The following is a 56,356-nucleotide window of genomic DNA, read 5'->3' on the forward strand; positions in this document are numbered from 1 at the left end:
GCGGCGATCCTGTTCCGCCGCCGCTCCGACATCGACACGCCGGACCGGCTCGGGTCACCGCCGGTCACCCTGCCCTGACGACGCGTTCGCCCATCGGCGGGACGTGTTTGCCCACGGCCACCCCTCCGCCTACCGTCGGCATCAGCACGCGTTGATCCACCCCGGGCGGAAAGTGACGGTACGCCATGCGCGAGGTCGATGTCGCCGTGATCGGGGCCGGCCCGGCCGGGCTCTTCGCCGCCTACTACGCCGGCTTCCGCGGGCTCTCCGTGGCCGTGATCGACGCGCTGCCCGAGCCGGGTGGTCAGGTCACCGCGATGTACCCGGAGAAGCTGATCCTCGACGTCGCCGGCTTCCCCGCCGTCAAGGGCCGGGAACTGGTCGCGAACCTGGTCGCCCAGGCCGCGCCGTTCCACCCCGAATACCTGCTCGGCGTACGCGCGGAGAAGCTGTCGTACGTCGACGGGCGACCGGTGCTCGGGCTGGCCGGCGGTGAGCAACTGAGCTGCGGCGCGGTGGTGGTGACCGGCGGCCTGGGCAGCTTCACGCCCCGGCCGCTGCCGGCCGCGGAGAGCTTCACCGGCGCCGGGATCGTCTACTTCGTGCCGCAGCCGACCGAGCTGACCGACCGGCACGTGCTCATCGTCGGCGGCGGCGACTCGGCCTTCGACTGGGCGGCCACGCTCGCCCCGCTGGCCCGGTCGGTGACCCTGGTCCACCGGCGGGAACGTTTCCGCGCGCACGCCGCCACCGTCGAGCGGGTCCGCGCGCTGCCGGTGCGGGTCGTGGTCAACGCCGAGGTGAGCCGGCTGTACGGGGAGGAGCGCGTCACCGGCGCCGAGCTGACCGTACGCGGCGGCGACGTGGAGTCGCTGCCGGTGGACACGGTGGTGGCCGCGCTCGGCTTCACCGCCGACCTGGGCCCGCTCGCCGAGTGGGGGCTCACCCTGGACCGGCGGCACATCGTGGTGGACAGTGCCATGGCCACCAACCTGCCGCGGGTGTTCGCGGCCGGCGACATCACCGAATATCCGGGCAAGGTCCGCCTGATCGCCACCGGCTTCGGCGAGGCGGCGACCGCGGTCAACAACGCCGCGGTGGTCATCGATCCCTCCGCGCACCTCTTCCCCGGCCACTCCTCCGACGGCACGTAAGGAGGGGCCCCTTCTTAACGCCTCCGGTAGAGGCGGGGCCCCTTTTTAACACGTGCGGTGGGGTGCCGACCGCGTCAGGGCAGGCCGATGAGGTCGGCCATCAGGCCGACCTGGTGGTCGAAGTAGTCGTCCCGGTGCGGTAGCGCCCGGTTGATCCGGCCGAACAGCTCGAAGCTGATCAGCCCGAAGAGCTGGGTCCAGCCGGCCATGCCACGGGCCATCAGCGCGGGCGGCAGCGCCATGCCCGTCTGGTCGACAAGCTCGGCCACGTCGCCGCGCAGCGGCTCGGGCAGCTCCTCGTCCGGTGGGACGAGCCGACCGGTGGACACCCCGTCGCGCAGGATGCCGAGCAAGGTGATCGGGGGACGCTGGGCCGGCGCGATCGTGTCGTCCGGTGCCGCGTACCCGGGGATCGGGCTGCCGTAGAGCAGCGCGTACTCGGCGGGGTGGGCCGACGCCCAGGCGCGCGCGGCGCGGCAGGCGGCGAACCAGCGCCCGCGCGGGTCGTCGGGGTCGGCGGCGGCGTCCGCCGCCTCCACCGCGTCGCCGAGCGCGTCGTACGCCTCCAGGATCAGCGTGGTGAGCAGGTCGTCCCGGCTGGGGAAGTAGCGGTAGATGGCCGAGGAGACCATGCCGAGGTCCCGGGCGACGGCGCGCAGGGAGAGATCCGCGCCGTCGGTGGCCAGGTGGCGGCGGGCGACCGCCTTGATCTCTTCGATCATGCCGGCGCGGACCCGGGCACGCAGCGAGGGAGCGACCATGACCTCACTGTGCCACGGATGAGAGCGGCAATCAAAAGAGAGAGCACTGCTCTTGACATTCGGCCTCGTCCCGAGTCATGCTCTTCTTCGAGAGCGGTGCTCTCGCTTCGGACTACTGCTTCAGAGAAGGTGGACCCGCCATGGCCCTGCACGTGATCGTCGGCGCCGGCCCCGTCGGCACCGCCACCGCCCGCCTCCTCACCGAGCGTGGCGAGCGGGTGCGGATGGTGACCCGGCGTGGCACCGGCCCGGAAGACCCGGCGGTCGAGCGGATTGCCGCCGACGCCGCCGACCCGGCGCGGCTCACCGCGCTGACCGAGGGCGCGGTCGCGCTCCACAACTGCGCCAACCCGGCGTACCACAGGTGGGCGACGGACTGGCCGCCGCTGGCCGCCGCGCTGCTCACCGCCGCCGAACGCAGCGGCGCGGTGCTCGCCACCGTCGGCAACCTCTACGGGTACGGCCCGGTGGACGCCCCCATGACCGAGGCGAACCCGCTCGCCGCCACCGGCACCAAGGGCCGGGTCCGCAACCGGATGTGGGCCGACGCCCTGGCCGCGCACCGCGCCGGTCGGGCCCGGGTCACCGAGGTACGCGGCTCCGACTACATCGGCGTCGGCGGCGTCTCGCTGGCCATGATGGTGCTGCCCCGGGTGCTCGCCGGGAAGCGGGTGTTCCTGCCCGTCGACTGGGACGCGCCGCACACCTGGACGTACGTGCCGGACGTCGCCCGTACCCTCGTCGCCGCCGCCACCGACCCGCGGGCCTGGGGCCGGGCCTGGCACGTGCCGAGCGCGCCGGCCACCTCGATGCGGGACGTGGCCGAGCGGACGGCCGCCCGGGCCGGCGCGCCCGCGCCGCGGCTGACCCGGATGCCCTACCCGGTGCTCTGGGCGGCCGGGGTGGTCAACCCGTACGCCCGGGAACTGCGGGAGACCGCGCACCAGTTCGCCGGGCCGTTCGTGCTCGACTCCACCGCGGCGACCGAAACGCTCGGCATCGAGCCGACCCCGCTGGACCGGATCATCGAGGAGATCGTCGCCGGCCTGCGCACCCCGTCCGCGCGTTAGGCGGGGGCCCCGCTTAACGCCTCGTGTTAAGCAGGGCCCCCGCCTCTACCGAAAGCGTTAAGCGGGGCCCCCGCCTTACCTCCGGACGGCGGCGATGAGGACGGCGACCAAGGTAAGGGCGGCGCCTAGCAGGGTGTTCACGCCGGGGTGGCTGGCGGCGGTCGGCAGCACCACGTCCAGCAGCACCGCGCCGACGATCTGCCCGGCGATGGTGGCCAGGCCGAGCAGCAGCACCCCGGTGAACCGGACGAGCGCGGCGGCAAGCGCGATGAACACGATGCCGAGCGGGCCGCCGAGATAGAGCCACGGCTCGCTCGGCAGCCGGCCGGTCGGCCAACCGCGCACCGCCACCTCCACCACGAAGGTGGCGAGCAGCGCGACCGTACCGACGGCGAAGTTGACGAGCGTGGCGGTCACCGCGCTGTCCGCCGCGGCCCGGACCCGGCCGTTCACCGCCTGCTGCCAGGCGATGCCGACCCCGCCGGCCAGCGGCAGCAGGGCCAGCGCGAGCGCCCCCGGGTCGCCGAGCCGGTCGCCCACCGCCAGCAGCACGGCCAGCACGGTGAGCACCGCGCCGATCAACCGGTTCGGGGTGACCGGCTGCCGGCCGGTCGGGCCGATGCCGGCGCGGTCGACGAGCAGGCTGCTGCCGGACTGCCCGGCCACCACCGCGACGGTGAAGACGGCCACGCCGAGCGCGCCGATGGTGAGCCCCTGGGCCGCCACCAGGAAGGCGCCGCACACCCCGCCCAGGCACTGCCACGGCCGCAGGACGCCGGCGCGCAGGGCTCCCCGCAGGGCGGTCAGTCCCCGCCGGCCCCCGGGGGTGGCGGGGACCAGCACCAGCAGAACCAGCAGGCCCAGGCCGAACGAGACCACCGCGGCGGCGATCCCGTCGGCCAGCCGTACGCCCAACTCGCCGTTGATCCGGGACTGGAGGGCCACCAGGACGCCGCCGGCGGTGGCCAGCCCGACGCCGGCGACCCGCCGCCCGGTCGACAGCGTCGGTGGTGCCGCCGTCCCGGCCGTCACTCCTGCTCGGCCAGCGGGCGTCCGTCGAAGTCGACCGCCGAGTAGAGGGCGAGCTTCTCCAGGCGGTGGTACGAGTCGATGACCCGGATCGTGCCGCTCTTGGAGCGCATCACGATCGACTGGGTGTACGCCCCGCTGTTCCGGTAGCGCACGCCGCGCAGCAGGTCACCGGAGGTGACGCCGGTGGCCACGAAGAAGCAGTTGTCGCCGGTGACCAGGTCGTCGGTGAACAGCACCCGGTCCAGGTCGTGCCCGGCGGCGATCGCCTTCTCCCGCTCGGCCGCGTCCTTCGGCCAGAGCTTCGCCTGCATCACGCCGCCCATGCACTTCAGCGCGCAGGCCGCGGTGATGCCCTCGGGGGTGCCGCCGATGCCCATCAGCACGTCCACGTCCGACTCGCCCCGGGCCGCCGCGATGGCCCCGGCGATGTCGCCGTCGGAGATGAACCGGATGCCCGCGCCGGTGCGCCGGATCTGCTTCACCAGGTCGTCGTGGCGCGACCGGTCCAGCACGCAGACCGTCACCCCGGCGGTGTCGGTGCCCTTGACCTTCGCGATCCGGCGGATGTTCTCGGCCACCCCGGCGTTGATGTCGACCACGTCGGCGTACATCGGGCCGACGGCCAGCTTCTCCATGTAGAAGACCGCGCTCGGGTCGAACATCGCGCCGCGTTCGGCGACCGCGAGCACGGCGAGCGCGTTCGGCATGCCCTTGCTCATCAGCGTGGTGCCGTCGATCGGGTCGACCGCCACGTCCACCTCGGGACCGGTGCCGTCGCCGACCTCCTCGCCGTTGAAGAGCATCGGGGCGTTGTCCTTCTCGCCCTCGCCGATCACCACGACGCCCCGCATCGGGATCGAGTTGATCAGCTTGCGCATGGCGTCGACGGCGGCGCCGTCGCCGCCTTCCTTGTCGCCCCGGCCGACCCAACGGCCCGCGGCCATGGCCGCGGCCTCGGTCACCCGGACCAGATCGAGGGCGAGGTTGCGGTCGAGATCCTGGGGCGTCCGCGTCCTGGTGGTTGTCATGGCGGCCTCCTCCTCGCGACGTTGCGGGGTGGACCGGCGGGAGCACGGCCGTCGCCGCCGCCGGTTTGTCGCTGATCCTCACACGATCTCAGGTTCACCGCCCCGGCGGGGCGGAGGAGGCCAGGATCACCTCACCCGAACGGCTGCGACAATGGCCGGGTGGAACCCGCACAGCCTGCCGACCGCGTACCGCCCGACGCCACCCCGCCCGACGGGCAGCCGCCGGCGCGGCCCACCGCCGACGCGACGCCGCCGGACGGGTCGCCCGCGCTCGTCGAGTCGCCCGCGCCGGCTGCCGACGCGGGGGACCGGTCCGCGCCGCCCGCGGACGCCGGGGACCGGCCCGCGCCACCCGCCGGCCGGGACAAGGCCCGCTCCGAGCGGTCGCCGAAGGACATGGTCCTGTCGCTGCTCATCCTGCTGGTCCCGATCGCCCTGCTGATCGCCTTCTACCGCGGGTTCCTCGGCGGCGACTCGCCGGCCACCGTCGACCCGGAGCCCGCCCTGGAGCAGGCCCGGTCGGCGAACGCCTTCCCGGTCGCCGCGCCGTCCGGGCTGGACTCCGACTGGCGTACGGTCACCGCCCGCTTCCGCACCGAGGCGGACGGCGCCACGCTCCGGATCGGGTACGTCACCCCGGAGGGCCGGGGCGCGCAGCTCGTGGAGAGCGACGTCCCCGCCGAGAAGCTGCTGCCGGCCGAGCTGAGCGACGGCCAGCCACAGGGTCCGGTCGACCTGCCCGACGGGCTGAGCTGGCAGCGGTACACCGCCCGCGGCAACGAGCAGGCGCTCGTCCTGCTGGAACCGGACCGCTCGATCATCGTGGTCGGTGACGCGGGGGAGACCGAGCTGCGTCGCCTCGCCACGTCGCTGCGCTGACACCCGGTCGGGATTGCGGAACGCCACTTCCGGGAACAGAAGGGACACGAGCCTGGATGACCCACCTGGAGAGGTTGACGTGAAGATACGACGCTTCAGCGCCACCGCGTTCGCCGCGGCGCTGCTCATCCCCGGCCTGGCCGCCTGCAACGGCGCCGGGACCGGGACCTCCGACGCCTCCGCGACCCCCGGCGCGTCCGCCAGCGTCGCCCCCAGCGCCACCACGTCCGGCAGCGCGGCCAAGCAGGCGCTGCTCGACTCCACGAACGCGATCCGCGAGGGCAACTTCCGGTTCACCATGACCGGTGCCGGCTCCACCGCCGAGGGGCAGGTGCACGAGCCCAGCCAGAGCGCCGAGATGCGGATGACGATCGGTGACCCGTCGTCGGACCTGTCGATGAAGCTCGACCTCATCCACGCCAAGCCGGACAGTTGGGTCAAGCTGGAACTGGGCGGCACGGCCGCGGCCCAGATCCCCGGCGCGAAGAACATCAACACCGGCAAGTACCAGCACCTCGACCAGAACCGGATCAAGGGCAACCGGGCGCTGGGCTTCGACTTCGAGAAGGTCGACCCGGCCGGCAGCGCCGTGCTCACCAAGGGCGTCACCGAGGTACGGCAGACCGGCGACGGCGCGTACGCGGGCACCGTCGACGTGTCGAAGGCCGCCGAGGCGGGCTCGCTCGACCCGGCGATGATCACCGCGCTGGGGGCGCAGGCCCAGTCGGTGCCGTTCACCGCCAAGGTCGACCCGCAGGGCCGGCTCAGCGAACTGGTGCTCCAGATCCCGGCCGCCGGCCAGAGCGCCGCGCAGGACCTGAAGATCACCTACACCGACTACGGCAACGCCGCCGCGGCCCAGAAGCCGCCCGCCGACCAGGTCGTCGAGGCGCCGCAGGAGCTCTACAAGCTGTTCAACTGAGCGCGACAGTTCGTCGACGCACCCCGCAGGCGCGCGCCTGCGGGGTGCGTCACTCCTCGGGGCGCTGCCGGGCGGCGTCGATGCGGGCCCGGGCGCCGTCCAGCCAGCGCTGGCACACGCCGGCCAGTTCCTCGCCGCGCTCCCACAGCGCCAACGACTCCTCCAGCGAGGTGCCGCCGGCCTCCAGCCGTTCCACCACCGAGGCCAGCTCGGCGCGGGCCTGCTCGTAGCTGAGCTGCTCGTTCCTGGTCGCTTCAGTCATCGGTCCCCTCTCATCAGCCGTCGACGGTGGCGGTCAGCTCGCCCTCGGCGAGGCGTACCCGAAGTGGATCGCCCTTGGCCACCGCGGACGCCGCGCGGACCACGTGGCCGTCGGCCCGCTGGACGATGGCGTAGCCGCGGTCGAGCGTGGCCGCCGGGGAGAGGGCACGCAGCCGGGCCAGGGTGTGCCGCAGGTCGTCGGCGGCGGCGCCCAGCCGGTGCTCCAGGGACCGGCCGGCGCGGTCGTGCAGCGCGGTGACCTCGGTGGCCCGCTGGTCGACCATCACCTGCGGCCGGGCCAGCACCGGGCGGGAGCGCAGCAGGTCGACCCGGTGCTGCTCGCGGTCGACCAGGTGGCGCACGGCCCGCTCCAGCCGCGACCGGGCCTGACCGATGAGGCGGACCTCCTCGGTCAGGTCGGGCACGATCCGCTTCGCCGCGTCGGTGGGCGTGGAGGCGCGCACGTCGGCCACGTAGTCGAGCAGCGGCGCGTCGGTCTCGTGGCCGATCGCGCTGACCACGGGCGTGCGGCAGGCGAAGACCGCCCGGCACAGCGCCTCGTCGGAGAAGGGCAGCAGATCCTCCAGGCTGCCACCGCCGCGGGCGATGACGATCACGTCGACCGCCGGGTCGGCGTCGAGCACCTTGAGCGCGCCGACGATGTCGGGCACCGCGCCCGGCCCCTGCACCGCCACGTTGACGGTGCGGAAGTCGACCGCCGGCCACCGGCGTCGCGCGTTCGTCAACACGTCCCGCTCGGCCGCCGAGGCGCGCCCGGTGATCAGGCCCACCCGGCCGGGCAGGAACGGTGGACGCCGCTTGCGCGACCGGTCGAACAACCCCTCGGCGGCGAGCAGCTTCTTGAGCTTCTCCAGCCGGGCCAGCAGCTCGCCCAGGCCGACCTGGCGGATCTCGTCGGCGCGCAGGCTGAGCGTCCCTCGCGCGGCGTAGAACTCCGGTTTGGCGTGCAGCACCACCCGGGCGCCCTCACGCAGCTCCGGCGCGCCCGCGTCGAGCACGTCGCGGTTGGTGGTGACGGTCAGGCTCAGATCGGCCGAGGGGTCACGCAGGGTGAGGAACACGGTGGCGGCGCCGGGCCGGCGGCTGATCTGCGCCACCTGGCCGTCGACCCACACCCAGCCGAGCCGGGCGATCCAGGCGCCGACCTTCTGGCTGACCACCCGGACCGGCCACGGCTCCTCCGACGTGCTCCGGTCCGACGGCGTGCTCCGGTCCTGGGGCGTGCTCCGGCCGGAAGGCGTGCTCCGACCCACCTCACCCGCGCTCACGCCGCCCACCCTACGGCGCGGGCCCGACAGCCCGGGGCAGGGTGCTCGCGGCGCACGTACGATGGTCGGGTGACTGATGCGCAGACGACTCCCCGGACCGGCAAGCGCGTGCTCCTGGCCAACCCCCGCGGCTACTGCGCGGGCGTGGACCGGGCGGTGCAGACCGTCGAGGAGGCGTTGAAGCTCTACGGCGCGCCGATCTACGTACGCAAGCAGATCGTGCACAACCGGCACGTGGTGCGGACACTGGAGGCCAAGGGCGCGATCTTCGTGGAGGAGAACGAGGAGGTGCCCGAGGGCGCCACCGTCATCTTCTCCGCCCACGGCGTGGCGCCCGAGGTCTACGCGCAGGCGAAGGAGCGCTCGCTCAAGGCGATCGACGCCACCTGCCCGCTTGTCACCAAGGTGCACCACGAGGCCCGGCGGTTCGCCCAGCAGGACTACGACATCCTGCTGATCGGGCACGAGGGGCACGAGGAGGTCATCGGCACCGCCGGTGAGGCCCCCGCCCACATCCAGCTCGTCGACGGCCCGGACAGCGTCGACCAGATCACCGTGCGTGATCCGGAGAAGGTGGTCTGGCTCTCCCAGACCACGCTGTCGGTGGACGAGACGCTGGAGACCGTGGCCCGGCTCAAGACCCGGCTGCCGCTGCTCCAGTCGCCGCCGAGCGACGACATCTGCTACGCCACCTCCAACCGCCAGCACGTGGTCAAGGAGATCGCCCCCGAGTGCGACGTGGTGCTCGTAGTCGGCTCGCGCAACTCCTCGAACTCGGTCCGACTGGTCGAGGTGGCGGTGGACGCCGGCGCCCGCGCCGGTCACCTCGTCGACTTCGCCCACGAGATCGACGACGCCTGGCTGGAGGGCGCCCGCACGGTGGGGCTGACCTCCGGCGCCAGCGTGCCGGACGACCTGGTGCAGGACGTGCTCGCCCACCTGGCCGAGCGCGGCTTCGCCGACGTCGAGGAGATCACCACCGCGGACGAGCGGCTGACGTTCTCCCTGCCCCAGGAGCTCAAGCGCGACATGAAGGCCGCCGCGGCCCGCGGCTGACCGGGAACGGATCCGCCGCCGACCGCGTCCAACCGACATGAAGACTCCTCGGACGGTGCTCGTCGCCCTGCTCGCCGCTGCCGCGCTGACCGCCTGCGCCGAGCCGGGCGACGAGCCCGCCGGCCCCAGCCCGACGGGAGCCGCCACGGTGACCAGCCAGTCCGAACCCGCTCCCAGCACCAGCAGCCCGGACCCCACCTGGAAGGGCGGCCCGTCGACGCCGCCCGGCGTCGGCGGCACCACCCTCAACGGCACCATCCGTGCCGGGGTCGAGCCGAACTGCCTCCTGCTCGACGACCACCTGCTGGTCGGCGGCCCGCGCGACCTGCTCAAGCCCGGCGCCAAGGTGCAGGTCACCGGCCGCCCCGAGCCGGGCATGGTGACCACCTGCCAGCAGGGCACGCCGTTCGTGGTCGAGTCCGCCCGCCGGGCCTGACCGGCCGCAGCGCCGCCGCCAAACCCGCCTGACGACCGCCTCGGCCGACGGCCGCCTCGCCTGACGGCCCTCCCGTCTGACGGCCCTCCCGTCTGACGGCCCTCCCGTCTGACGGCAGGAGCCCCGCCCCCCGGATGCGGGGGACGGGGCTCCGTCGTACCGGCGGGACGTCAGTCGACCGCGTTGATCTCCACCGAACCGCGGCCGACGACCGCGCCCTCGACGGTGGTGACGGCCATGTCGCCGTACAGCTCACGGCCCGTCGACGAGGTGGACAGGGCGGTCACCGAACCGGTCAGGGTGGCGGTGGCGCCGTTCGCGAGCGACAGCGGCGTGTTCGGCGCGGCGAGCGAGCCCAGCGCCGGGGACGCGAACGAGTCCCGGTAGTCGTACGCCGTGCCGCCGGCGGCCACCGCGTAGCCGTCGATGACCACCCGGTAGGTGCCGGCGACCGGGTTGGTCAGGGTGACGGCCTCCTCCGAGTCGCCGTCGGCCGACCGGCCCACCTCGGTGGCCCCCCGGAAGACGAACAGGTCCAGGTCGGCGCCGAGGTCGGAGGTGTTGCCGATCCGGGCGGAGAACGACGTGGTCCCGGCCGGGATGTCCACCGTGTATTCCTGGGTGGTGCCCTCGGTGATGGTCGGCCGCTCGGCGCGGACGCTTGCGAGTGGCCCGCCCACGCCGGTCACCTGCACCGGGCCGAACGTGTTGGTCAGCTTCCAGCTCACCGGGGTCGGCGTGCCGGCGGTGACCGACGGGAGCTGGACCACGGCCGGCTCCACCTGCACGCCCTGCACCCGCGCCTGGAGCTGGAACGGGTTGTCGAGCGCCGGCGAGGTGCGCCGCGCCTCCACCTCGATCTCCCAGACGCCCGGGATCGGGTTCTGGTAGTCCCGCTCCTGCGGCTTGCAGGCGGCGGCGTCGGAGAAGTTGGTGTAGCAGGCGGTGCTCGCGGTGCTCTCGACCGGCACGCCGTACGGGTTGATGGCGATGAACCGGGTCTGTGAGCCGGTGGCGATGCCGGACAGGTTGACCTGGAGCGCGCCCGCGCCCTGCGGAACCGTCACGAAGTAGGACGTGAACCCGTTCCGCTCGACCGAGCCGTTCGCCGAGTACGAGTACGCCGGGGCGGCCACCGCGTTCGAGGCGACCACGACGGTGGCGACCTCGAAGTCGACCACCGAGGTGGCCGGGTCGTCGACGGTCATGATCGCGCCGTGCGCGCCGGCCGTCATCGGCTTGGCCTTCACCTTGACCGTGACGGTCTTGTTCAACGGCAGCCACACCTCCTTGGGGGAGGTCCAGGTGCCGTCGTTGCCGCGGAAGTCGACCAGGTGCCGGATGCCCTTGTTCGGCCCGCTGGTCCGGGTCAGCTCGACCTCGTAGTAGCGGCCTTCCTTGACCGCCTGGCCACCCCGGTCGGCGGCGCAGCGGTTGTAGATGCCGGTGCCGACGTTCGGGTTCGGCATGAACGTGCCGGAGGCCCGGTCGTAGCGGGTCAGGTTCGGTGACAGCTCGGTGCAGACGTCGGCCGCGGAGGTGTAGGTGCGGGTCTGCACGCCCGCGGCGAGCAGGTCCCACGCGCCCGGCACGTTGAACATGCCGTAGCCCTGCGCGTACGTCGGGACGCCCTCGACCGGTTCGGCCGAGGTGTAGACGGCCCGGCGCAGCGCCGCCGGGGTGACCCCGGCGCCGGTCGCCTTCGCCGCCGACAGCAGCAGCGCGGCGGCGCCGGTGGCCTGCGGGGAGGCCATCGAGGTGCCGTTGAGCATCTGGTAACCCGGGGGCAGCGGGTAGCCGGCCTCCGGCACCGGGTTGCCCGGCTGCCAGGTCGGCGCGGTGGAGATCGCCGAGCCGGGCGCGGTGATGTTCGGCTTGAAGCCGCCGTCCTCACGCGGGCCGCGGGAGGAGAAGTTGAACAGCGCGTTGTCCTTGCGGACCACCGAGCCGTAGTTGGCCAGCCAGGTGTCCCGGCTGACGTTCGCCGCGACGCTGACCACGTCGGTGGCGACCGAGGGGTCGCCGACGGTGTTCACGCCCGGGCCGGAGTTGCCGGCCGAGAGGAACAGCTGCACACCGTAGATGTTGATCAGGTCGTTGTAGAGGACCGCGCGGGCGTTCGAGCCGTCGTTGAGCGCCGGCAGGCCGCCGATCGACATGTTCACCACGTCGACCTTGCGGTTGACCACCAGGTCGACCATGCCGGTGGTGAGCGCGGCGGCGGTGCAGCCGCCGCCCCAGGAACAGGCCCGGGCGGAGACCAGCTTGGCGCCCGGGGCGGCGCCGTCGAAGGCGCTGTTGCCGAGCATGTCGTTGGCGGCGGTGATGCCGGCGACGTGGGTGCCGTGGGTGCTCTCGATGATGCCGATGCTGACGTAGTCGACCAGGCCGGGGCCGCCCACCGGGGTGGTGTCGACGTTGCGCCGGTATTCGACCACGAACGGGATCTGCTCCCGCACGGCGGTGTCCGGGTTGTCCGTGCCGAAGTGGCCGACCTGGAACTTCTCCTTGTACGGCCGCATCACCTCGTCGTCGGTGAAGTCGCGGTTCTGGTTCGCGTCGACGCGGATGTCGCCGTTCGCGGGGTTGTAGAGGATGCCGAACGTGTCGGTCTTGTCACCGTCGCGGTTGACGTCACCGGCCGGGTCGCTGGCCGCGGTGATCGCCTCGCTGAACTGGTTGAACCGGTAGGTGCCGGCGGGTGCCGTCCAGGTCACGGCCGAGGCGCCGGTGCCGGTGGTGAACGTGGGACCGGCGACCTGGGTGATCATCGGTCGCCAGGAGGCGTCCTCAAGCGGGTCGGTCGCGGTGACCCAGTCGACGATCTTGCGCTCGCCGGTGGTGGTCTTCTGCAGCGCCGGCTGGTCCAGGTCGACCCCGGAGTCCATGATGCCGATGGTGACGCCCCGGCCGTCCCACTCCGGGTGCGCGGCCTTGAAGGCCTCCGCGCCGGTCTCGTTTGTCGGCATGTACGGGTTGACCGCGCCGGTGCCCGCACCGGGCCCGGCCAGCGTCTCACCCTGCTCGGCCGCCTTCGCGCCGTTCGGGGCGGCCTCCGGTGCCGGGTCGGGGAGCGTGATGGTCTCGTCGAGGTCGACGGCGGCGACGCCGGGCAGCGTGGCGGCCTTGAGCGCCTTGGCCGTCGGCACCTTGGCCAGCACGTAACCGACCTGGTCGTAGCGCTGGCTGACGGTGGCGCCGAGACCGGCGAGCCCGTCGACGACCTTCTTGGCCGAGCCCTTCCGCGCCGCGATGATCATCGTGACGGTGGGCGCGTGCTTCGCCTCCGCCGCGTCGAGCAGCTTGGCGTCGTGGGCGCCCAGGGCCTTCGCGGCGGTCGGCGGCGAGGGTTGCGGGGCGGCGGGGGCCGCGCTCGCGGTGCCGGCGCCACCCCCGACGGTGATGGCCCCGGCCGCGAGGACCGAGGCGAAGAGCGCGGCGGAGGGGCGCCGACTCCGGTTGAGGGGTTGACTCACGTTCTCTTCCTCCAGAGAACAGGGCCCTTCAGGGGCGGGGCACGTGTGACGCAGATCCTGCGTGGCACGACCGGCCGTGTCACCAGTGGATTAAGGTTTGTGACCACTCCGTGACGAGATCGACCGTCATCGTCGCACCTGACTGTGTTAGACGTCGATATCTGCCGGCCGTTCGGCCGATGTGGACGGCTGGGCCAACAACTCGGGCGCCTGCGGCTGCCGGGGCGCGAGCTCGACCTGCGCCGGAGCGGCCAGCTCGTCGCCGGAGACGCCCAGCTCGGCCAACTTGCGCGCGCTCACCAACACCCGGGACTCCAACGAACCGACCGCCCGGTTGTAGGCCGTCACCGCCCCGCTCAACGAGCTGCCCAGCTTGCCCACGTGGTCGCCGAGCGTGGACAACCGCCCGTACAGCTCACGGGCCAGCGAGTGCACGGTCGCGGCGTTGCGGGCCAGCGCCTCCTGCCGCCACGAATAGGCGACCGTGCGCAGCAGCGCCACAAGGGTGGCCGGCGTGGCCAGCACCACGTTGCGGGCGAACGCGTGCTCCAGCAGCGCCGGGTCGCGCTGCAACGCGACGTCGAGGAACGGATCGGCCGGCACGAACAACACCACGAAATCGGGGGTCTGGTCGAACGCGGCCCAGTAGGACTTGGCGGCCAGACTGTCCACGTGCGCCCGCAGGTGCCGGGCGTGCGCGTCGAGCTGGGTGTCCCGCCCGCGTTCGTCCCGCGCCTCCATCGCGGTCAGGTAGGCGTCGAACGGCGCCTTCGCGTCGACCACCACCGTGCGCCCGCCGTGCAGGCGTACCACCAGGTCGGGCCGGACCCCCTGATGCTCGGTGGCGGCGGTGACCTGCTCGTTGAAGTCGCAGTGCTCAAGCATGCCGGCCGCCTCGACGATCCGGCGAAGCTGGTGCTCCCCCCAGCGGCCCCGCACCTGGGGTGCGCGCAGCGCCGCGACGAGCTGCTTGGTCTCGGTGCGCAACTCACCCGAGACGGTGCCCATCGCGCGGACCTGCTCGCGCAGCTCGGCGTACGCGTCGACCCGGTCGTGCTCCAGCTCGGCGACCCGCTGCTCATAGCGGCGGAGCGTGTCGTGCAGCGGCGCCACCGCGCGCGCCACCGCCTCCTGGGACTGCGCGGTCGCCTCGTAGCTGAGCGCCCGCATCGACTGCTCCAACCGCCCCTCGCCCTCCCGGGTGGCCGCCAGCGTCGCCTCCAGCCGGGCCACCTCCGCCGCCGAGCGCGCCCGGGCCGCCAGCCAGCCCACCGCGCCGCCCGCGGCGAGGCAGAGCACCACCACGGCCAGGGTCGAGAAGCTCATGCCAGAGAGCTTGCCAAACGGGTACGACGTGCGCGCGGTGGGTACGTTCGAGGTCATGGACATTGCCCTGTGGCTGTTCCTGGTGCTGATGCTCGGAGGTGCGCTGGTGTTCTGGCGGTGGGGAAGCAGGTCCCGGCGGGCGAACGAGCTGGCGGACGCCCGCGCCGAGGCGCAGCGGTGGTACGAGCGGCTCGGCGGCCAGCTGATGAACCTGCACGGCGACGAGCCGGCGGTCCGGCAGGCGCTCGCGGACGCCGGTGAGCGGTACAACGCGGCCGGCTCGCAACTGGAGCAGGCGCGTACCACGAACCAGTTCGCGCTGGCGCGGGAGACCGCGCTGGAGGGGCTGGCGTACATCCGCGCGGCGCGGACGGCGATGGGCATCGACCCGGGCCCGGAGCTGCCGCCGCTGGCGGCTGCCCGCGGCGCCGGCGCGCTCACCAAGGAGCGTGAGGTCGACGTGCAGGGCCAGCGGTTCCGGGCCGGCCCGCAGCCGGGCGCTCAGACGCCCTACTACTACCCCGGCGGCCGGCTCCAGGGCCGGCCGGTGCCCGCCGGTTGGTACTCGACGCCGTGGTGGAAGACCGCGCTCGGCGCGGGCGCCGGGGTGATCGGCGGCATGTTGATCGCGGACGCGCTCTTCTCACCCGCGTTCGCCGACCCGGGCTACGGCTACGACTCCGGCTATCAGGAGGGGTTCCAGGACGGCTTCGGCGACGGCCAGGACTACGGCGACCAGGGCGGCGATTTCGGCGGCGGTGACCCGGGCGGCGGCGATTTCGGCGGCGGTGATTTCGGCGGCGGTGGTGACTTCGGTGGCTTCGGCGGCGGCGACTTCGGCGGCGGCGACTTCTAACCGGAGCCAGGTGTTAAAAGGGGCCCCCGCCTATGCAGAATGCGTTAAGCGGGGGCCCCTCCTTACACCTCAGCCGGTGTTGCGCATGCCGGCGGCGATGCCGTTGACCGTGGTCAGCAGCGCCCGCTCCAGCGCCGTGCCGTCGTTCGGGGCGCGTCGGCCGCCCGGCGCGGTGGCCACCGCCCGGCCGGCGGCGCCGGACTCGCGATACTGCCGCAGCAACGCCACCTGAAGGTGGTGCAGCGGCTCCAGGTAGGTGTCCCGCACCGCGAGCGTGCGCTGGAGCACCGGCGAGTTCTCCAGCAGGGCCGGCGAGCCGGTCACCGCCAGCACCTCCCGCTTGGTCAGCTCGTACTCCTCCTCGATCTTCGCGAAGATCGGGTGGAGTTTCTTCGGGACCAGGGTCTCCACGTAACGGCGGGCGATGCTCAGGTCGGTCTTGGTCAGCATCATCTCGACGTTCGACAGGAACGTGCGGAAGAAGTGCCAGTTCCGGTTCATCTCGGCGAGCACGTCGGCCAGGCCCGCCTCCCGAGCGGCGGCCAGCCCGGAGCCCACGCCGAACCAGCCCGGCACGATCTGCCGGGTCTGCGTCCAGCCGAACACCCACGGAATGGCGCGCAGCCCGGACAGGCCGGCGCCGGTGTTCGGGCGCTTCGCCGGCCGGGAGCCGATGTTCAGCGCGCCGAGCAGCTCGGTCGGGGTGGACGCCCAGAAGTAGGCCGGCAGGTCCGGATCCTCGACCAGGGACCGGTAGGACCGGAACGCGGAGGCGGACACCACGTCCATCGTCGCGTCCCAGCGCTCCAGCATCTCGGCCGGCTGCCGGGGCGCGGTGTGCAGCAGCGTCGCCTGGAGCACGGCGGCCACGGTCAGCTCCAGGTTCTCCCGGGCCAGCGCCGGCAGCGTGTATTTGTCGGAGATGACCTCACCCTGCTCGGTCACCTTGATCGCGCCGTCGAGCGTGCCGTAGGGCTGGGCCAGGATCGCCTCGTGGGTGGGGCCGCCGCCCCGGCCGACCGTGCCGCCCCGGCCGTGGAACAACCGCAGGTGTACGCCGTGCCGGGCGGCCACGTCCCGCAGCGCCCGCTGGGCCCGGTGGATGGACCACTGGCTGGTGGTGATGCCCGCTTCCTTGTTGGAGTCGGAGTAGCCGAGCATCACCTCCTGCACGTCGCCCCGGGCCGAGACGAGCGCCCGGTACGCCGGCAGCGACAGCAGCTCGTCCAGCAGCTCGCCGCCGGAGTCCAACTCGGCCGGCGTCTCCAGCAGCGGCACGATGCCGACCCGGGCCCGCCCGCTCTGCACGTCGACCAGGCCCGCCTCGCGGGCCAGCACCACGGCGGCGAGCACGTCGTCCACGCCGAGCGTCATCGAGATGATGTACGACTCGATGACCTCGGGGCCGAACCGGTCCTGCGCCTCGCGGATCGCGGAGAACACGTCGAACGTCTTGCGGGCCGACTCGGTGAGCGGGCTGTCCTGGGTGGAGAGCGGCCGGCGGCCGGTCAGCTCGTCGGCGAGCAGCTTGGCGCGCTCCAGCCGGCTCAGCGACGGGTAGTCGGACACCTCGCCGACCGCCTCGTAGAGCTGCGCCAGCACCTCGTGGTGCTTCTCGGCGTGCTCCCGGATGTCCATCGTGGCCAGGTGCAGCCCGAACGCGGACACCGTACGGATGGTGGAGGCCAGCCGACCGACGGCGGTGAGCTGGCCGGAGTTGCGGGCCAGCGAGGCGCGCAGCAGCTCCAGGTCGGCGACCAGCTCGGTCGAGCCCTGGTAGTCCCGGCCCGGCACGTGCGGGGTGCCGGCGCGCAGCCGCACCCGGGTGTTCGCGAGCTTCGCCTTCACGCAGCGGGCCTTGAGCCGGTAGGGCTCCTCGGCGTTGACCCGGCGGAACCGGGGCGCCACCTCGGGCAGCGCGTCCAGGTCCTTGGCCAGGCTGGCGGAGAGGTCGAGGGAGACCGCGCGCAGCCGGCGGGAGACGCTGACCTCGCTGATCAGCTCGTCCATCGCCTTCTCGGTGGCCTCGATGCCGTGCTCGTGCTGGATCCGCAGCACCTCGCGGGTGACCGTCGGGGTGACGAACGGGTTGCCGTCCCGGTCGCCGCCGATCCAGGTGCCGAACGACAGCGGGCGGGCCGTCGGCGACGTCTCCACGCCGAGGGTGCGCAGCGTGTCGGCGAGGTCGTCGAGGACCTGCGGCGCCGCCTCGGCGTGCAGGTCACGCAGGTAGTAGATGGCGTTGCGGGCCTCGTCGGTCGGGTCCGGCCGGTCCAGCCGCAGCTCGTCGGTCTGCCACATCAGATCGAGCAGCTCGGCGAGGCGGCGGTTGGCCGGGCCCTCGTCGCTTGCACCGTAGAGGATCGCGTTCGCGGTCTCGGCGTCCAGCTCGTCGGCGACGGCGCGCAGCTTGGACAGGATGGACCGGCGGGCCGCCTCGGTGGGGTGGGCGGTGAAGACCGGGCGGACGGCCAGCCGGCGGGCCGCGGCGGCGATCTCCTCGGCCGGTACGCCGCGCTCGGCGATCGTCTTGGCGGCCTGGTCCAGCCAGCCGCCGTGGGTGGCGCGGCGGCGGCGCAGGTCACGGGCGCGGTGCACCTGCTCGGTGATGTTCGCCAGGTGGAAGTAGGTGGAGAAGGCGCGGGCCAGCTTCGTGCCGGTGCTGACGTCGAGCCCGGCGAGTCGCTGGGCCGCGGCCGGCGCGTCGGAGCGGACCTGGGCGCGGATCTCCTCGACCAGGTCGAGCAGTGGCCGGCCCTCCTGGCGGGCCAGGGTCTGCCCGAGCAGCGTGCCGAGGCGGCGGATGTCGGCCCGGAGAGCGGCGTCGGGGCCGTCGTGGTCATGCTGGTCGGTCACGGTGCGCTCCTTACGCGAGGACGAAGGACAGCGCTGTCCGACTCCCCTGGATGGTAGTCGCGTGCGCCCCGACCGCAGGAGGGGGACGACGTGATGATCTGCACTCTGGGACGCGCCGGCCGGTCAGCCCTCGGCGCGCCGCGCGCCGGCGGCGTGCCGCCCCGGCGCGGTCCGGGTGGCCCGTCGGCGGGCCCGGAACATGGTGGCGGTGAGCAGCCCGACCAGGCCGGCGACCACCCAGACCAGCAGCCCGGTCAACGCCCAGCCGCCGCCGCGCCAGTCGAAGTAGACGGCCGACTTGAACAGGTCGGTGGCGAGTCCGGGCACGTTCCAGCGGTGCATCCCGCGCAGGAACGGCGGCAGGAACTCGGGCGCGTAGATGCCGCCGGAGCCGGGGTTGCCGAGCACCACCAGCAGCAGGATCACGATGCCGGTGCCGAGCAGTCCGAGCCACGCCTGCACGGCCGCCGCGACCATCCCGGCCGCGAACGCGGCGAGCGCGCCGATCACCGCGATGGCCGGCACGTTGTGGCCGAAGACGTCCAGCACCGGCCCGACCAGGATCGCGCCGATCATGCCGAGCAGGATGGAGTGCACCGCGAGTGTGGCGATCCGCAGTCCGGCCCGGCGCAGGTCGCGCGGGCTGGTGCCGAGCGAGATGCCGAGCGCCGTGGACGCCAGGTAGCCGCCGAGCACCACGCCGACCGCCAGATAGAACGGGACCAGGCCGCGCGGGTCGCCGCCGGAGACCGGCACCTCGTCGGTGACCTGGAGCGGCACGTCGGCCTGCCGGGCCGCCTCGGTGAACACGTCGGTGACGAGTTCGGTGGCGGCGGGCGCGCCGGCGCTGGCCGTGGCCAGGGTGAGCCCGCCGCCGGGGTCCGAGTGCAGCACCGCGTACACCGATCGGTCGCGCAGGCCGCCGACGGCGCGTTCCTGGCTGTCGTACCCGACGGGTTTGATGGTGTCGGTGCGGGCGCGGACGGCCGACATCACGGCCTGGGCCTGCTGGTCGGTGGTGACCACGGCGACCGGCACGTCCTTCGGGTCCGGCTTGTGCAGCGCGCCGACGTAGGCCGCGATGAACGCGCTGGCGAGCGCCAGGGTGCCGAGCACCAGCGCCGCCGTGCGGGGCAGCCAGTCCCGGGTCCGCAGCTCCGGCTCGTCGTCCACGGCCTCAGCCTATTGCCCTCATATGCCTGGCCTGCGGGGTTTCGCCGGGCTGAAATCGCTGGTGCGGGCCGATAGCGTCGGATCATGACACCGCCGCGTTACCCGACCAAGCCGCAGCCGGGCGACCGGGTCGCGGTCGTCTCACCCTCCGCCGGCCTGCCGGCTCTCTTCCCCCACGTGTACGAGCTGGGCCTGCGCCGGCTCCGCGAGGACCTCGGCCTGGAGCCGGTGGAATATCCGACCACCCGCGTCATGGGCGCCGACCCGCGCGACCGGGCCCGTGACCTGACCGCCGCGTTCGCCGACCCGACGATCACCGCGGTGCTCGCCACCGTGGGTGGGGACGACCTGATCACGGTCACCCCGTTCCTCGACGACGACGTGCTGCGGGCCAACCCGAAGCCGTACTTCGGCTACTCCGACAACACGAACGTGCTCAACCACCTGTACCGGCTGGGGATCGTGGCCTACCACGGCGGTTCGGTGCTGGTGCACCTCGGCCGCTCCGGCCGGGCACACCCGCTGACGCTCGACTCGCTGCGCACCGCGCTGTTCACCACCGGCTGGTACGACCTGACCCCGGCCGCCGAGTGGGGCGACGAGCCGCTCGACTGGCAGGACCCGACGACGTTGACCGAGGAACCGCCGATGCTGCCGGGCGAGGGCTGGCGCTGGCACGGGCCGGCCCGGGTGGTCCAGGGGCGCACGTGGGGCGGCAACCTGGAGATCCTGCACTGGCTGGCGGCGGCCGACCGGGTGCCGTCCGCCGCCGAGTTGGCCGGCTCGGTGCTGGTGCTGGAGACCTCGGAGGAGATGCCGCCGGCCGAGGAGGTCTTCCGGATCGTGCGGAACCTGGGCGAGCGCGGCCTGCTCGCCGGTTTCCCGGCCATCGTGGTCGGCCGACCCAAGGCGTGGGACTTCGACCACCGGTTGTCGGTCGCGGAGCGGCTGGCCTGGGGCGAGGCGCAGCGGGCGGCGATCCTGCGGGCGATCGGCCCGTACACCGGCGACCCGGTGGTGGTCTTCGACGTCGACCTCGGTCACACCGACCCGCAGCTGATCATCCCGTACGGCGGGGAGATCCGGGTCGACGCGGTCGAACGGCGGATCGCGGTGCGCTACTGACCGCGCTGCTCCCGCACGAACACGCCAGCGCCGGGCGCGCCCTCGACGAGTCCCCGCGCCTTCAGCCAGTCGATGGCGGAACGCACCACCTGGCGGGAGACGTCGAACTCGGCGCACAACTCGGTGCCGGAGGGCAGCTTCGCGCCGGGCGGATAGTCGCCTGATTCGATGCGCTCGGTCAAGGTCTCGATGAGGCGTTGCTTCTTGGTATAGGCAGGCATGGGTCGACTCCGTGGCAGGTGCACCCATGTGATCACGGCGGACGACGGAGCGTCAATCAAATGTCGTGGCAGGTATTGACCTGACATGACAGGTAGTCGTAGGTTGCATCTGGGTGACCGTGGCAGGTCCCCACGACGCATAAGGCGGCCCGGGGTGGAGGTGGCACTCCGCTCCCCGGGCCTTGACCGGGAAGGAAGCCCCGGCCCATGAGCAATCTATCGAACATCGCCCACCCGCCCTGGTGCCTGCGCGGCCCGGACTGCGCCGGCCGCAACGGTCTGCACCTGTCCCGCCTCGTCGGCACGGCGGTCCGGGGCGACGAGGTGATCCAGGCCGGAGTCGGCCTGTGGCGGATGGACGTCGGCCCGGCGTCGCCGACCGGCCTGCTGTTGGAGCTGTCGGCAGGTGAGGACGTCGAGCGATGGCCGATCGACCTGCCCCAGTCCCGCGCCCTGATCCGCACGTCCCAACACCTGCTCCGCCACCTGACCCCCACCGCAACTCACGCCGCCTGACCGCCCCCACCGCCCCACCGGCTCGGTGGACTGTCACGGGCATCTCAGCCCCCGCCACCCCGCCCGCTTGATCAAGGAGTTCGTGTCGCCGAACGCGCTCTCCAGCACCCCAACTCCTTGGTCAACTCGCGCATCGCACCCGCCCACGTCGATCATGAAGTTGGCGGCGCTTCAGGAGATCAACTTCGCCGCTAACTTCATGATCACCCGGCTTGGCCCATGGGGGGCGGAGGTGGGCTTGACCGCTTCGTTGATCTCGGGCTTGCGGAGGCGGGGTATGTCTTATTTGTTGAAAATGTGAGGGCTGCGATTCCCGGGAGTGATGGCACTGTCCGGGATCTTGGAGGGAAATGGCCCCTGGAGGGGCGCTCAGCTTCCAAGATCTCTCCTGCTTCCGGGATGCGGGAGAGGTCGTGCGCCATGTGGGACTGTCGGTGGTTGGGCGTCGTGCGCGTGTCGGGGTGCTCGGGCACGTGTGACGTTCACCGGACGCTCACACGGCGGAGCCGCGCCAGCGCTACCGACCCGGCCGGCGGCGCGGAGCGTCCGACTTGTCGTCGCCAACGTCATGAACCCCTTGACGGCCCCCACTTACCGATCGACGCATACAGCGGGCGGTCAGACGACGGCGAAGGCGCGGACCGGGAAGGTGCCCATGCCGGCCACCCGTGGCGGGGCGGCGGTGAACCGGAAACCGGCCGGCGGCAGCGCGTCCAGGCCGGTCAGGTGCTCCACGATCGGGATGCCGGCGGCGAGCAACGTGCTGTGTGCCGGGCGCTCGCCGGCGGCCGCCGGGGTCATGTCGTCGATGTTGATCGAGTCGATACCGACAAGCGTGGCACCCGCTGCGACCAGCCAGGATGCGCCGTCACCGGTCAGGAACGGCGCGTCCGGGGCGGCGTACCGATCGGTGCCGAAGTGGGCGTCCCAGCCGGTGTGCAGCAATACGGCCCGCCCGGCCACCTCGTAGGGGGCGAGCAGCAGCCGGTCCACCGCCCGGGTGCCGGCGGGTACGCGCACCATCACGCCGGGCAGGTCGGCCAGCTGGTCCAGCCCGACCCCGGTCAGGTCGGCCCCGTCGGCGTAACGGTGCGACGGCGTGTCGACGTACGTGCCGGTGTTGGCGATCATGTCGATGCGGGCGACGTGGAACTCGACGCCCGGCGCGTACCGCTGACGGGACGCCTCCCGGGTCAGCCACTCGGTGATCCGGGGCGCCGGCCAGCCGGGCAGCGTGACCGTGCCGTCGCCGATCACGTGACTCAGCTCGACGAGACGCCGCCCGCCGGGCCGCGCCAGATAATCGCCCACCCGCCCACCGCACCACGCCCCCTCCGCCCCCGTCAACAAGCGCCGCTGATTCACGGAAAGAGTGCTTATCCGCGTGCCGGAGGCAACGCTTTCCGTGAATCAGCGCGCATCGTGCCGTGAGTCGACGCGCATCCGGGGGAGGTGTGGGAGGGGATAAGGTCGGGGGGTGCACCCCCCGTCCGGCTGGACGCGGGGTCGTCGTCGTGTCAAGCGCTGGAAGTGAATGCTGATGCTCACCGGACTCTTCGCCGCCGCCCTGGCCGACCCCGGGCTGGCCCGGGCGCGTGACCTGGCGCGCTCCGGTGCCGCCCAGGTCGACGGGCTCGACCTCACCGCCCCGGCCGCGCTGCGCCCGTTCGCCGTGGCCGCCGTCGCCGCCGACGAGCAGGGGGCCGGGCGGCCGGTGCTCGCGGTCACCGCCACCACCCGCGAGGCCGACGACCTGGTCTCCGCGCTTGGCAGCCTGCTGCCGCCGGAGCAGGTGGCGGTCTTCCCGTCCTGGGAGACGCTGCCGCACGAGCGGCTCTCGCCCCGCTCCGACACGGTCGGGCGGCGTCTCGCCGTGCTGCGCCGGCTGGCCCACCCCGACGCCGCCGACGCGCACGGGCGCACCGGGCCGCTGCGAGTGGTCGTGGCGCCGGTCCGGTCGCTGCTCCAGCCGCAGCTCAAGGGCCTCGGCGACCTGGAACCGGTACAGCTCGCCGCCGGCGAGGAGGCCGACCTGGAGGAGGTCGCCCGCCGGCTCACCGACATGGCGTACGCCCGGGTCGACCTGGTCACCAAGCGCGGCGAGTACGCCGTGCGCGGCGGCATCCTCGACGTCTTCCCGCCCACCGACGAGCACCCGTCCCGGGTCGAGTTCTGGGGCGACGAGGTGGAGGAGATCCGCACCTTCGCCGTCGCCGACCAGCGGACCATCGAAGGCGTACCGCAGCTCTGGGCGCCGCCCTGCCGCGAGCTGCTGCTGACCCCGGGCGTGCGGCAGCGGGCCGCCGCCCTCGCCGCCGAGCACCCCGAACTGGCCGAGATCCTCGACAAGCTGGCCGAGGGCATCCCGGTCGAGGGCATGGAGTCCCTCGCCCCGGCGCTCATCGGCGCCGACGCGCTGGAGCTGCTCGTCGACTGCATGCCGGCCGGCACCCACGTACTCCTCTGCGACCCGGAGCGGATCCGCACCCGAGCGCACGACCTGGTCCGTACCTCGGAGGAGTTCCTCCAGGCGAGCTGGGCCGCAGCCGCCGTCGGCGGCCAGGCCCCGGTCGACCTCGGCGCCGCCGCCTTCAAGACCCTGGCCGAGGTACGCACGCAAGCCCGCGCCCTGCGCCAGCCCTGGTGGACGCTCGCCCCGTTCGGCCTGGTCGAGGCCGACCCTCATTCGGTCCGGAGCGCCGGCTACCGGCGCGGAGGCCGAATTATGGTCGAAGAGGCCGCGCCGGCCCGGCAGCCGTGGGAGGACGCGCCGGCCGAGGTCGACGTCACGCCCGACGACGCCATCGCGGTGAGCCTGGCCGCCCAGCCGGCGCCGCTCTATCACGGCGAGACCGCCCGGGTGGTCGACGACCTGAAGCGCTGGGCCGGCGAGGGCTGGTCGATCGCGCTCGTCTTCGAGGGGCACGGTCCCGCCCAGCGGGCCGTCGAGGTGCTCCGCGACGCCGGCCTCGGCGCGCGGCTCACCGAGGAGGTGCCCACCGCGCCCGCCCCCGGCGAGCTGCTCGTCTCCTGCGGCTGCCTGACCGCCGGCTTCGTCGACGAGGCGTCCCGGTTCGTGCTGCTGACCGGCAACGACGTCACCGGCGGGCGGGGCACCTCCACCCGCGACATGCGCAGGATGCCCAGCCGACGGCGCAACACCATCGACCCGCTGGAGCTGCGGGCCGGCGACTTCGTGGTGCACGAGCAGCACGGCATCGGCCGGTACGTCGAGCTGGTGCAGCGCACCGTCAACGGCGCCAGCCGGGAATACCTGGTGATCGAGTACGCGGCGAGCAAGCGCGGCCAGCCCGGCGACCGCCTCTTCGTCCCCACCGACCAGCTCGACCAGCTCTCCCGCTACGTCGGCGGCGAGCAGCCCACGCTGCACAAGATGGGCGGCTCGGACTGGCAGAAGTCCAAGGCCCGGGCGCGCAAGGCGGTCCGCGAGATCGCCGCCCAGCTCATCCAGCTCTACGCCGCCCGCAAGGCGTCCAAGGGGCACAACTTCGGCCCGGACACCCCGTGGCAGCGGGAGCTTGAGGACGCGTTCCCCTGGCAGGAGACGCCGGACCAGATGGCCGCCATCGAGGAGGTCAAGCGGGACATGGAGCAGACCGTCCCGATGGACCGGCTGATCTGCGGCGACGTCGGCTACGGCAAGACCGAGATCGCGGTGCGGGCGGCGTTCAAGGCGGTGCAGGACGGCAAGCAGGTGGCCGTGCTGGTGCCCACCACGCTGCTGGTGCAGCAGCACTACAACACGTTCGCCGAGCGGATGAGCCAGTTCCCGGTGAACATCCGGCAGCTCTCCCGGTTCCAGACGCCGAAGGAGTCCGAGCGGACGCTGGAGATGGTCGCCGACGGCAGCGTCGACATCGTCATCGGCACCCACCGGCTGCTCCAGGCGGCCACCCGCTTCAAGCAGCTCGGGCTGGTCATCATCGACGAGGAGCAGCGCTTCGGCGTCGAGCACAAGGAGCACCTGAAGACGCTGCGCGCCTCGGTCGACGTGCTCGCCATGTCGGCCACCCCGATCCCACGGACGTTGGAGATGGCGATCACCGGCATCCGGGAGATGTCCACCATCGCCACCCCGCCGGAGGAACGGCACCCGGTGTTGACGTTCGTCGGGGCGTACGACGACCGGCAGGTCGCCGCGTCCATCCACCGCGAGCTGCTCCGCGACGGGCAGGTCTTCTACCTGCACAACCGGGTCGAGTCGATCGACAAGGCGGCCCGCCGGATCCGGGAGCTGGTGCCCGAGGCGCGGGTCGCGGTGGCGCACGGCCAGATGGGCGAGGAGGCGCTGGAGAAGGTGATGGTCGGCTTCTGGGAGAAGGAGTTCGACGTCCTGGTCTGCACCACGATCGTCGAGTCCGGCATCGACATCCCGAACGCCAACACGCTCATCGTCGAGCGCGCCGACCTGCTCGGCCTGGCCCAGTTGCACCAGATCCGGGGTCGGGTCGGCCGGGGCCGGGAGCGCGCGTACGCCTACTTCCTCTATCCGGCGGACAAGCCGCTCACCGAGAACGCGCACGAGCGGCTGGCCACCATCGCCCAGCACACCGAGCTGGGCGCCGGCATGTACGTGGCGATGAAGGACCTGGAGATCCGGGGCGCCGGCAACCTGCTCGGCGGCGAGCAGTCCGGCCACATCGAGGGCGTCGGCTTCGACCTGTACGTGCGGATGGTCGGCGAGGCGGTGTCGGCCTTCAAGGGCGAGAGCACCGAGTCCGACGCCTCGGCGGCCGACGTCCGCATTGATCTTCCGATCGACGCGCACCTGCCGCTCGACTACGTCGGGGTGGAGCGGCTGCGCCTGGAGATGTACCGCAAGCTCGCCGAGGCCCGCGACGCCGAACGGCTGCGCGAGGTGGTGGCCGAGATGACGGACCGCTACGGCGAGCCGCCCGTGCCGGTGCAGAACCTGGTCGCGGTGGCGAACTTCCGGCTGCTGGCCCGCCGCTACGGCCTGGCCGACGTGTCGATGCAGGGCAAGCATCTCCGGTTCAGTCCGTTGCCGTTGCCCGACTCGAAGCAGATGCGGCTCAAGCGCTACCACCCGGACTCGGTCTACAAGCAGGCGGCCGACCAGGTGAGCGTGCCCCGGCCGAGCACCCGCCGGATCGGCGGCGAGCCGCTGCGCGACCAGGCGCTGCTGGAGTGGTGCGCGCAGCTCCTCTCCGATGTTTTGGGCGAGCCGGCGGCGCAGCCGGCGGGGGCGGGGGCGCGGTGAGGTGGGCGGCGTCACAGCCGGATACGGGGCGTGAGAGAGTGACCGTCATGCGTGCTCGCCGTCTTGTCGCCGTCGCCAGCGTGGCGGTCGGCCTCGTCGCCCTCTCCGGTTGCCGTACCGAGCCCGGGGTCGCCGCCTACGTCGGCGACACCCGCGTCACCGAGGATCAGGTCACCTCGATCCTCGACGAGGTCCGGGACGGCCTGGCCAGCCAGCCGGCCACCGCACCGCAGGCCGATGCGCTGCTGCCGGCCCGGGACCAGGTGGTCGCCACCCTCGTGCTGTCGGACGTGTGCCGGGAACTCTCCGCCGACAAGGGCTACCAGCCGCAGGGCCAGGTGACCCCGGAGCAGGTCGCGGAGCAGACCGGCCTGCCCGCCGACGCGGCGTACCCGAAGAAGGTGGCCGAGTTCTACACCTGCATGTCCGGCCTGCCGGCCTCCGAGCAGGCCGCCCCCACGCCGGACGAGCTGGCCACGGTGATCTCCGCCGGCCGGGCCGCCGGCGCCATCCCGCCGGACGTCTCGGACGCCGACGCCGCCCGCCAGCTCGACGGCGAGCAGCTCCGCTCCGCTCTGGGCACCCGCAAGTCGCTCGCCGACGCCATCGGCGGGTACGACGTCTCGGTCAACCCGCGCTACCGCCCGCTGGCCTTCCCACTGCTCAGCTTCAAGGGCAACGTGCCGGCGGTGGCCGTGCCGCTGGGTGAGCCCGGTTCGTCGGTCACCGACGTCTCCACGCCGGAGCCGGACGCCGGCGAGTCGGTGCCGGTGGTCGACCCGTCGGCGGCGCCCGGAGCATGACCGCACGCATCGTCCTGCTGGTCACCTCGCCCCGGTTGCCGGCCGGCCTGCTGACGTCGGCCGCCTGGGACGCCGTACGCGCCGCCCCGGTCCTCACCGGCGCGGAGAGCGAGCTGACCCGGGCGGTCCGGACGGCGGGCGCCGAGGTGCGCGTGGTGACCGACGGCGCGACGCAGGCCCTGCTGGACGCCGCCGAGGCGCACGGCGGCGCGGTGTGGCTGGCCGGCCCGGCCGGCGACGAGGCGCTCGCCCGCGAGCTGGGGCTGCGGCTGGCCCGCCAGCCCGGGCTGGCCGAGTTGGAGCTGATGTACGGCTCCTGGGACCCGCCGGGCGCCCGGCTGCTCGACGCGGTCGAGGTGATGGACCGGCTGGCCTCGCCGGGTGGTGACCCGTGGAAGCGGGCGCAGACCCACCGCAGCCTGGCGGGTTTCCTGATCGAGGAGTGCTACGAGGCGTACGACGCGATAAGCGCCGACGACACCGACGCGCTCCGCGAGGAGCTGGGCGACGTGCTGCTCCAGGTGCTGCTGCACGCCCGGCTGGCCGAGGATCTGCCGGAGGGCGAGAGCTGGACCGTCGACGACGTGGCCGGCACCCTGGTCGACAAGATGGTGCGGCGCAACCCGCACGTGTTCTCCGGCGAGCAGGCCGGTTCGATCGAGGAGATCGAGGCGAACTGGGAGCGGATCAAGCGGGCCGAGAAGACCCGTGACTCGGTGCTCGACGGCGTCGCGTTGAGCCAGCCCGCGCTCGCCCTGGCCGCGAAGATCCTGGACCGCGCCGGTCGGGTCGGCCTGGCCGTGCCGCCGCCGCTCGCGCAGTCGCAGGTGGACCCGGAGGCGCGCCTCGGCGCGAGTCTGCTGGCCACGGTCGCCGCCGCCCGGCAGGCCGGCATCGACCCGGAGGCCGCACTGCGTCGCGCCGCGCTGGCGTACGCCGACGCGGTCCGCGCGGCCGAACGCGCCACCGGAGACCAGCCGACCTGACCCCCGAGTCCGGAGCCCTCGGGAACGTCGGGGTAGGTCGGTAGGGTTCGGGCATGGAAGCGTTCGTGCCGCTCGCGGAGCGGATCGTGGAAGCGTTGCTGGAGAGCCGGCCCGGGCTGGCCACCTCCGCCGGGGACCACCGCTACGACGACCGCCTGCCCGATCTCTCCGCCGACGCGCTCGCCGCCGACCGGGCGATGCTGAAGGACGCGGCCGACGCGCTCTCCGAGATCGACCCGGACGTGCTCGACGCCGACGAGAGCGTCGACCACGCGCTGCTCAGCGCCCTGGTCGACCGGGGGTTGTTCGAGGCGACCGAGATCCGCGGCCACGAGTGGGATCCGTTGCGGCACAACCCGGGGCCGCTGCTGCACGCGCTGCTGGCCCGGCCGTACGCGCCGGTCGAGGAACGGCTGGCGCACCTGGCCGGGCGTCTCGCCGCCGTACCGGACGCGTTGTCGACCGCACGCGCGACGCTGCGGGACATGCCGCGGGTCCATGCCGAGACGGCGGTCGGCCAGTTCGCCGGCACCGCCGCGCTGGTGCGCGACGAGGTGCCGGCGTTGCTCGCCGAGGCGCCGGCGCTGCGCGACCGGGTGGGGCCGGCGGCGACCGCGGCGATCGCCGCGCTCGACGAGTTCGTGGTGTGGCTGCGGGCCGGGTTGGCGGCCGACGCCGGCCCGGGGCGCGACCCGAGGCTGGGCCGGCGGCGCTGGGAGGCGCGGCTCTGGCACACGCTCGACACCGAGCTGGGCGCCGCCGAGGTGCAGCGCCGCGCGTGGGCCAACCTCGACCGGGTCACCGACGAGATCCGCGCGGCGGCCGTCGAGCTGGTCGGTGGTCCGGCCGACGACGAGACGGTACGCCGAGCGTTGGACCTGCTGGCCGCCGAGCACCCGGCCGACGCGACGATCGTGGACCTCGCCTCGGTGACGCTCGACGAGGCCGGTGACTTCGTCCGGCACCACGACCTGGTCGGCCTCGTCGACGACCCGTGTGTGATCCAGGAGATGCCGGAGTTCGCCCGGGGCGTGGCGGTGGCCTACTGCGACGCGCCGGGTCCGCTGGAGACGGCAGACCTGCCGACGTTCTACTGCATCGCGCCCACGCCGGCGGGCTGGCCGGCGCGGCGGGTCGAGTCGTTCTACCGGGAATACAACGACCACATGATCCGCAATCTGACCGTGCACGAGGCGATGCCCGGCCACTTCCTCCAGCTCGCCCACGCCCGGCGTTACGCCGGCCCGACCCGGGTGCGGGCGCTCACCGAGTCCGGCGTGTTCATCGAGGGCTGGGCGGTCTACGCCGAGGAGCTGATGGCCGGGCTCGGTTTCGGCGGGCTGCCGGTGCGGTTGCAGCAGCTCAAGATGCAGCTCCGGATGACCATCAACGCGCTGCTCGACCAGCTCGTGCACTGCGACGACCTGTCCGAGGCCGACGCGATGGCGTTGATGACCGGGCGCGGCTTCCAGGAGGAGGGGGAGGCGGCCGGCAAGTGGCGGCGGGCGTTGCTCACCTCCACCCAGCTTTCCACCTACTTCGTCGGCTACAGCGAGATGGCCGACATCGCCGCTTCCCGGCCGGACGGCGTGCCGGTGCGTGACTGGCACGACGCGATGCTGGCGCACAACTGCCCGCCGCCGCGCCACCTGCGCACCCTGCTGGGGGTGTGACGGGTCAGGACGTCTTCTTGGTGCGCCGGTCCACCACGCCGGCGCCGGGCGGCACGGCGAACGCGGACGGCTCGACCGTCTCGGTGTAGCGACTGAGCGTCACCTCGGCGGCCTTGCCGTCGAGCGTGCCGGTGAAGCTGCCGAGCACTCCCTCGGTGGTCACGCAGGCGGTGAAGCGTTCCCCGGCGCTCGTGACGTCGACGCATGTGGCGTGGTGCCCGGCCAGCGTGGTGTCGGTCTGCTTGATGGCCGCCTCCGGTTGCAGCGCCGCGTCGGTGAGCAGCCGGATCACCGCAGGCGGGGTGACCAGACCCTGCTTGCGCGCCTCGTCGTAGACGATCACCGACGGCTTGCCGGCGGTGAGCACCGGCGGGGACACGGTGCAGGAGGTGCGCCCGGCGGCGCTGGTGCACCGGGTCACCGCCTCCTGGGTCACCGTGATCTTGCCGCCCGACCAGGTGTAGGTGGAGCGCAGCGGATCCTTGGTCTGCGCGATCGACGCGGTTTGTCCCCCGGCGAGCTGGTAGTCGGCGGCCCAGGTCTGCTCCAGCGCCCGGTCCATCCGCGCGGCGAGGTCGTTGACCAGGTCGGCCCGCCCGAGCGCGACGCCCGCGCCGTCCAGGGCCTGGCAGCCGGTGACCGAGAGCGACGCGATGACCGAGGCGGCGAGCACGCGGAGTGTCGTCGAGGCGGCAGGCATGATGCCCAGCCTTGTCGATCGACGCAACCTCTCGCAAACCCGTTGCCGGTTGACGACCGGTAAAGCGGGAATGTCCGTCTCAGTGGCCGCCGTGGGGACCGCCCCGAGCGGCGTGCCGGAGGGCGGGGACCGATACGCTGCGTTCAACACCTGCCTCAGCCGCACCGTCGCGGCCCACACCGGACCGGTACACACAAACGAGGAGCGACTCAGTGGCAACCATCGAGGGAATCGTCGCCCGGGAGATCCTGGACTCGCGGGGCAACCCGACGGTCGAGGTCGAGGTCGGGCTCGACGACGGCACGATCGCCCGCGCCGCGGTGCCGTCCGGCGCCTCCACCGGCGCCTTCGAGGCGGTCGAGCTGCGCGACGGTGACAAGGGCCGTTACCTGGGCAAGGGTGTCGAGAAGGCGGTCGCCAACATCGAGGACCGGATCGTCGACCAGCTCATCGGCTACGAGGCGAGCGAGCAGCGGCTGATCGACCAGAAGATGATCGACATCGACGGCTCGGACAACAAGGGCGAGCTGGGCGCCAACGCCATCCTCGGCGTCTCGCTGGCCGTGGCGAAGGCCGCCGCCGGCAGCGCCGAGCTGAGCCTCTTCCGCTACCTGGGCGGCCCCAACGCGCACCTGCTCCCGGTGCCGATGATGAACATCCTCAACGGCGGCGCGCACGCCGACTCGAACGTCGACATCCAGGAGTTCATGATCGCGCCGATCGGCGCGCCGACGTTCCGGGACGCGGTGCGCTCCGGCGCCGAGGTCTACCACGCGCTGAAGTCGGTGCTGAAGAAGAAGGACCTGTCGACAGGTCTCGGCGACGAGGGCGGCTTCGCCCCCAACCTGCCCACGAATGCCGCCGCGCTGGACCTGATCGCCGAGGCGGTGGAGAAGGCCGGCTACCGGCTGGGCACCGACGTCGTCTTCGCGCTCGACGTGGCCGCCACCGAGTTCTTCGACAACGGCACCTACACGTTCGAGGGCAGCGCCAAGAGCGCCGAGGAGATGAGCAACTACTACACCAAGCTCGCCGGCGACTACCCGATCGTGTCCATCGAGGACCCGCTCGCCGAGGACGACTGGAGCGGCTGGGCCACCCTGACCGCCGCGCTCGGCGACCGGATCCAGATCGTCGGCGACGACCTGTTCGTGACCAACCCGCAGCGCATCGCCCGGGGCATCGCCGAGCGGTCCGCCAACGCGGTGCTGGTCAAGGTCAACCAGATCGGCTCGCTCACCGAGACGCTCGACGCCGTGGACCTGGCGCACCGGGCCGGCTTCAAGTGCATGATGAGCCACCGTTCCGGCGAGACCGAGGACACCACCATCGCCGACCTGGCGGTCGCCACCGGCTGCGGCCAGATCAAGACCGGCGCGCCGGCCCGCTCCGACCGGGTGGCCAAGTACAACCAGCTCCTGCGGATCGAGGAGGAGTTGGGCGACGCGGCGCGGTACGCCGGCGCGGGCGCGTTCCCGCGCTACCGTTCGGCCTGAGGCAGCGCTCCGGGGAGGGGTGTGACCGATGCAGCAGCGCCGCACACCGGGCGGCCAGCGGCCCGTCCGCCGGCCGGGACAGGCCGGTCGGGCGGGCGGTGCCCGGGTCCGGTCGACGGCCCGTGACGGCGGCGTCCGCGCCGAGTCGCGTGCCGCCGGCCGGTCACCCGGCGCACCCCGGGCCGCCGACGGCGTACGCTCCGCGAGCCGCCCGGCCGCGGCCCGGCGTACCGCCGCCGGTGGCACGGTCAAGCGGCTCACCGCACCCCAACCCCGGCGCTTCACCGGGCGCGCCACAGTGCTGTTCGCGGTGCTGATCGCGCTCGCCCTGGCGTACACCTATCCGGTCCGGGTCTATCTGGACCAGCAGGCCGACATCGAGCGGATGGAGGCGTCCCAGGCCGAGCAGCGGAGGCTGATCGAGCGCCTCACCGCCGAGGCGGCCAAGTGGAAGGACGACGCCTACGTCGAGACCAAGGCGCGGGAACGCTTCTTCATGATCCGGCCGGGTGAGACGGCGCTCGTGGTGCTGCGGGACGCCGAGGGCGCCGCCCGGGACGCCGGCAAGGGCGCGAAGCCGGGGGCGCCGGCGTCGCCCGAGCCGTGGTACGACACCCTGTGGTCGAGCGTGCAGGCGGCGAACGCCGAGCGTCCCGACAAGTGAGCGACCGAGGAAGGCGTGACCCGTTGAACGTCGTACCACCGCAGGATCCGGCGGCGGACTCCGTACCCCCGCCGGAGCGCCAGCCGGCCACCGAGGCCGACCTGGCCGCGGTGGGCGCGCAGCTCGGACGCACGCCGCGCGGCACCCGGGCGGTGGCCCACAGGTGCCCGTGCGGCCTGCCCGACGTGGTGGAGACGACGCCCCGGCTGGCCGACGGCACGCCGTTCCCGACGCTGTTCTATCTGACCTGCCCGCGTGCCACCGCGGCGTGCAGCCGGCTGGAGTCGGCCGGGCTGATGAAGGAGATGGCCGACCGGCTCGCCGCGGACCCGGAGCTGGCCGCCCGCTACCGGGCCGCGCACGAGGACTATCTGGCCCGCCGGGAGGCGATCGGCGAGGTGCCGGAGATCGCCGGCATCTCCGCCGGTGGGATGCCCGGCCGGGTGAAGTGCCTGCACGTGCACCTGGGCCACGCGCTCGGCGCCGGGCCGGGGGTCAACCCGCTCGGCGACGAGACGCTGGCGCTGGTGGAGAAGTGGTGGGCCGCCGGCCCCTGCGTGGACGTCCCCACACCGTGACCACCGTCGAGCAGGTCACGATCCGCCGCGCCCGGACCGCCGACGTACGCGGCATCCGCCGGCTGGTGGACACCTACACCGACGACCGGCGGCTGCTCAGCAAGGCCACCGTCACGCTCTACGAGGACGTGCAGGAGTTCCGGGTGGCGGTGACGCCGGACGGGACGGTGGTCGGCTGCGGCGCGCTGCACGTCATGTGGGAGGACCTGGCCGAGATCCGCACCGTGGCGGTGGACCCGTCCTGCCGGGGGCACCGGCTCGGGCACCGGATCGTCGGCGAGCTGATCGACGCGGCGCGGGAGCTGGGCGTCGCCCGGATCTTCGTGCTCACGTTCGAGACCGGCTTCTTCGGCGCGTTCGGCTTCCGCGAGATCGACGGCGCCCCGGTCCCGCAGCCCGTCTACGAGCAGCTCCTGCGCTCCTACGACGAAGGTGTCGCCGAGTTCCTCGACCTGGAACGGGTCAAGCCCAACACCCTCGGCAACACCCGCATGCTGCTGCGCCTCTGACCCCGCGCCCCCTCTGCGGTGATCATGAAGTTGACGGCGTCCGCTGTCCGGTTTGTCGCCGCCAGCTTCATGATCGCCGACGGCCGGCGGCACCTGTCGTAGGGTGGGCGGCGTGAGCGCGCGCGTGGGGGCCATCGACTGCGGGACCAACTCGATCCGACTGCTGATCGCCGACCTGCCGGATCCGTCCGCCGGGCCGTCGGCGCCGCTCGTGGACGTCAGCCGGCGGATGGAGATCGTGCGGCTGGGCCAGGGCGTGGACCGCACCGGCAGGCTCGCGCCCGAGGCGATCGAGCGGACCCGGGCGGCGCTCGCCGACTACGCCGCCGAGATCGAAAAGGCGGGCGTCGACCGGGTGCGGATGTGCGCCACCTCGGCCTCCCGCGACGCCTCCAACGCCGACGACTTCCGGACCATGGTCGAGCGGACGCTCGGCGTACCGCCGGAGGTGGTGACCGGCGACGAGGAGGCCCGACTCTCGTTCACCGGCGCGGTGCGCGGCCTGCCCGCCGACGCCGAACCGCCGTACCTGGTGGTCGACATCGGTGGCGGCTCCACCGAGTTCGTGGTCGGCACCCGCTCCGATGGCGTAGGCGGGGCGATCTCGGTGGACATCGGCTGCGTCCGGATGACCGAACGGCACCTGCACGGCGACCCGCCCGGCCCGGCCGAGATCGCCGCCGCCGAGGCGGACATCGCGGCGGCGGTGGACCGGGCGCTCGCCGCCGTGCCCGGCCGGGAGGCCGCCACGCTCGTCGGGCTCGCCGGTTCGGTCACCACAGTGGTCGCCCTGGCCGAAGGGCTCCGGGAGTATGACCCGCACCGTATCCACCACGCCCGGGTGCCGTACGCCCGGGTGGCGTCGGTGACCGCCTACCTGCTCGGCGCCACCCGGGAGCAGCGGCTGGCCGAGCCGGTGATGCACCCCGGTCGGGCGGACGTGATCGGCGCCGGCGCGCTGGTGCTGCGCATCATCATGGAGCGGGCCGGCATGCCGTCGGTGGTCGCCTCCGAACACGACATCCTCGACGGCATCGCCTGGAGCCTCGCGTAGCCCTGCCAGGACGCCAGGAGATCTTGGAAGGAAAGTGCCCCTGGAGGGGCCGTTTCGCTCCAAGATCTCGGGTGGCGATTCAGTCCGTCGACAGGTCGGGTCGGTGCTCCCGCACCCACTTCTCAACGTCCGACTTCCGCCAGATCTGGCCCATCTTGAGCACCTGGTAAGGGGCGGGGAAGTCACGCCGGGAGGCGACCACCGACGCACGGGCGCGCGAGACGCCACCGAGCATGTCTCGGATCTCGGCGATTCCCACGAACTCGAGCACACCTTGACGGTAGGTACCGCCGATTGTTTGACGATCGATAACAGCGATGGGGGTTGACGATCGCTAACAACGTGAGCACGATCGGGGGATGAGTGTGCCGAATGTGTCCCCCGTACCCGATCGCGGTCGCCGGGTCGTGCGACCGCACCTGCCGATGCGGCCGTGCTGGCTCTGTCGGGTGTGCGCGGGCCCCTGGCCGTGCCAGCCGGCCCGCCTCTTGCTGCTGATGGACTACCGGCGGGACCGCGTCGCCCTGTCGATCTACATGGCGGCCTGCCTGTTCGACGCCACCGCCGACCTGCTCCGACAGAACCCGAACCCGCAGGACCTGTTCGACCGCTTCGTCGGCTGGACCGCCCACCCCCCAGCTCCGGTGATCAAGGAGTTTGCGTCGGATCCACCGCCACCGCCGACACAAACTCCTTGATCAACGGCGGCGGGGCGGCGGGGTGGCGGGGCGGGGGAGGGGAGGGGGTGCGGTGTTCTTGACGGTATTCTGTAATGCGCACTAGTGTGCACAGTGTGGATACTACGCAACTCCTCAAGGGTGTCCTCGATCTCGCCGTGCTCGCCGTGCTCAAGGACGAGGACGGCTACGGCTACGACATCCTCCGCCGGCTGCGCGACGCCGGCCTGACCGAGGTCGGCGACGCCTCGGTCTACGGCACCCTGCGCCGGCTCTTCGCGGGCGGACTGCTGACCACCTACGTGGTGCCGAGCGAATCCGGGCCGCACCGCAAGTACTACTCGTTGAACGCCGCCGGGCGGGACCAGCTCACCCGCTCCGGCAAGACCTGGCGCTCGTTCGCCACCACCATGGACGCACTGCTCGACGATCGGGGGATGGCGGCATGACCGTCACTGGGCAGGAGATCACGGACTACGTCGACCGGGTGCGGGCCGCGCTCGCCGACCTCCCGCCGACGCTCCGGGACGAGTTGACCGAGGACCTTCCGGAACACCTCGCCGAGGTGGCCGCCGAGGCCGACGGCACGCTCGTCGACCGGCTCGGCACGCCGGAGGCGTACGCGGCCGAGCTGCGCGCCGCCGCCGGCGCCGGGGAGGGGCAGCGACCGGCGCGCTTCCACCGCCTGGCCGAGGTGCGGGAGCAGGCGGTCACCCAGTTGCGCCTGATGGACCGCCAGCTCGGCCCGGTGCTCGGGCACGAGACGGTGAGCGACTTCCTGCGCCCGCTACGCCCGGCCTGGTGGCTGGTGCGCGGCTGGCTGGCCGCCCTGCTCGTGGCCGCGATGACGGACGGGCAGGTCGGGCTGGTGCCGCGGCTCGGCACCAATACCTCCGCCGGGTTGCTGGTGCTCATCGGCGCGGTCGTCGCGTCGGTGTGGTGGGGCCACCGTTCCGCCGGCCTCGCCGGGTGGCCGCGACGGCTGCACCACCTGGGCACCGCCGCGCTGCTGTTGTTCTCGGTCGCCGTGCTCGCCGAGGTGGACCAGCGCGCCGGCGGCGGCAACCCCGCCGACTACGAGCAGGTGGCGGTGGATCGCCGGTACGACCGGATCGAGGACGTCTTCGTCTACGACCAGCAGGGGCGGCTGATCCGCGACGCCCAGCTCTTCGACCAGAACGGGGTGCCGATCCGCCTCGGCTGGCCGAACTGCCTCGACTCGTCCGGTGCCGTGCCCGCGCCGCGCAACGCCTACCCGTACTGCCCGGAGTCGGCCCCGTTCGGGCCGGCGGTCCCGCCCGCACCGGCACCTACGCGCACCGACATGCCCGCGTCGACCGCGAGCGCCACGCCCACGGCGACACCCACGCCCGGCCCCGGCGTTTCGACGGAGTCGCAGGCGCCGACTCCGACACCAACCAGCTGACCGCCGCGGTCGCCCCCACCATCGCTCAGGTAGCGGGGTGGGGGCGACTTCATGCGATGGCCGCGATGTCGCCGTCGTCGAAGTAGATCGCCTGGTGAAGTCGACCCCCCAGCGCGGCGGCGAACCGGGCCACGACCTCGTGGCCGGCGATTTTCCCCTGTTCGATCTGCGAAACCCGCCCCTTCGTGACGCCCATGCGGTCGGCCACCTGCTGCTGGGTCAGCCCGCGGGCGCGACGCACCTCGGCGAGACGATGACCAATGACTTCGGCAAGAAGTTGCTGTTTGCCCGCCTCGACCGCCTCCTCGCCGCCGGCTCGGGCGACGTGATCGGCACGGATGTCCTGCCACCGGGAGTAGTCGCTCATGCCTTCCTCTCCTCCTCTCGTGCCCGATCTTTGAGGTAGAGCTCGTAGCGCTGTTCGGCGACCGGAATGGCTTCGTGATACCACGTCTTCCATCGACCGGATTTGTCGCCGGCCACTAGGAGGACGCTCGAACGCCACGGGTCGAACGCAAAGAGGATACGTACGCTGCCGGGCCGGAGTTCCTTCAAGTTGGCCATCGACGAACCGCGGATGGTGTCCACCAGCGGCCGTCCGAGTCCGGGGCCGAGTTCCGCGAGGAGATCGATCGATTGAACTACCCGGGCGTAGGTGTTGGCGTCCAACGTGTCGATCCAATGCCGCACCTCGTCGACGAGGTAGACGTCCCACTCACCCACCACCATACGACTGAGTTTAGCAATCACTATACCAAGCTGCTGACACTTGCCCGGCGGGTTGGCAGGAGGTGAATGCCACTGTTGTTCCGTCTTCCCCGGGCCCATGATCGCGTGGCACGCTACCGGCACGTGACACCCAACTGTGCGACCAGCCAACGTTGACTGACCGCTAGGAGGACGGCCCATGGGCGAAATGGTGAGCTTCACCGGCAACGGGGGAACGAGCGAGGGGTATCTCGCGATACCCTCCGGCGGTGCGGCCAGCCCGGCGGTCATCGTCATCCAGGACTGGTGGGGGCTGGTGCCCCACGTCCGGGCCGTGGTCGACCGGTTCGCCGAGGCCGGCTTCGTCGCCCTCGCGCCCGACTTCCGGCACGGCGGGCCGGCGGTCAAGCCGACCGAGCCCCGGCAGATGTTGAACAGCACGCAGATGGACGAGGCGGCGAGCGACATCGCCGCCGCCGCCGAATACCTCGCCAACCGGCCCGAGGTCGCCGGCAAGGTGGGCTGCGCCGGGTTCTGCGCGGGCGCCAGCCTGGCCCTGTGGTCCGGCACGTCCTCCGAGCGGATCGTCGCCACCGCCGGCTTCTACCCGCGGCTGCCCTGGGAGGGCATGCCCGCCGACAGCGACGACTGGGCCGGTTACGCCGGCAAGGCCGCCCTCATCCACTGCTCCGAGGCGGACGGCCTGTCCGCCGCCGACGGGGTGCAGGGCGTACGCCGGTCCATCGAGGCAGCCGGCGGCACCTGCCAGACGTTCGACTACCCGGGCACCGCGCACGCCTTCTTCAACGAGGACCGGCCGGAGCACTTCGACCAGCGGGCCGCCGCCACCGCGTGGGCCCGCACGCTGGAACTGTTCCGGGCGAAGCTTGGCTGAGTCGCGTACCCCCGAGGAGGTGGTCGCCCGCGCGGCGCGGGCGACCGACCTGGCCGACCTCGACGGCGCGGTCAGCGACTGCTTCGCCTGCCCCCGACTGGTGGCGTGGCGCGAGGAGGTGGCCCGGGTCAAGCGGGCCGCGTTCCGCGACCAGGGCTACTGGGGGCGTCCGGTCCCCGGCCTCGGCCCGCCGGACGCGCGGATCGCGATCCTCGGCCTGGCGCCGGCCGCGCACGGCGGCAACCGCACCGGCCGGATCTTCACCGGGGACCGCTCCGGTGACGTCCTCTTCGCCGCGCTGCACCGGGCCGGGCTGGCCAACCAGCCGACGAGCGTCGCCGCCGACGACGGCCTGACGCTGCGGGACACCCGCATCTTCGCCGCCGTGCGCTGCGCGCCGCCGGACAACAAACCCACCCCGGCCGAGCGGGACACCTGCGCGCCGTGGCTGCACCGCGAGGTCGAGTTGGTACGCCCCACGCTGCGCGTCGTGGTCGCCCTCGGCGCGTTCGCGTGGGCCGCGTGGTGGCCGGTGCTACGCCAGGTGTACGGACAGCGCCCGCCCACACCGCGACCGGCGTTCGGGCATGGGGCACACTGGTCCGGCGAGTCCGTGCCGGCGGTGCTCGGCTGCTATCACGTCAGCCAACAGAACACGTTCACCGGCCGGCTCACGCCCTCGATGCTGGACGACGTGTTCACCCGGGCGAAGCACCTGTCCGGGGTGGACTGACACACCTGAGGCGGTGGAATGGATTTCGGCGTGCTGCGCAGGTGGTGGCCGGTCGCGGCGGTGGCGGCCCTGCTCGCGGTCGCCGCGCTCGCCGCCGGTCACTCCGCCATCGGGGCCAGCCGGATCCCGCCCGGCGTCCCGTACGCGCCGAAATATCCGTCGCCCGAGGCGGTGCCCTCGATCCGGATCGAGCCTCGGGAAGTGGGCGAGCCCTCCTCGGGCGGAGTGCCCGACTGGCTGGGCACCGCCGCCGTGGCGCTGCTGTCCGCGATCGTGTTGGCCGGTGTCGGCTACGCGCTGTGGAGCATCGTCCGCACCCTGCCGCGCCGCCGGACCCGCGCGGTGGCGACGAGGCGCACCCGGCGTACCGCCGAGGGCACCGCGCGCGAGGTGGTGGCGGCCCTGGACGCCGGCCTGGAGGAACTGGACGACAGGTCCACCGACCCGCGGACCGCGGTCATCGCCTGCTGGGTGCGGCTGGAGGAGGCCGCCGAGGACGCCGGTGTGCCCCGGCAGACCGGGGACACCCCGACCGACCTGGTCAGCCGGCTGCTGCGCGGCGACCCGGCGGCCGGCATCCCGGCGATCGCCAGCGCCGATGTGCTGGACGGCTTCGCACACGTCTACCGGGAGGCCCGCTACGCCACCCACGCGGTCGACGAGCGCATGCGGGACCAGGCCCGGGCCGCGCTGCGGCGGCTGCGGGGCGAGCTGACAAGCGTGGCGGGTCCGGTATGAGCACCAGCATCGACGATCTGCTCGGCTCCGCCGAGGAGCCGGCCCGGGACGCGGAACGGCCCTCCGGCGGTCGGGCGCGGATGCTGCTGCGGACCGCCGCGATCACCGCCGCCGTGGTGGTGGTGATCGTGGTCGGCCTGCGCGCGGTCGGCCTGCGCGTGCCGATCTGGATCATCGTGGCGGGTGTGCTCGCGGTGCTCGCCGTCCGCCGGGTCACCGCCGCGCTCTCACCCCCGCCGCCGCCCCGCGCCGGTGTCCGCAGCTCCGCCGGCGGGGAGGAGCCGGGCACCTGGAACTGGTCCGCCCGGGACGCGCTGCGGACCGCCATCAACGGCTGGGAACGACCGCTCGACTGGTGCTCCGACAACCGGGAACGGTTCACCGAGCGGGTGCTGCCCCGCCTGGGCGAATTGGCCGACGAGCGGCTGCGCCAGCGGCACGGCGTGACCCGCGAGTCCGACCCGGCTCGCGCACGTGCCCTGCTCGGCGAGCCGCTCTGGACGTTCCTCGGCACCCCCGCCCGCCGCCCCCCGACGCCGCGCGACCTCGCGGCGATCGTCGCCGAACTGGAGAAACTCTGATGAACGACGTGGACCGGAGCATGCCCCCCGCCGAGGTGGGCCGGCTCGCCCGGGCCGTCCTGGACGCGGTCGGCACCGTCGTGGTCGGCAAGCGCGACGCGCTGGAACTGGTGCTGGCGGGCATCCTCGCCGGCGGCCACGTGCTGCTGGAGGACCTGCCCGGCCTGGGCAAGACACTCACCGCGCGGTGCTTCGCGCAGGCGCTCGGGCTTGACTTCCGCCGGCTCCAGTTCACCCCCGACCTGCTGCCCGCCGACGTCACCGGCTCCTTCCTCTACGACCAGAGCAGCGGCGACTTCTCCTTCCGGGCCGGCCCGCTCTTCACCAACCTGCTGCTCGCCGACGAGATCAACCGGACGCCGCCGAAGACCCAGTCGGCGCTGCTGGAGGCGATGCAGGAGAAGCAGGTCTCGGTGGAGGGCGTGACCTACCGGCTGGACGAGCCGTTCCACGTGCTCGCCACCGCCAACCCGATCGAATACGAGGGCACCTACCCGCTGCCCGAGGCGCAGCTCGACCGGTTCCTGCTGCGCGTCTCCTTCGGCTACCCGACGCACGACGAGGAGTGGGACGTGCTGCGCCGGCGGATCGCCCGCCGCCGCGAGGAGGCCGAGATCAAGCCGGTGGTGGACGCCGGCACGCTACGCGCCATGCAGGCCGCGCTCGAGGACGTGGTCGTCGAGGACTCGATCGGCCGGTACATCGTGTCGCTCACCGCGGCCACCCGGGAACACCCGTCGGTGCTCGTCGGCGCGTCGCCGCGCGGCTCGCTGGCGCTGCTGCTGCTGTCCCGCACGCGCGCGGTGCTCGCCAACCGGGACTACGTGGTGCCGGAGGACGTGAAGGCGGTGGCCGCGCCCGCGCTGGCGCACCGGATCACGCTGCGGCCGGAGATGTGGCTGCGCCGGGTGGACCCGGCGTTCGTCGTCGGTGAGGTGCTCGAGTCGACGCCCGCCCCGGCCAGCGGCGCGCTGCCCAGCTACGCCGCCGGGCGCTGATGGACGCGCGGGCCGAGCCGGCGGGGGGCTGGGCGCCCACCTGGGCGCTCGGCCGGGCCGTGCTGCTCACCGGCGTGCTGATCGTCGCGGCCGTGCTGCTCGGCCGGATCGACCTGGTGGTGCTGGCCACGCCGTTCGCGCTCGGCACCGCGTACGCGCTGCGCCGCCGCCCAGCCGTTCAACCCGAGCTGGAGCTGAGCGTCGGGGACACCCACCTGGTCGAGGGCGCGCCGATGGCCGCCACGGTGGCGGTCGCCAACCCGGACCTGATCGGGTACGACATGGCGGTGGTGCGGACCCGGATGTCCCCGTGGCTGCGGGTGGAACAGGTCGGCTTCGGTGGCGCCGCGGTGGACGTGAGCCGCTCCGGCGGCGCGGACCGGCCGTTCGTCACCTCCGTCCCCCCGGGCAGCGCGGTCGACCTGGAACTGACCGGCGCCGCGCTGCGCTGGGGCCGGCACCCGGTCGGCCCGGCCGGTGTCCGGGTCGCCGCCGCCGACGGGCTGCTCGTCTCCCGGGCGGTGATCACCGACGCGATCCGGGCCCGGGTCTATCCGCGCACCGAGCCGTTCGACGCGGTCGAGGCGATGCCCCGGGCCGCCGGGCTGGTCGGCGGGCACCGGTCCCGGCGGCCGGGGGAGAGCGGCGAGCTGGCCGGCGTACGCGTCTTCGCGCCCGGGGACCGGCTGCGCCGGATCGACTGGCGGGTGTCGTTGCGGGCCCGCCAACTGCACGTCGCGGCCACCCTCTCCGACCGGGACGCCGAGGTGGTGGTGTTGCTGGACGTGCTGGCCGAGGCGGGCCGGTCCGGCGGCGTACGCGGACCGGCGTCGGTGCTCGACACCACCGTCCGGGCCGCCGCCGCGATCGCCGAGCACTACCTGCACCGGGGCGACCGGGTGGCGCTGCTGGAGTACGGTCCGGCCGCCCGGCGACTGCGCCCGGCCACCGGCCGGCGGCAATACCTGACGGTGCTGGAGTGGCTGCTCGACGTGCACGCCGAGTCCTCCCCGCACGAGCCGTACGACCAGGTGTTCGGCCCGCAGGTGCTCTCCTCGGACGCGCTCGTGGTGGTGCTCACGCCGCTGCTCGACGAACGGTCGGCGCAGATGCTCGCCCGACTGGCGCGTGGTGGCCGGTTCGTGGTCGCGGTGGACACGCTGCCGGCCGAGCTGCCCGTGCCGAAGGACCGGGGCTGGGCCGAGGTGGCGTACCGGCTGTGGCGGCTGGACCGGGACACGATGATCGGCCAGCTCCGCGAGCACGGCGTGCCGGTGGTGCGGTGGGCCGGCGCGGGCAGCCTGGACGAGGTGCTGCGCGACGTGGCCCGCCTGGCCACCGCCCCCCGGGTGGGGGGCCGGTGAGCGCGAGGAACGCAGCGGAGCGGAGTCCCGCAGTCGCGAACGAAGGGCGGGCACGATGAACGGCGTGGTCGAACGGGTGCGCGGGCTGCGGTACCGGGCCGCGCGGGTCAGCGCGCTGCCGCTGCTGGTGCGGGGCGGCATCTTCCTCGTCGTGCTGGCCGGCTTCCTCCTCGCGTACCCGGCGGAGGCGCTGGCCCCGCGGGCGCTGCTGGCCCTGACGGTGGCCGCGGTGCTGCCGGCGGTCGGGCCACGCCGGATCTGGCCGACCTTCGCCGCGCTCGTCACGGTCGCCGGCTGGCTGCTGGCCGCGCTCGGCTTCGACCGGCCGCCGGCGCTGTGGCGGCTGCTCGCCGTGGCCACGCTGCTCTATCTGGCGCACACGCTCTGCGCGCTCGCCGCGCTGCTGCCCTACGACGGGTTGATCGATCCGGACCTGGTGCTGCGCTGGCTAACCCGGGCCGGCGGGGTGGTGCTGGCGAGCGCCGTGCTCGGCATCGTGCTGGCCTGGCTCGGCGGGGTCGGCGGCAGCGGCGGCACGCAGGCGGCGACCGTGGCGGGGCTGCTGGTCGCGGTGGGGCTGAGCGCGCTGTTGGGGTGGCTGCTGCGTCGCAGATGACGGGACATCCCGGGCACGTTGCGCAGGTCACACCGGTTGTGCTCCGTCACAGAAGGGGGTCTCGCGCGGGATTACCCGAGCCCCCCGGGGAAAGATGGAGGCGTGAATCCGAAGCGGATCCTTGTCGTGGGTGCCGGGCACGTCGGCCTGTACGCCGCTCTGCGCCTGTCCAAGAAGCTGAGCTCGCGTGAGGCCGAGGTCGTCGTCGTCGACCCGCAGCCGCACATGACGTACCAGCCGTTCCTCCCGGAGGCCTCGGCGGGCAACATCTCCCCTCGGCACGCTGTGGTGCCGCTGCGGCGGGAGTTGCGCAAGTGCACGGTGGTGGCCGGCACGGTCACCCGGATCGACCACCACCGCAAGACCGCGGTGGTGCAGCCGATCAGCGGCCCGGCCCGGGAGATCCCGTACGACCACGTGGTGGTCGCCCCCGGCTCGGTCTCCCGCACCCTGCCGATCCCCGGCCTGCACGAGAACGGCATCGGGTTCAAGACCATCGGTGAGGCCATCTTCCTGCGCAACCACGTGCTGGACCGGCTCGACGTGGCGGCGGCCACCACCGACCCGGAGGTCCGCCGCCGGGCGCTGACGTTCACCTTCGTCGGCGGCGGCTACGCCGGCATCGAGGCGCTCGCCGAGATGGAGGACATGGCCCGCGACGCGCTGCGCTACTACCCGGAGCTGACGCCGGCGGAGATGCGTTGGGTGCTCGTCGAGGCGACCCAGCGGGTGCTGCCCGAGGTCGACCGGGACATGGGCGCCTACACGGTGCAGCAGCTGATGAAGCGGAACATGGACATCCGGCTGGACACCCGGCTGGAGTCCTGCGTCGACGGGGTGGTCAGGCTCTCCGACGGGGACAGCTTCCCCTCCGACACGATCGTCTGGACCGCCGGCGTGAAGCCGTCGCCGATGCTTGACGCGACGGACCTCCCGCGCGACGAGCGCCGCCGGGTCACCTGCCTCCCGACGCTCCAGGTAGTCGACGGCGACCGGGTGGTCGACGGCGCGTGGAGCGCCGGTGACTGCGCCGCCGTGCCGGACCTGACCAAGGAGCCGGGCAACTTCTGCTCGCCGAGCGCGCAGCACGCGGTGCGGCAGGCGGCCCGGATGGCCGACAACATCGCCAACGTGGTTCGTGGGCGCGAGCCGGTCGACTACAAGCACAAGCACGTCGGCAGCGTCGCCAGCCTCGGCCTGCACAAGGGCGTGGCGCAGGTCTACGGCATCAAGATGACCGGCTGGCCGGCCTGGTTCATGCACCGGACGTACCACATGTCGCGGATCCCCTCGCTCAACCGCAAGGTCCGGGTGGTGGTCGACTGGTCGCTGGCGTTCTTCCTCAAGCGTGAGGTGGTCGCCCTGGGCCAGTTGCACGACCCGCGCGAGGAGTTCGCCGAGGCGTCCGCCCCGCCGGTCGGCGCTACGCGGGGCTGAACCGCCAGGTCCAGGCGTCGGCGACCCGGGTGCCCGGCCCGAACAGCGCCTCCAACGTGCGGCGCAGCGCCGTCGCGTGCGGGGCGTCGTCGGTGAGCGCGACGCACGACGCGCGCCAGGCCGCGACGTCCCGGGCCGCCTGGCGGCGCTGCCCGTCGCCGACGGCGGGCGGCACGCCCCGGCGGGCCACGTCGGCGAGCAGGGCCGAGGTGGGGCGCTGCCAGGTGCCCATGGTGGCGGAGCCGCCCCGCCCGTACGGGCCGATGAAGAAGCCCTCCGGCATGCCGAACTCGACTCCGGCGGCGGTGGCCCAGCGCATCGGTCCGGGATCGCGCGGGGTGGCCGTCGGCACCGGCACCAGCACCCCGCCGGGGCGTACGCACTGCCGCCAGTGACCGCCGGTGACGAACTCGGGCAGCGGCGGCCGGTCGACCGTGGGCAGCGGCGTGGGGAACACGCTGAGCAGGGCCGCGCCGACCGCGAGCGGCACCAGCCGGCGGGCCGGACCCGGCTCGCGCAGCGCCCGGTGCACGGCGAGCGTGAGCACGGCGCCGACAAGTGGCAGCACGGCCAGCGCGAAACGCGTCGGCAGCGCGCCGTCCACCACCGGCAGGCCGTCGAGCAGCGCGTACGGGCCGGGTACGCCGGTCCGCTCGCCACCGGCCACCACCTCCGGGCCGAGCGCGAGCGCGGCCATCACGAGCGCCGCGGCCACGATGGCGCGCACCAGGGCCCGCCGCCCCGACCAGACCGCGCAGCCGGCCGCGACCAGCAGCAGCGGCCAGCCCAGGAACGTGGTGAACTCGGCCGGTCCGGTGGTCAGCCGGACCGACTCCGGGCTGCCGAACACGGTGAGCGCGGAGAGCCGGACCCAGCCGGTCAGGTCGGCGGAGAAGTAGGCCGCCGGGAACATCCCGTCCGCCACGCCCTGCGGGCCGGCGAACTGCACCCAGAGCGGGTACGCCAGCACCAGCAGCGCCAGTCCGGCGGCGCAGAGCAGCCCACCGGCGAAACCGGGAAGCGCGCGACGGGCCAGCTCCCGGTCGGCCAACCCGTACCCGACCGCCATCACCGCCAGGGTGAGCGCGGTGAGGAAGAGCACCTCCTCGCCGACGAAGACCTGCACGCTGACGACGGCGGCCAGCCCGACCGCCGAGGAGGCCATCCGGCGGCGGTCCGGGCCGTCCGGGCGGCCGGCCGGATCCGCGGCGCGCAGCAGCCGGACCACCAACCAGACGATCATCGGCACCAGCCACTGCGCGGTCATGTGCAGGTGGCCGTTGCTCTGCGAGACCATGCCCGGCCCGAAACCGCAGAGCACCGCGCCGAGCGCGGCGGCGAGCCGGCGGGCCCCCAGCACCCGGCTGAACAGCAGATACCAGGCGACCGCCGTGCCGGCCAGGTTGCCGGCCACCAGCAGCGCGAACGTCACCGGCGCACCGAACACCAGGGTCACCGGGGCGAACAGCACGCCGAGCGCCATCACCGAGGTGTTGGCCAGCAGGTTGACCCCGTCGGGCGCGTTGAGCCGGTCGGTGACCAGGCTGACGTCGCCGCGCAGGGCACGTGCGTCGAGCGCCAGGAACCACTCGTAGAGCGTCTGGTCGGCGGGGTTGAGCGCGAGCATCCGGGTGCCCGGCGCCGGCCACAGGCGGTGGGTGAGCCAGCCGGCGAACCCGGCGTACGCCAGCCCGACCAGCAGGTCCGCGCGGTGCCGGCGGGCGGCGGCAAGCACCCGGGCCAGCCGCGCCCCGACGGCTGGCGGCGCGGGGCGGAGCGCCTGGTCCGGGCCGGGCACCGGGGCCGGGCGGGCGGCGCTGGTCACGGCCCGACCCTAACGGCCACACCGCCGGGGTACGCCGAGGCGCGGCGCAGCCGCTACGGTGAGATCTGCACCGCCACGCGCGTCGACGCGCCGGTGTCACCCGCCCGGGTGGTGGAACGGCAGACACGGCCGCCTTAAAAGCGGCTGCCGCAAGGCGTGCGGGTTCGACCCCCGCCCCGGGCACCCCCGAACTCTCAGGTTTCCCACAGCTTCGCGCCGCACACGGGTTGGCCTCCCCGTCTACCCTGGAGGCGCACGTCTGCGTGCGAACGACCCCCTGAGGGAGGCCTGAGAAGTGAAGTCCTCGAACCCGGTGCTCGCCCGGCTCGGCCAGGCGGCCGAGCGTGAGCGGGCGACCGGGTACGCCCAGCCCGGGCCGTACGGTCAGCCCGGATACCCCCAGCATTACCCGCCGCAGCAGCCCTACCCGGGCGCCTACGGCCAGCCGGTGGCCCCACCCGCCGTGACCCCGATGACCATCGACGACGTCGTGGTCAAGACGGTCCTCATGCTCGCCCTGCTCGGCGCCGCGGGTGCCGCGGCGTGGGTGCTCGTGCCGGACTCCCTGGCCGGCGTGGCCTGGATCGGCGCCGCGGTGGTCGGCCTGGTGCTCGGCCTGATCATCTCGTTCTCCCGGATCGCCAACCCGGCGCTCGTGGTGGCCTACTCGATCGTCGAGGGCGTCTTCGTCGGCCTGGTCAGCAAGGCGTTCGAGTCGGCCTACAACGGCATCGTGCTCCAGGCGGTGGCGGCCAGCTTCGGCGTCTTCTTCCTGATGGCCATCATCTACAAGGCGCGCATCATCCGGGCCACCCCGAAGTTCGCCCGGATCATGATGGCGATCATCGCCGGCCTGTTCGGCGTCATGCTCGTCAACCTGGTGCTGTCGCTGTTCGGCGTGAACACGCACCTGCGCGACGGCAGCCCGCTCGCGATCGGCTTCAGCCTGGTCTGCATCGTGGTGGCGTCGCTGAGCTTCGTGCTCAACTTCGCGCAGATCGAGGAGGGGGTCCGGATGGGCCTCCCGCAGCGCTACGCCTGGACGGCCGCGTTCGGCATCGTGGTCGGCCTGGTCTGGCTCTACCTGGAGATCCTGCGCCTGCTCAGCTACCTCCAGGGCGACGACTGACCGTCCCGTCCGCCTACCGACGCCCGCCTGCCACACCCGTGGCGGCGGGCGTCGCCGTTTCCCTGCCCGTCCGACCGTAGACTCGGCGGCGATGAGCGCAGCGGAGCTGGACCGGGCGGTGACCCTGCTGGTCCGACAGGTCGGGCACTGGCAGCAGCCGCGCTGGTCGGCGCCGGCCGAGGGAGGCAACGTGTCCCGAGCCGACCTGGTGCACAAGCTGGTCCAGGAGATCGCCAACCTGGCGGCGGACGTGGCCGGCGAGCCGCGCCGTCAGGTGCCCCGGCTCCCCAGTGACCTGGCCCTGCCCGACCAGCTCCGGGTGGTCGCCGCCGACCTGGCCCTGGCCGCGCCGCCGGAGCCCGTGCTGGCCGGCGCCGCCGAAGCGGTGACCTGCACCCGCTCCGCCCTCTAGCGGCAGCCGTCCGACACGGTGCACCTCGATGCCGGCGCGCCTTTGGGCGCTGGCGTGCCTTCGGATGCCGGCGTGCCTTCGGATGCCGGCGTGCCTTCGGATGCCGGCGTGCCTTTGGGCGCTGGCGTGGTCTGGAGGTTCCTGCTTCGCCCTGATTGCGGGTGTTCTTCCCGGCCCAACCCGCCGAAGTGGCGGCATTTCCAGTGCACAGAACTCCGTTAGTTCGGCGACCTGACGCTGTGCCCGGCCGGGATGTCGCAAGCCGGCCTTGTCACACGGCGGTCGTCGCGGTGAGGTGACGCCTCTACCCGAACGGGTGCCTCTCCGGGCGCTACAAACTTGATGGCGTGAATGGATCAGCCGGCAGTGTGAGGTCCGGAGTTGCCCTGCCGGGTAGGTGCGGCGTCGGGCAAGGCGGGAGCGAGGGCCGGGCGGGCGAGGTCCGGGCGGGGATGGAGTCCGGGTGGGGCAAGGTCCGGTTGGACACGGCCGCTGTCCAAGCGGACCGAGGCGCTGTCCTGACTCATCTGCGTCATCAAGTTTCTAGGCGCCGACATAGGCCCTCCCGCCGCCGCACGGGAAGGCCGTCTCAGGGCCGGAGCTGACGCAGGAGCCGGCGGAGGGCCGCCGGGAGAGTGAGAAAGGTCGTTGCTAGGACCGTCGGAGGACTCTGCCAACGCATAACGGCGCCCGGTGGCCCAGCGGTCAGCGGCTCAGCCAGCGGCGTACCTTGCGCCGCCGGGCCCGGTCCCGCGCCCGCAGCACCGCCGGCAGGTCGTGCCCGGCGGTCTCCGCCTGGCGGGCGTGCAGCAGGCCGTAGGTGAACGTGTTCTCGCCCTCGGCGTACGCCCGGAGCGCGTGGCGGAGCAGCACCTCCCGGGTCACCACCGAATCCTGGTGCGTGCCGAGCAGGTCCTGGAGCCGCTTGAACCGCTTCACCAGGTGGGTGGCCGGCTTCCCGACGGCGGGCTCGCGCACCTCCGCCGCGTACCGGGCCGCCTTGTACTTCTTGCGCGCCTCGTGCAGGGCGGCGTCGCCGGCCGGGCCGCCACCGGCGAGCGCCCGGTCCAGCCGCTCGTCGGCGCGGCGCACCACCCGGCGTACCCGGCGGTCCACCCAACGACTGTCGACCTCGCCCGCCGGGCCGTCGAGCAGCCGGTCCAGGCGGGTCAGCAGCTCGGGGTAGCGGTCGGAGTCCAGCGCGGCCCGCAACGCGGTGGTCGCCTCGGCCAGGTCGGCGGCGAACCGTTCGCCGGTCCGCGCGGCGACCGGACCGAGCACCAGATCGTCCGGCAGCTCGTGCACCGCCGCGGCCAGCCGGCCGGCCATCACCTGGTGGTCGCGCACCGCGCCCAGCTCGCCACCGAGCCAGCGCAGCTCGGCCCGCACCGCCTCGCTCTCCCGCCGGGCCCACAGGCCGCGGAACGTGCGCAGCGTGGCCCGGAGCCGGCGGACCGCCACACGCATGTCGTGGACCGCGTCCTCGTCCCCCTGGTACGCCGCCGCGTGGTTGGCGACGATCGTGTCGCGCTGCTCCCGGGCGTACCCGATGACCGGCCCGGCCGCGTCGGCGGGCGGCCGGGTGTCGAAGCGCGCGAGCCGGTGCGCGACCGCTCGGTGCGACTTGCTGACCGGCACCTCGCGGGCGCCGGCCCCGGACAGCCGGACGGCCACCGCGTCGAGCAGGTCCTCGTCGCCGTCGACCAGCTCGACCTCGACTTCGTACCAGCTCTGCGTGGTGCCGTCGAGCAGGTCCTCGGACCGGACGTCGTCCTCGGCGACCTCGGCCAGCACCCGGCCGTCGGAGGCCAGCAGCCGCCGCTCCCGGCGGTGGTTGACGACCCGGGCCGCCGGGGCCACCGGGCGGCCCCGGGACGCGCCCCGGATCAGCGCGGCCAGCTCGGCCGGCGGGCCGGCGCCGGACGCGCCGGCCGGGAACTGGTGCTCCACCCGCGCGCCACCGACCGCGCCCACCTTCAGGTGCCAGCCGGCGTCGTGCCCGCCGGTACGCCGCCGCAGCGCGTGGCCGCTGCGGAGCAGCCGCAGGTCGTCGGTGTCCCAGTAGACGGCGTCCAGTTCCAGGGCGGTGGCGTCGGACACCGTCGCGACGCCACCGCACCCCGTCAGGTCGGGCAGTTGGAAACCATCATCGCCGGAGAACTTGCGCTCGCGTTCCACGACGGTCGCCATGCCGAGTGCGGTACCCGGTTCGCGCCGTCGCGAATCGGCCTCAGTTGAGCCGTTCGAGCACCATGGCCATGCCCTGGCCACCGCCGACGCACATGGTCTCCAGGCCGATGGTCCGGTCGTGCCACTCCAGGGCGTTGAGCAGGGTGCCGGTGATCCGGGCACCGGTCATGCCGAACGGGTGGCCGACCGCGATCGCGCCGCCGGCCACGTTCAGCTTCTCCTCCGGGATGCCGAGCTGCCGGTACGACGGGATCACCTGGGCGGCGAACGCCTCGTTGATCTCCACCAGGTCGACGTCGTCGATGGTCATGCCGGCCCGCTTCAGCGCCTGCTTCGACGCCTCGACGGGGCCGAGCCCCATGATCTCGGGGGAGAGCGCGGTGACGCCTGTGGAGACGATCCGGGCCAGCGGGGTGAGGCCCAGCTCGGCCGCCCGGCCGGCACTCATGATCACCACCGCGGCGGCGCCGTCGTTGAGCGGGCAGCAGTTGCCGGCGGTGATCCGGCCGTCCGGGCGGAACACCGGCTTGAGCCCGGCCACGGCCTCCAGGGTCACCCCCGCACGCGGGCCGTCGTCGGTGCTGACCACGGTGCCGTCCGGCGTCGTGACCGGGGTGATCTCGCGGGCCCAGAAGCCGTCCGCGATCGCCTTCTCGGCCAGGTTCTGGCTGCGGACGCCGAACGCGTCCATGTCCTCGCGGCTCACGTCGTACACCTGGGCCAGGTTTTCCGCGGTCTGACCCATGGCGAGGTAGACGTCCGGCAGCGCGCCGGCCTCCCGCGGGTCGGTCCACACCTCGGCGCCGGCCTGCGCGCGGGCCTGCGAACGCTCCCGCGCCTCGGCGAAGCGTGGATTCTCCCAACCGCCGCCGACAAGCGCCTGCGCCTCCGGCGGCAGCGTGTCCGAGTTGCCCCGCGCGTACCGGGAGACCATCTCCACCCCGGCGGAGACGAACACGTCGCCCTCACCGGCCCGGATCGCGTGCATCGCCATCCGGGTGGTCTGCAACGACGAGGCGCAGTAGCGGGTCAGCGTGGCGCCCGGCAGCCCGTCCAGGCCCAGCAGGGTGGCGACCACCCGGGCCATGTTGAACCCCTGCTCCCCGCCGGGCAGACCGCACCCGAGGTAGAGGTCGTCGATGGTGGTGGGATCGAGCGCCGGGACCTTGTCGAGGGCGGCCTGGACGATGGTGGCGGCGAGGTCGTCCGGGCGGACCTCGCGCAGGGAACCCTTGAACGCGCGGCCGATGGGGGACCGGGCGGTGGCGACGATGACGGCGTCGCGGGGCGACTCAATCGGCATGAACCAACGTTAACCTGCGGGTAACTTGCGGTGGAAGCCGCGCGCCGGGCGGGAAATGTCACCCCGCCGGCGGCCGTCGGTGGTGCCGGAACGCGACCGCCGCGGCGGCCGCGACCGCCGGGAGCAACGCGTGCGCCCAGACCCGGTAGCCGTCCGCGGACGGATGGAAACCGTCGTGGCAGAGTGTGCCGGCGTCGGCCCGGAACACCGGGCCGGTCTCGGTCCCCAGGTCGACCACGGTGCCGCCGGCGTCGAGCACGGCCACCGTCTGGGCCCGTGCCATCCGCCGCCCGGACCAGCCGAGCACCTGGCGCAGCGGGGCGGCGACCGCGCGTACCGCGCCGAGATCGGGGCAGGTGCCCACCACGACCTCGACGTGCGCCTCGCGGAGCCGGCGCACCGCCGAGCCGAGGTAGGCCGCCGCGTCGGCCGGGCGGGTCAGGGCGGTGGCGTCGTTCGCCCCGATCAGCACCACCGCCACGTCGGGTCGCTCACCGAGCAGCGCGCGGGCCACCTGGGTGGCGAGGTCGTTGGCGCGGGAGCCGGAAACCCCGACGCTCGACAGGTGCACCCGCCGGCCGGCCGGCCCCTCGGCAAGTAGGAGGGCGAGCTGGCCGCCGATGGTCTCCTCGAACCGGTCGACACCCACGCCGAGCGCCGACGAGTCGCCGAGCAGCACCAGCCGCAGCGGCGGCGCATCGGCCCGGCCGACCGTGGCGCGCAGCACGAGACCCAGCTCGGGCTGGGCGTACTCGCGGCTGCGGGCGGCGATGGCCTGGCCGGCGAGCACCGCCGCGCCACCCACGGTGCCGGCCAGCAGCGACAGGGCCGCGGCCCGGCCCCACCGGGCTGCCGTCTCGTTCGGTCCGCTCATGCCATCACCTCGCTGCGCTCGCTCATGCCGGCACTCCGCTTCGCTGCGTGCCGCCATGAGGCACGTTCGCCCTGAGCTTGCTGATTCGCTCGCTGCGCTCGCTCATGCCGGCACTCCGCTTCGCTGCGTGCCGTCATGAGGCACGTTCGCCCTGAGCTTGCTGATTCGCTCGCTGCGCTCGCTCATGCCGTTCCCTCAAGTGTGGCCGGGTCGGCCGCGGCGCCGGTCGCCGACACCGCGCCGACACCGAAGAAGGCCCGTCGGCGAAGCTGCGCCCACCGGCCGCCCGGCCCGCGGTCGCGGCCCCGCAGTTGGGCGCCGGTGACCTCCGTGCCGGCGTGCCGGGCCGCCTCCTGAGCCGCCTTCGGAAGCGACCGTACGCCCTCCAGACCGCTGAGCGAAGGACGGCGTTCGGGCGCCGCCTCCAGCGCCGAGAGCACGGTGGGCAGCAGTGCCGCCGCGGCCATCGCGTACCCCTCCGCCGAGGGATGGAACCGGTCCCAGGCGAACATCCGGCCGGGCTCGGCGGCGAACCGCGGCCCCAGCAGGTCGCCGAGGGAGACCGTCCGGCCACCCGCCTCCACCACCGCCACCGTCTGGGCGGCGGCCAGTTGCCGGCTCCACCGCCGGGCCAGCCAGCGCAGCGGAGGCTGGATCGGCCGGATAGTGCCCAGGTCGGGGCAGGTGCCGACGACCACCTCGCAGCCGGCGGCGCGTAGCGTGCGGACCGCGTCGACCAGATAGCGCACGGCCAGCGCAAGCGGGGTGCGGTTGGTGACGTCGTTGCCGCCGACAAGCACCACGGCGATGTCCGGCTCGACCTCCAGCGCGGACTCGACCTGCGGCTTCAGGCCGGCCGACAGGGCGCCCACCACGGCGAAGCGGTGCAGCCGGACCGGCCGGTGCAGGCGGCGGGATAGCCCGGTGGCCAGCAGGGAGCCGGGCGTCTCCCGACGCCGGTAGACGCCGTAGCCGGCGGCGGAGGAGTCACCGAGGACGACCATGGTGACCGGCGGGCCGGGGAACCTCGCGCCGTAGACGCCGTCACAGCGCGGCGGCGGGGCCTGCGCCATCGGGATGGTGCGGCGGGCCTGCCGGGCCTGGCCGAGCAGCACCCCGCCGGTGGCGGCCGTGGCCGCCACCGTGGCGCCCGTGCCGATCGCCGCCAGGCGGGCGATCTGCCGGGCGCGTCGCCGGCGGACCGGCGCCACGGAACCAGCGTCCCCCATGAGCCGACAGTATCGCGCCGGCACGACCATCGCTGTCCTTGATCGGGCGGCTGGACGGTGACCGTTCTGGGTACCAGTGGGGTGGGCTTGCCCGGGTGACGCACCCTGGTCCAGCGGAGAAGGGCGGAAACATGGGGAAGACGTTGAAGCGCAGCGCCGCGTTCGCCGCGCTGGCCCGGGCACTGGCGGCCGGCGCGCGACGCGGGCCGTCGCTCGGCACCCGGATGGCGGCGCTGCCCCGGATGATCCGGGCCACCAGCCGGGGGGAGTACGACGGTGGGCTGCGGCTGGCGCTGATGGCCGGGGCGGCGGCGTACGTCGTCTCCCCGATCGACCTGCTGCCGGAGATCCCGCTGGCGATCTTCGGGTTGGCCGACGACGCGGTCATGGTCACCTGGCTGGCCGGCAGCGTGCTCGCCGAGACGGAGCGATTCCTGGAGTGGGAGGCGCGCCGTAGCTCCGTCATCCCCGGGCATGTGGCCCCCTGACGGCACGTACGCTGGCGACGAAACCGGCTGACCGACCGCCCCACGACGGCGGCGCGACGAAGGGCACAACGAGGTGCAGTACTACGACAACGTCGTCGAGTTGATCGGCAACACCCCGCTGGTACGCCTGCGCAACGTCACCGAGGGCATCCAGGCGACCGTGCTGGCGAAGGTGGAATACGTCAACCCGGGCGGCTCGGTCAAGGACCGGATCGCGCTGCGCATGGTGGAGGACGCCGAGAAGGCCGGCATCCTCGGGCCGGGCGGCACGATCGTGGAGCCGACAAGCGGCAACACCGGCGTCGGGTTGGCCCTGGTGGCCCAGCTCAAGGGCTACCGCTGCGTCTTCGTCTGCCCGGACAAGGTCAGCCAGGACAAGCAGGACGTGCTGCGGGCGTACGGCGCCGAAGTGGTGGTCTGCCCGACGGCCGTCGCGCCGGAGGACCCGCGCTCCTACTACAACGTCTCCAACCGGCTGGCCCGGGAGATCCCCGGCGCGTGGAAGCCGGACCAGTACAGCAACCCGGCCAACCCGCGTTCGCACTACGAGACCACCGGCCCGGAACTGTGGCGGCAGACCGAGGGCCGGATCACCCACTTCGTCACCGGCGTCGGCACCGGCGGCACCATCTCCGGCATCGGCCGCTACCTGAAGGAGGCGTCCGAGGGCCGGGTCAAAGTGATCGGCGCGGACCCGGAGGGCTCGGTCTACTCCGGCGGCAGCGGCCGGCCGTACCTGGTCGAGGGCGTCGGTGAGGACTTCTGGCCGGCGACGTACGACCGCGGGATCGCCGACGAGATCGTCGAGGTGTCGGACAAGCAGTCGTTCGAGATGACCCGGCGGCTGGCCCGCGAGGAGGGGCTGCTGGTCGGCGGCTCCTGCGGCATGGCCGTGGTGGGCGCGCTGGAGGTGGCCCGCAAGGCCGGGCCGGACGACGTGGTCGTGGTGCTGCTGCCGGACGGCGGTCGGGGCTACCTGTCCAAGATCTTCAACGACCGGTGGATGGCCCGGTACGGCTTCCTGGCCGACGCCGGCACCGAGCCGACCGTGGCCGACGCGCTCGGCAGCAAGCCGGGCGGCCTGCCCGAGCTGGTGCACGTCCACCCGACCGAGACGGTCCGCGACGCCATCGACTACATGCGCGAGTACGGCGTCTCCCAGCTCCCCGTGCTGAAGGCCGAGCCGCCGGTGGTGACCGGCGAGGTGGCCGGCTCGATCGCCGAGAAGGACCTGCTCGACGCGCTCTTCACCGGCCAGGCGCACCTGCACGACACGATCGAGCGGCACATGGGCGAGCCGCTGCCGATGATCGGTGGGGGGCAGCCGGTCAGCGAGGCGGTCGGGCTGCTGGAGAAGGCCGACGCGGCGCTCGTGCTCGTCGACGGCAAGCCGCGGGGCGTGCTGACCCGCCAGGACCTGCTGGCCCACCTCGGCGCCCGCTGAGCGAGGCGCGTGAGCGCGTGTTAAGCGGGAGGGCGTGTTAAGCGGGGGCCCTTCCTCTACCGAATGCGTTAAGCGGGGGCCCCTCCTTACACCGGACGGGTGTAGCGGAGCTGGGGGACGGTGACGGGGCCGATGCGTTCGGTGAGG

General features: G+C 73.3%; 54 protein-coding genes, 1 tRNA gene and 1 pseudogene (2 of these 56 running past the window's edge). 35 read left to right on the plus strand and 21 right to left on the minus strand.

Annotated elements, in window-relative coordinates; all coding sequences use genetic code 11:
* Positions 1-78, plus strand: partial view of a rhomboid family intramembrane serine protease gene (locus O7613_RS30230; RefSeq protein WP_281584947.1) — the end only. The gene continues 582 nt to the left of window position 1, outside the view; only the last 78 of its 660 coding nucleotides appear in the window; the start codon falls outside the window, past its left edge; it ends in the stop codon at positions 76-78.
* Positions 79-185: 107 nt separating this feature from the next.
* Positions 186-1,154, plus strand: a complete 969-nt coding sequence (locus O7613_RS30235; RefSeq protein ID WP_282291219.1) for an NAD(P)/FAD-dependent oxidoreductase — start codon at positions 186-188, stop codon at positions 1,152-1,154.
* 74 nt (positions 1,155-1,228) lie between these two features.
* On the opposite strand, the gene O7613_RS30240 is transcribed toward O7613_RS30235, so the two are convergent.
* Positions 1,229-1,915, minus strand: coding sequence for a TetR/AcrR family transcriptional regulator (locus O7613_RS30240; protein WP_281584944.1), 687 nt, complete (start codon positions 1,913-1,915; stop codon positions 1,229-1,231).
* A 140-nt stretch (positions 1,916-2,055) separates the two neighbouring features.
* On the opposite strand from O7613_RS30240, the gene O7613_RS30245 reads away from it, so the two are divergent.
* On the plus strand, positions 2,056-2,985 hold the full coding sequence (locus O7613_RS30245) for an NAD-dependent epimerase/dehydratase family protein (RefSeq protein ID WP_282291220.1): 930 nt from the start codon (positions 2,056-2,058) through the stop codon (positions 2,983-2,985).
* 75 nt (positions 2,986-3,060) lie between these two features.
* Here the strand turns inward: O7613_RS30245 and O7613_RS30250 are convergent, their stop codons facing one another.
* Together O7613_RS30250 and glpX are read right to left on the minus strand one after the other, a co-directional pair.
* Complete coding sequence (locus O7613_RS30250; protein WP_282294653.1) at positions 3,061-3,987, minus strand: DMT family transporter; 927 nt, start codon at positions 3,985-3,987, stop codon at positions 3,061-3,063.
* 26 nt (positions 3,988-4,013) lie between these two features.
* Entirely contained in the window at positions 4,014-5,045 is a 1,032-nt protein-coding gene (gene glpX / locus O7613_RS30255) for a class II fructose-bisphosphatase (protein WP_282291221.1), read from the minus strand.
* Between the two features lie 159 nt (positions 5,046-5,204).
* Between glpX and O7613_RS30260 the strand changes: the two genes are divergently transcribed.
* Positions 5,205-5,924, plus strand: a complete 720-nt coding sequence (locus O7613_RS30260) for a DUF4245 family protein (RefSeq protein WP_282291222.1) — start codon at positions 5,205-5,207, stop codon at positions 5,922-5,924.
* Between the two features lie 79 nt (positions 5,925-6,003).
* Entirely contained in the window at positions 6,004-6,846 is an 843-nt protein-coding gene (locus O7613_RS30265; protein ID WP_282291223.1) for a hypothetical protein, read from the plus strand.
* Between the two features lie 49 nt (positions 6,847-6,895).
* Here O7613_RS30265 and O7613_RS30270 read toward each other — a convergent pair whose 3' ends face one another.
* Together O7613_RS30270 and xseA are read right to left on the minus strand one after the other, a co-directional pair.
* Positions 6,896-7,108 (minus strand): exodeoxyribonuclease VII small subunit, encoded by a 213-nt coding sequence (locus O7613_RS30270; RefSeq protein WP_281584939.1) that lies wholly within the window; start codon positions 7,106-7,108, stop codon positions 6,896-6,898.
* 13 nt (positions 7,109-7,121) lie between these two features.
* The gene (gene xseA / locus O7613_RS30275; protein ID WP_282294654.1) at positions 7,122-8,381 is read right to left on the minus strand and encodes an exodeoxyribonuclease VII large subunit; all 1,260 of its coding nucleotides are present in this window, start codon (positions 8,379-8,381) and stop codon (positions 7,122-7,124) included.
* Between the two features lie 84 nt (positions 8,382-8,465).
* Here xseA and O7613_RS30280 point away from each other — a divergent pair, with 84 nt between their 5' ends.
* Positions 8,466-9,452, plus strand: a complete 987-nt coding sequence (locus O7613_RS30280) for a 4-hydroxy-3-methylbut-2-enyl diphosphate reductase (protein ID WP_281584937.1) — start codon at positions 8,466-8,468, stop codon at positions 9,450-9,452.
* A 37-nt stretch (positions 9,453-9,489) separates the two neighbouring features.
* Positions 9,490-9,888, plus strand: coding sequence for a hypothetical protein (locus O7613_RS30285; RefSeq protein ID WP_281584936.1), 399 nt, complete (start codon positions 9,490-9,492; stop codon positions 9,886-9,888).
* Positions 9,889-10,058: 170 nt separating this feature from the next.
* On the opposite strand, the gene O7613_RS30290 is transcribed toward O7613_RS30285, so the two are convergent.
* Both O7613_RS30290 and O7613_RS30295 read right to left on the minus strand, forming a co-directional pair.
* On the minus strand, positions 10,059-13,364 hold the full coding sequence (locus O7613_RS30290) for a S8 family serine peptidase (protein WP_282291224.1): 3,306 nt from the start codon (positions 13,362-13,364) through the stop codon (positions 10,059-10,061).
* A gap of 147 nt (positions 13,365-13,511) precedes the next feature.
* Positions 13,512-14,690, minus strand: a complete 1,179-nt coding sequence (locus tag O7613_RS30295; protein WP_281584934.1) for a DNA recombination protein RmuC — start codon at positions 14,688-14,690, stop codon at positions 13,512-13,514.
* 55 nt (positions 14,691-14,745) lie between these two features.
* On the opposite strand from O7613_RS30295, the gene O7613_RS30300 reads away from it, so the two are divergent.
* Positions 14,746-15,546 (plus strand): hypothetical protein, encoded by an 801-nt coding sequence (locus O7613_RS30300; protein ID WP_282291226.1) that lies wholly within the window; start codon positions 14,746-14,748, stop codon positions 15,544-15,546.
* 69 nt (positions 15,547-15,615) lie between these two features.
* On the opposite strand, the gene ppc is transcribed toward O7613_RS30300, so the two are convergent.
* On the minus strand, positions 15,616-18,402 hold the full coding sequence (ppc, locus tag O7613_RS30305; protein ID WP_282291228.1) for a phosphoenolpyruvate carboxylase: 2,787 nt from the start codon (positions 18,400-18,402) through the stop codon (positions 15,616-15,618).
* Positions 18,403-18,525: 123 nt separating this feature from the next.
* Positions 18,526-19,575 carry a hypothetical protein gene (locus O7613_RS30310; RefSeq protein WP_282291229.1) on the minus strand — a complete coding sequence of 350 codons (1,050 nt, stop codon included), beginning with the start codon at positions 19,573-19,575 and terminating at the stop codon, positions 18,526-18,528.
* Between the two features lie 84 nt (positions 19,576-19,659).
* Between O7613_RS30310 and O7613_RS30315 the strand changes: the two genes are divergently transcribed.
* A complete protein-coding gene (locus O7613_RS30315) occupies positions 19,660-20,700 on the plus strand; it encodes a S66 peptidase family protein (protein ID WP_282291230.1) in 1,041 nt (346 codons plus the stop codon).
* Here the strand turns inward: O7613_RS30315 and O7613_RS30320 are convergent.
* The gene (locus O7613_RS30320) at positions 20,694-20,921 is read right to left on the minus strand and encodes a winged helix-turn-helix domain-containing protein (RefSeq protein WP_281584929.1); all 228 of its coding nucleotides are present in this window, start codon (positions 20,919-20,921) and stop codon (positions 20,694-20,696) included. The two genes, O7613_RS30315 and O7613_RS30320, sit on opposite strands and share 7 nt — an antisense overlap.
* Before the next feature lie 207 nt (positions 20,922-21,128).
* Between O7613_RS30320 and O7613_RS30325 the strand changes: the two genes are divergently transcribed.
* Positions 21,129-21,437: a hypothetical protein gene (locus O7613_RS30325; RefSeq protein ID WP_282291231.1), complete on the plus strand. Its 309-nt coding sequence runs from the start codon at positions 21,129-21,131 to the stop codon at positions 21,435-21,437.
* Positions 21,438-22,055: 618 nt separating this feature from the next.
* On the opposite strand, the pseudogene O7613_RS30330 reads toward O7613_RS30325, so the two are convergent.
* A pseudogene (locus O7613_RS30330) lies at positions 22,056-22,724 on the minus strand (cyclase family protein); the annotation flags it as partial.
* Between the two features lie 253 nt (positions 22,725-22,977).
* On the opposite strand from O7613_RS30330, the gene mfd reads away from it, so the two are divergent.
* From mfd to O7613_RS30350, 4 genes are read left to right on the plus strand one after another with little or no spacing between them, the layout of a single operon-like run.
* Positions 22,978-26,679, plus strand: a complete 3,702-nt coding sequence (gene mfd, locus O7613_RS30335) for a transcription-repair coupling factor (RefSeq protein WP_282291233.1) — start codon at positions 22,978-22,980, stop codon at positions 26,677-26,679.
* 47 nt (positions 26,680-26,726) lie between these two features.
* On the plus strand, positions 26,727-27,482 hold the full coding sequence (locus tag O7613_RS30340; protein WP_281584925.1) for a hypothetical protein: 756 nt from the start codon (positions 26,727-26,729) through the stop codon (positions 27,480-27,482).
* Positions 27,479-28,468 carry a nucleoside triphosphate pyrophosphohydrolase gene (locus O7613_RS30345; RefSeq protein ID WP_282291234.1) on the plus strand — a complete coding sequence of 330 codons (990 nt, stop codon included), beginning with the start codon at positions 27,479-27,481 and terminating at the stop codon, positions 28,466-28,468. Before O7613_RS30340 ends, O7613_RS30345 begins: the two co-directional genes overlap by 4 nt.
* 53 nt (positions 28,469-28,521) lie before the next feature.
* Entirely contained in the window at positions 28,522-30,141 is a 1,620-nt protein-coding gene (locus O7613_RS30350) for a DUF885 domain-containing protein (RefSeq protein ID WP_282291235.1), read from the plus strand.
* A gap of 4 nt (positions 30,142-30,145) precedes the next feature.
* Here the strand turns inward: O7613_RS30350 and O7613_RS30355 are convergent, their stop codons facing one another.
* A complete protein-coding gene (locus tag O7613_RS30355) occupies positions 30,146-30,841 on the minus strand; it encodes a hypothetical protein (RefSeq protein ID WP_282291238.1) in 696 nt (231 codons plus the stop codon).
* A 212-nt stretch (positions 30,842-31,053) separates the two neighbouring features.
* Here O7613_RS30355 and eno point away from each other — a divergent pair, with 212 nt between their 5' ends.
* From eno to O7613_RS30380, 5 genes are all read left to right on the plus strand, one after another.
* Positions 31,054-32,337: a phosphopyruvate hydratase gene (gene eno / locus O7613_RS30360; protein ID WP_282291239.1), complete on the plus strand. Its 1,284-nt coding sequence runs from the start codon at positions 31,054-31,056 to the stop codon at positions 32,335-32,337.
* Positions 32,338-32,365: 28 nt separating this feature from the next.
* Positions 32,366-33,001 carry a septum formation initiator family protein gene (locus O7613_RS30365; RefSeq protein ID WP_281584920.1) on the plus strand — a complete coding sequence of 212 codons (636 nt, stop codon included), beginning with the start codon at positions 32,366-32,368 and terminating at the stop codon, positions 32,999-33,001.
* A gap of 23 nt (positions 33,002-33,024) precedes the next feature.
* Positions 33,025-33,579, plus strand: a complete 555-nt coding sequence (locus O7613_RS30370; RefSeq protein ID WP_282291241.1) for a DUF501 domain-containing protein — start codon at positions 33,025-33,027, stop codon at positions 33,577-33,579.
* Positions 33,576-34,088: an amino-acid N-acetyltransferase gene (locus tag O7613_RS30375; protein ID WP_281584918.1), complete on the plus strand. Its 513-nt coding sequence runs from the start codon at positions 33,576-33,578 to the stop codon at positions 34,086-34,088. Before O7613_RS30370 ends, O7613_RS30375 begins: the two co-directional genes overlap by 4 nt.
* 124 nt (positions 34,089-34,212) lie before the next feature.
* Positions 34,213-35,142, plus strand: coding sequence for a Ppx/GppA phosphatase family protein (locus tag O7613_RS30380; protein WP_282294655.1), 930 nt, complete (start codon positions 34,213-34,215; stop codon positions 35,140-35,142).
* Positions 35,143-35,221: 79 nt separating this feature from the next.
* On the opposite strand, the gene O7613_RS30385 is transcribed toward O7613_RS30380, so the two are convergent.
* Positions 35,222-35,401, minus strand: a complete 180-nt coding sequence (locus O7613_RS30385) for a hypothetical protein (RefSeq protein ID WP_282294656.1) — start codon at positions 35,399-35,401, stop codon at positions 35,222-35,224.
* A 100-nt stretch (positions 35,402-35,501) separates the two neighbouring features.
* Between O7613_RS30385 and O7613_RS30390 the strand changes: the two genes are divergently transcribed.
* From O7613_RS30390 to O7613_RS30400, 3 genes are all read left to right on the plus strand, one after another.
* Positions 35,502-35,840: a hypothetical protein gene (locus O7613_RS30390; protein ID WP_282291242.1), complete on the plus strand. Its 339-nt coding sequence runs from the start codon at positions 35,502-35,504 to the stop codon at positions 35,838-35,840.
* Positions 35,841-35,935: 95 nt separating this feature from the next.
* Positions 35,936-36,268: a PadR family transcriptional regulator gene (locus tag O7613_RS30395; protein WP_282291243.1), complete on the plus strand. Its 333-nt coding sequence runs from the start codon at positions 35,936-35,938 to the stop codon at positions 36,266-36,268.
* Complete coding sequence (locus O7613_RS30400) at positions 36,265-37,245, plus strand: hypothetical protein (RefSeq protein WP_282291244.1); 981 nt, start codon at positions 36,265-36,267, stop codon at positions 37,243-37,245. Before O7613_RS30395 ends, O7613_RS30400 begins: the two co-directional genes overlap by 4 nt.
* Positions 37,246-37,294: 49 nt before the next feature.
* Here the strand turns inward: O7613_RS30400 and O7613_RS30405 are convergent, their stop codons facing one another.
* The gene (locus tag O7613_RS30405; protein WP_282291245.1) at positions 37,295-37,612 is read right to left on the minus strand and encodes a helix-turn-helix transcriptional regulator; all 318 of its coding nucleotides are present in this window, start codon (positions 37,610-37,612) and stop codon (positions 37,295-37,297) included.
* Positions 37,609-37,974, minus strand: a complete 366-nt coding sequence (locus O7613_RS30410) for a type II toxin-antitoxin system RelE/ParE family toxin (protein ID WP_282291247.1) — start codon at positions 37,972-37,974, stop codon at positions 37,609-37,611. Before O7613_RS30410 ends, O7613_RS30405 begins: the two co-directional genes overlap by 4 nt.
* A 178-nt stretch (positions 37,975-38,152) precedes the next feature.
* Between O7613_RS30410 and O7613_RS30415 the strand changes: the two genes are divergently transcribed.
* From O7613_RS30415 to O7613_RS30450, 8 genes are all read left to right on the plus strand, one after another.
* Complete coding sequence (locus tag O7613_RS30415; protein ID WP_281584914.1) at positions 38,153-38,848, plus strand: dienelactone hydrolase family protein; 696 nt, start codon at positions 38,153-38,155, stop codon at positions 38,846-38,848.
* A gap of 19 nt (positions 38,849-38,867) precedes the next feature.
* Positions 38,868-39,581: a uracil-DNA glycosylase gene (locus O7613_RS30420; RefSeq protein WP_282294657.1), complete on the plus strand. Its 714-nt coding sequence runs from the start codon at positions 38,868-38,870 to the stop codon at positions 39,579-39,581.
* 18 nt (positions 39,582-39,599) lie between these two features.
* Complete coding sequence (locus O7613_RS30425) at positions 39,600-40,319, plus strand: DUF4129 domain-containing protein (RefSeq protein WP_281584913.1); 720 nt, start codon at positions 39,600-39,602, stop codon at positions 40,317-40,319.
* Positions 40,316-40,900: a hypothetical protein gene (locus O7613_RS30430; protein ID WP_281584912.1), complete on the plus strand. Its 585-nt coding sequence runs from the start codon at positions 40,316-40,318 to the stop codon at positions 40,898-40,900. The genes O7613_RS30425 and O7613_RS30430 overlap by 4 nt, the downstream gene beginning before the upstream one ends.
* Complete coding sequence (locus O7613_RS30435) at positions 40,900-41,898, plus strand: MoxR family ATPase (protein ID WP_281584911.1); 999 nt, start codon at positions 40,900-40,902, stop codon at positions 41,896-41,898. The genes O7613_RS30430 and O7613_RS30435 overlap by 1 nt, the downstream gene beginning before the upstream one ends.
* Positions 41,898-43,262, plus strand: a complete 1,365-nt coding sequence (locus O7613_RS30440) for a DUF58 domain-containing protein (protein WP_281584910.1) — start codon at positions 41,898-41,900, stop codon at positions 43,260-43,262. Before O7613_RS30435 ends, O7613_RS30440 begins: the two co-directional genes overlap by 1 nt.
* A 55-nt stretch (positions 43,263-43,317) precedes the next feature.
* Entirely contained in the window at positions 43,318-43,878 is a 561-nt protein-coding gene (locus O7613_RS30445; protein WP_281584909.1) for a hypothetical protein, read from the plus strand.
* Positions 43,879-43,980: 102 nt separating this feature from the next.
* Positions 43,981-45,315: an NAD(P)/FAD-dependent oxidoreductase gene (locus tag O7613_RS30450; protein WP_281584908.1), complete on the plus strand. Its 1,335-nt coding sequence runs from the start codon at positions 43,981-43,983 to the stop codon at positions 45,313-45,315.
* Here O7613_RS30450 and O7613_RS30455 read toward each other — a convergent pair.
* On the minus strand, positions 45,302-47,140 hold the full coding sequence (locus O7613_RS30455) for a hypothetical protein (protein WP_282291250.1): 1,839 nt from the start codon (positions 47,138-47,140) through the stop codon (positions 45,302-45,304). The genes O7613_RS30450 and O7613_RS30455 overlap by 14 nt on opposite strands.
* Positions 47,141-47,242: 102 nt before the next feature.
* Here O7613_RS30455 and O7613_RS30460 point away from each other — a divergent pair.
* The 3 genes from O7613_RS30460 to O7613_RS30470 all read left to right on the plus strand — a co-directional run bounded on the left by O7613_RS30460 (position 47,243) and on the right by O7613_RS30470 (position 48,681).
* Positions 47,243-47,323 (plus strand) — tRNA-Leu (locus O7613_RS30460).
* 112 nt (positions 47,324-47,435) lie between these two features.
* The gene (locus O7613_RS30465) at positions 47,436-48,269 is read left to right on the plus strand and encodes a Bax inhibitor-1/YccA family protein (protein ID WP_282291252.1); all 834 of its coding nucleotides are present in this window, start codon (positions 47,436-47,438) and stop codon (positions 48,267-48,269) included.
* Positions 48,270-48,360: 91 nt separating this feature from the next.
* A complete protein-coding gene (locus tag O7613_RS30470; RefSeq protein WP_282291254.1) occupies positions 48,361-48,681 on the plus strand; it encodes a hypothetical protein in 321 nt (106 codons plus the stop codon).
* A gap of 705 nt (positions 48,682-49,386) precedes the next feature.
* Here O7613_RS30470 and O7613_RS30475 read toward each other — a convergent pair.
* The 4 genes from O7613_RS30475 to O7613_RS30490 form a co-directional block, all read right to left on the minus strand.
* Entirely contained in the window at positions 49,387-50,871 is a 1,485-nt protein-coding gene (locus O7613_RS30475; RefSeq protein WP_282291256.1) for a CHAD domain-containing protein, read from the minus strand.
* A 40-nt stretch (positions 50,872-50,911) separates the two neighbouring features.
* Positions 50,912-52,174, minus strand: a complete 1,263-nt coding sequence (locus O7613_RS30480) for an acetyl-CoA C-acetyltransferase (protein WP_281584903.1) — start codon at positions 52,172-52,174, stop codon at positions 50,912-50,914.
* Positions 52,175-52,232: 58 nt separating this feature from the next.
* Positions 52,233-53,048 (minus strand): SGNH/GDSL hydrolase family protein, encoded by an 816-nt coding sequence (locus tag O7613_RS30485; protein WP_282291258.1) that lies wholly within the window; start codon positions 53,046-53,048, stop codon positions 52,233-52,235.
* Between the two features lie 182 nt (positions 53,049-53,230).
* Positions 53,231-54,277, minus strand: a complete 1,047-nt coding sequence (locus O7613_RS30490) for an SGNH/GDSL hydrolase family protein (RefSeq protein ID WP_282291260.1) — start codon at positions 54,275-54,277, stop codon at positions 53,231-53,233.
* Between the two features lie 131 nt (positions 54,278-54,408).
* Between O7613_RS30490 and O7613_RS30495 the strand changes: the two genes are divergently transcribed.
* Positions 54,409-54,765, plus strand: a complete 357-nt coding sequence (locus O7613_RS30495; protein WP_281584900.1) for a YkvA family protein — start codon at positions 54,409-54,411, stop codon at positions 54,763-54,765.
* A 73-nt stretch (positions 54,766-54,838) separates the two neighbouring features.
* On the plus strand, positions 54,839-56,209 hold the full coding sequence (locus O7613_RS30500) for a cystathionine beta-synthase (protein WP_281584899.1): 1,371 nt from the start codon (positions 54,839-54,841) through the stop codon (positions 56,207-56,209).
* A gap of 86 nt (positions 56,210-56,295) precedes the next feature.
* On the opposite strand, the gene O7613_RS30505 is transcribed toward O7613_RS30500, so the two are convergent.
* On the minus strand, positions 56,296-56,356 hold the end of the coding sequence (locus tag O7613_RS30505) for a GNAT family N-acetyltransferase (protein WP_282291262.1). 449 nt of this gene lie beyond the right edge of the window; 61 of the gene's 510 nt are visible here — the last part of the coding sequence; the start codon falls outside the window, past its right edge; it ends in the stop codon at positions 56,296-56,298.

Source organism: Micromonospora sp. WMMD975 (assembly GCF_029581215.1).
Taxonomy (GTDB): Bacteria; Actinomycetota; Actinomycetes; order Mycobacteriales; family Micromonosporaceae; genus Micromonospora.

Excerpts from the sequence above, each read along its gene's own strand:
- O7613_RS30235 (WP_282291219.1), top strand. The coding sequence starts at position 186 with ATGCGCGAGGTCGATGTCGCCGTGATCGGGGCCGGCCCGGCCGGGCTC.
- O7613_RS30240 (WP_281584944.1), bottom strand. The coding sequence starts at position 1,915 with ATGGTCGCTCCCTCGCTGCGTGCCCGGGTCCGCGCCGGCATGATCGAA.
- O7613_RS30245 (WP_282291220.1), top strand. The coding sequence starts at position 2,056 with ATGGCCCTGCACGTGATCGTCGGCGCCGGCCCCGTCGGCACCGCCACC.
- glpX (WP_282291221.1), bottom strand. The coding sequence starts at position 5,045 with ATGACAACCACCAGGACGCGGACGCCCCAGGATCTCGACCGCAACCTC.
- O7613_RS30270 (WP_281584939.1), bottom strand. The coding sequence starts at position 7,108 with ATGACTGAAGCGACCAGGAACGAGCAGCTCAGCTACGAGCAGGCCCGC.
- O7613_RS30285 (WP_281584936.1), top strand. The coding sequence starts at position 9,490 with ATGAAGACTCCTCGGACGGTGCTCGTCGCCCTGCTCGCCGCTGCCGCG.
- O7613_RS30295 (WP_281584934.1), bottom strand. The coding sequence starts at position 14,690 with ATGAGCTTCTCGACCCTGGCCGTGGTGGTGCTCTGCCTCGCCGCGGGC.
- O7613_RS30300 (WP_282291226.1), top strand. The coding sequence starts at position 14,746 with ATGGACATTGCCCTGTGGCTGTTCCTGGTGCTGATGCTCGGAGGTGCG.
- O7613_RS30315 (WP_282291230.1), top strand. The coding sequence starts at position 19,660 with ATGACACCGCCGCGTTACCCGACCAAGCCGCAGCCGGGCGACCGGGTC.
- O7613_RS30320 (WP_281584929.1), bottom strand. The coding sequence starts at position 20,921 with ATGCCTGCCTATACCAAGAAGCAACGCCTCATCGAGACCTTGACCGAG.
- O7613_RS30325 (WP_282291231.1), top strand. The coding sequence starts at position 21,129 with ATGAGCAATCTATCGAACATCGCCCACCCGCCCTGGTGCCTGCGCGGC.
- mfd (WP_282291233.1), top strand. The coding sequence starts at position 22,978 with ATGCTCACCGGACTCTTCGCCGCCGCCCTGGCCGACCCCGGGCTGGCC.
- O7613_RS30340 (WP_281584925.1), top strand. The coding sequence starts at position 26,727 with ATGCGTGCTCGCCGTCTTGTCGCCGTCGCCAGCGTGGCGGTCGGCCTC.
- O7613_RS30345 (WP_282291234.1), top strand. The coding sequence starts at position 27,479 with ATGACCGCACGCATCGTCCTGCTGGTCACCTCGCCCCGGTTGCCGGCC.
- O7613_RS30350 (WP_282291235.1), top strand. The coding sequence starts at position 28,522 with ATGGAAGCGTTCGTGCCGCTCGCGGAGCGGATCGTGGAAGCGTTGCTG.
- O7613_RS30355 (WP_282291238.1), bottom strand. The coding sequence starts at position 30,841 with ATGCCTGCCGCCTCGACGACACTCCGCGTGCTCGCCGCCTCGGTCATC.
- O7613_RS30365 (WP_281584920.1), top strand. The coding sequence starts at position 32,366 with ATGCAGCAGCGCCGCACACCGGGCGGCCAGCGGCCCGTCCGCCGGCCG.
- O7613_RS30390 (WP_282291242.1), top strand. The coding sequence starts at position 35,502 with ATGAGTGTGCCGAATGTGTCCCCCGTACCCGATCGCGGTCGCCGGGTC.
- O7613_RS30400 (WP_282291244.1), top strand. The coding sequence starts at position 36,265 with ATGACCGTCACTGGGCAGGAGATCACGGACTACGTCGACCGGGTGCGG.
- O7613_RS30405 (WP_282291245.1), bottom strand. The coding sequence starts at position 37,612 with ATGAGCGACTACTCCCGGTGGCAGGACATCCGTGCCGATCACGTCGCC.
- O7613_RS30410 (WP_282291247.1), bottom strand. The coding sequence starts at position 37,974 with ATGGTGGTGGGTGAGTGGGACGTCTACCTCGTCGACGAGGTGCGGCAT.
- O7613_RS30415 (WP_281584914.1), top strand. The coding sequence starts at position 38,153 with ATGGGCGAAATGGTGAGCTTCACCGGCAACGGGGGAACGAGCGAGGGG.
- O7613_RS30425 (WP_281584913.1), top strand. The coding sequence starts at position 39,600 with ATGGATTTCGGCGTGCTGCGCAGGTGGTGGCCGGTCGCGGCGGTGGCG.
- O7613_RS30430 (WP_281584912.1), top strand. The coding sequence starts at position 40,316 with ATGAGCACCAGCATCGACGATCTGCTCGGCTCCGCCGAGGAGCCGGCC.
- O7613_RS30435 (WP_281584911.1), top strand. The coding sequence starts at position 40,900 with ATGAACGACGTGGACCGGAGCATGCCCCCCGCCGAGGTGGGCCGGCTC.
- O7613_RS30440 (WP_281584910.1), top strand. The coding sequence starts at position 41,898 with ATGGACGCGCGGGCCGAGCCGGCGGGGGGCTGGGCGCCCACCTGGGCG.
- O7613_RS30445 (WP_281584909.1), top strand. The coding sequence starts at position 43,318 with ATGAACGGCGTGGTCGAACGGGTGCGCGGGCTGCGGTACCGGGCCGCG.
- O7613_RS30470 (WP_282291254.1), top strand. The coding sequence starts at position 48,361 with ATGAGCGCAGCGGAGCTGGACCGGGCGGTGACCCTGCTGGTCCGACAG.
- O7613_RS30475 (WP_282291256.1), bottom strand. The coding sequence starts at position 50,871 with ATGGCGACCGTCGTGGAACGCGAGCGCAAGTTCTCCGGCGATGATGGT.
- O7613_RS30480 (WP_281584903.1), bottom strand. The coding sequence starts at position 52,174 with ATGCCGATTGAGTCGCCCCGCGACGCCGTCATCGTCGCCACCGCCCGG.
- O7613_RS30485 (WP_282291258.1), bottom strand. The coding sequence starts at position 53,048 with ATGAGCGGACCGAACGAGACGGCAGCCCGGTGGGGCCGGGCCGCGGCC.
- O7613_RS30490 (WP_282291260.1), bottom strand. The coding sequence starts at position 54,277 with ATGGGGGACGCTGGTTCCGTGGCGCCGGTCCGCCGGCGACGCGCCCGG.
- O7613_RS30495 (WP_281584900.1), top strand. The coding sequence starts at position 54,409 with ATGGGGAAGACGTTGAAGCGCAGCGCCGCGTTCGCCGCGCTGGCCCGG.